52 protein-coding genes, 1 pseudogene and 1 riboswitch are annotated in these 49,715 nt (G+C 36.8%); of the genes and pseudogenes, 26 read left to right on the top strand and 27 right to left on the bottom strand.

Annotated features, from left to right (window positions below; all coding sequences use genetic code 11):
- Positions 1-307: 307 nt before the first annotated feature.
- Positions 308-2,095, top strand: coding sequence for an endonuclease (locus tag ACR1PO_RS21960; protein WP_433988176.1), 1,788 nt, complete (start codon positions 308-310; stop codon positions 2,093-2,095).
- 164 nt (positions 2,096-2,259) lie between these two features.
- Here the strand turns inward: ACR1PO_RS21960 and ACR1PO_RS21965 are convergent, their stop codons facing one another.
- From ACR1PO_RS21965 to namA, 16 genes are all read right to left on the bottom strand, one after another.
- Positions 2,260-2,976 (bottom strand): hypothetical protein, encoded by a 717-nt coding sequence (locus tag ACR1PO_RS21965; protein WP_433988177.1) that lies wholly within the window; start codon positions 2,974-2,976, stop codon positions 2,260-2,262.
- A gap of 124 nt (positions 2,977-3,100) precedes the next feature.
- Positions 3,101-3,874: a hypothetical protein gene (locus ACR1PO_RS21970; protein ID WP_433988178.1), complete on the bottom strand. Its 774-nt coding sequence runs from the start codon at positions 3,872-3,874 to the stop codon at positions 3,101-3,103.
- A 4-nt stretch (positions 3,875-3,878) separates the two neighbouring features.
- Positions 3,879-4,247 (bottom strand): hypothetical protein, encoded by a 369-nt coding sequence (locus tag ACR1PO_RS21975; RefSeq protein WP_433988179.1) that lies wholly within the window; start codon positions 4,245-4,247, stop codon positions 3,879-3,881.
- Positions 4,228-4,788, bottom strand: a complete 561-nt coding sequence (locus tag ACR1PO_RS21980) for a LemA family protein (protein ID WP_433988180.1) — start codon at positions 4,786-4,788, stop codon at positions 4,228-4,230. Before ACR1PO_RS21980 ends, ACR1PO_RS21975 begins: the two co-directional genes overlap by 20 nt.
- Entirely contained in the window at positions 4,788-5,438 is a 651-nt protein-coding gene (locus ACR1PO_RS21985) for a hypothetical protein (protein WP_332385214.1), read from the bottom strand. Before ACR1PO_RS21985 ends, ACR1PO_RS21980 begins: the two co-directional genes overlap by 1 nt.
- Positions 5,439-5,451: 13 nt before the next feature.
- The gene (locus ACR1PO_RS21990) at positions 5,452-6,051 is read right to left on the bottom strand and encodes a hypothetical protein (protein ID WP_310017962.1); all 600 of its coding nucleotides are present in this window, start codon (positions 6,049-6,051) and stop codon (positions 5,452-5,454) included.
- A gap of 5 nt (positions 6,052-6,056) precedes the next feature.
- The gene (locus ACR1PO_RS21995) at positions 6,057-8,888 is read right to left on the bottom strand and encodes an OmpA family protein (RefSeq protein ID WP_433988181.1); all 2,832 of its coding nucleotides are present in this window, start codon (positions 8,886-8,888) and stop codon (positions 6,057-6,059) included.
- An 11-nt stretch (positions 8,889-8,899) separates the two neighbouring features.
- Positions 8,900-9,388, bottom strand: a complete 489-nt coding sequence (locus ACR1PO_RS22000; RefSeq protein WP_332385211.1) for a DUF4280 domain-containing protein — start codon at positions 9,386-9,388, stop codon at positions 8,900-8,902.
- A gap of 29 nt (positions 9,389-9,417) precedes the next feature.
- Complete coding sequence (locus ACR1PO_RS22005) at positions 9,418-10,461, bottom strand: hypothetical protein (protein WP_433988182.1); 1,044 nt, start codon at positions 10,459-10,461, stop codon at positions 9,418-9,420.
- Positions 10,462-10,517: 56 nt separating this feature from the next.
- Positions 10,518-11,930, bottom strand: coding sequence for a T6SS phospholipase effector Tle1-like catalytic domain-containing protein (locus ACR1PO_RS22010; protein WP_433988183.1), 1,413 nt, complete (start codon positions 11,928-11,930; stop codon positions 10,518-10,520).
- Positions 11,931-11,964: 34 nt separating this feature from the next.
- Positions 11,965-12,939 (bottom strand): DUF2931 family protein, encoded by a 975-nt coding sequence (locus ACR1PO_RS22015; protein WP_433988184.1) that lies wholly within the window; start codon positions 12,937-12,939, stop codon positions 11,965-11,967.
- A gap of 64 nt (positions 12,940-13,003) precedes the next feature.
- The gene (locus ACR1PO_RS22020; RefSeq protein ID WP_153816338.1) at positions 13,004-13,174 is read right to left on the bottom strand and encodes a hypothetical protein; all 171 of its coding nucleotides are present in this window, start codon (positions 13,172-13,174) and stop codon (positions 13,004-13,006) included.
- A 1-nt stretch (position 13,175) separates the two neighbouring features.
- A complete protein-coding gene (locus tag ACR1PO_RS22025) occupies positions 13,176-15,107 on the bottom strand; it encodes a type VI secretion system Vgr family protein (RefSeq protein WP_332385209.1) in 1,932 nt (643 codons plus the stop codon).
- Between the two features lie 148 nt (positions 15,108-15,255).
- Positions 15,256-15,660: a type VI secretion system tube protein TssD gene (gene tssD / locus ACR1PO_RS22030; protein ID WP_002977458.1), complete on the bottom strand. Its 405-nt coding sequence runs from the start codon at positions 15,658-15,660 to the stop codon at positions 15,256-15,258.
- Positions 15,661-15,947: 287 nt separating this feature from the next.
- Positions 15,948-16,226 (bottom strand): DUF2752 domain-containing protein, encoded by a 279-nt coding sequence (locus ACR1PO_RS22035; RefSeq protein WP_332385208.1) that lies wholly within the window; start codon positions 16,224-16,226, stop codon positions 15,948-15,950.
- Between the two features lie 28 nt (positions 16,227-16,254).
- Positions 16,255-17,307, bottom strand: a complete 1,053-nt coding sequence (gene namA / locus ACR1PO_RS22040; RefSeq protein WP_332385207.1) for an NADPH dehydrogenase NamA — start codon at positions 17,305-17,307, stop codon at positions 16,255-16,257.
- A gap of 98 nt (positions 17,308-17,405) precedes the next feature.
- Between namA and ACR1PO_RS22045 the strand changes: the two genes are divergently transcribed.
- Positions 17,406-17,888 (top strand): cytidine deaminase, encoded by a 483-nt coding sequence (locus ACR1PO_RS22045; RefSeq protein WP_332385206.1) that lies wholly within the window; start codon positions 17,406-17,408, stop codon positions 17,886-17,888.
- 126 nt (positions 17,889-18,014) lie between these two features.
- Here ACR1PO_RS22045 and ACR1PO_RS22050 read toward each other — a convergent pair whose 3' ends face one another.
- From ACR1PO_RS22050 to ACR1PO_RS22080, 7 genes are all read right to left on the bottom strand, one after another.
- A complete protein-coding gene (locus ACR1PO_RS22050; RefSeq protein ID WP_433988185.1) occupies positions 18,015-18,326 on the bottom strand; it encodes a barstar family protein in 312 nt (103 codons plus the stop codon).
- Positions 18,327-18,612: 286 nt separating this feature from the next.
- Positions 18,613-18,789: a GIY-YIG nuclease family protein gene (locus ACR1PO_RS22055; RefSeq protein ID WP_433988186.1), complete on the bottom strand. Its 177-nt coding sequence runs from the start codon at positions 18,787-18,789 to the stop codon at positions 18,613-18,615.
- 65 nt (positions 18,790-18,854) lie between these two features.
- Positions 18,855-19,358, bottom strand: coding sequence for a ribonuclease domain-containing protein (locus tag ACR1PO_RS22060; protein WP_332385204.1), 504 nt, complete (start codon positions 19,356-19,358; stop codon positions 18,855-18,857).
- 25 nt (positions 19,359-19,383) lie between these two features.
- On the bottom strand, positions 19,384-20,175 hold the full coding sequence (gene nadE / locus ACR1PO_RS22065; RefSeq protein ID WP_332385203.1) for an NAD(+) synthase: 792 nt from the start codon (positions 20,173-20,175) through the stop codon (positions 19,384-19,386).
- A gap of 12 nt (positions 20,176-20,187) precedes the next feature.
- Entirely contained in the window at positions 20,188-20,721 is a 534-nt protein-coding gene (locus ACR1PO_RS22070; protein WP_433988187.1) for a GNAT family N-acetyltransferase, read from the bottom strand.
- Complete coding sequence (locus ACR1PO_RS22075; protein ID WP_332385201.1) at positions 20,718-21,248, bottom strand: GNAT family N-acetyltransferase; 531 nt, start codon at positions 21,246-21,248, stop codon at positions 20,718-20,720. Before ACR1PO_RS22075 ends, ACR1PO_RS22070 begins: the two co-directional genes overlap by 4 nt.
- Positions 21,249-21,259: 11 nt before the next feature.
- Positions 21,260-21,898, bottom strand: coding sequence for a leucine-rich repeat domain-containing protein (locus tag ACR1PO_RS22080; RefSeq protein WP_433988188.1), 639 nt, complete (start codon positions 21,896-21,898; stop codon positions 21,260-21,262).
- A 52-nt stretch (positions 21,899-21,950) separates the two neighbouring features.
- Between ACR1PO_RS22080 and gldB the strand changes: the two genes are divergently transcribed.
- The 9 genes from gldB (at position 21,951) to ACR1PO_RS22125 (ending at position 29,077) form a co-directional block, all read left to right on the top strand.
- Positions 21,951-22,934: a gliding motility lipoprotein GldB gene (gene gldB, locus ACR1PO_RS22085; protein ID WP_332385199.1), complete on the top strand. Its 984-nt coding sequence runs from the start codon at positions 21,951-21,953 to the stop codon at positions 22,932-22,934.
- Positions 22,935-22,959: 25 nt separating this feature from the next.
- Positions 22,960-23,283 (top strand): gliding motility protein GldC, encoded by a 324-nt coding sequence (gene gldC / locus ACR1PO_RS22090; protein ID WP_002977443.1) that lies wholly within the window; start codon positions 22,960-22,962, stop codon positions 23,281-23,283.
- Positions 23,284-23,394: 111 nt separating this feature from the next.
- Positions 23,395-24,534 (top strand): cystathionine gamma-synthase, encoded by a 1,140-nt coding sequence (locus tag ACR1PO_RS22095; protein WP_374464911.1) that lies wholly within the window; start codon positions 23,395-23,397, stop codon positions 24,532-24,534.
- Between the two features lie 67 nt (positions 24,535-24,601).
- On the top strand, positions 24,602-25,051 hold the full coding sequence (locus ACR1PO_RS22100; protein WP_433988189.1) for a GNAT family N-acetyltransferase: 450 nt from the start codon (positions 24,602-24,604) through the stop codon (positions 25,049-25,051).
- Positions 25,052-25,183: 132 nt separating this feature from the next.
- The gene (locus ACR1PO_RS22105) at positions 25,184-25,696 is read left to right on the top strand and encodes a DinB family protein (protein ID WP_433988190.1); all 513 of its coding nucleotides are present in this window, start codon (positions 25,184-25,186) and stop codon (positions 25,694-25,696) included.
- Positions 25,697-25,943: 247 nt separating this feature from the next.
- Positions 25,944-26,357 carry an IS200/IS605 family transposase gene (gene tnpA / locus ACR1PO_RS22110; RefSeq protein WP_433988191.1) on the top strand — a complete coding sequence of 138 codons (414 nt, stop codon included), beginning with the start codon at positions 25,944-25,946 and terminating at the stop codon, positions 26,355-26,357.
- Between the two features lie 266 nt (positions 26,358-26,623).
- On the top strand, positions 26,624-27,172 hold the full coding sequence (locus ACR1PO_RS22115) for an L-threonylcarbamoyladenylate synthase (protein WP_433988192.1): 549 nt from the start codon (positions 26,624-26,626) through the stop codon (positions 27,170-27,172).
- A gap of 104 nt (positions 27,173-27,276) precedes the next feature.
- Positions 27,277-27,621, top strand: a complete 345-nt coding sequence (locus ACR1PO_RS22120; protein ID WP_332385194.1) for a nuclear transport factor 2 family protein — start codon at positions 27,277-27,279, stop codon at positions 27,619-27,621.
- Between the two features lie 37 nt (positions 27,622-27,658).
- Positions 27,659-29,077, top strand: a complete 1,419-nt coding sequence (locus ACR1PO_RS22125) for a CCA tRNA nucleotidyltransferase (RefSeq protein WP_433988193.1) — start codon at positions 27,659-27,661, stop codon at positions 29,075-29,077.
- 157 nt (positions 29,078-29,234) lie between these two features.
- Here the strand turns inward: ACR1PO_RS22125 and ACR1PO_RS22130 are convergent, their stop codons facing one another.
- From ACR1PO_RS22130 to ACR1PO_RS22140, 3 genes are all read right to left on the bottom strand, one after another.
- A complete protein-coding gene (locus ACR1PO_RS22130; protein ID WP_433988194.1) occupies positions 29,235-30,290 on the bottom strand; it encodes a YncE family protein in 1,056 nt (351 codons plus the stop codon).
- Between the two features lie 20 nt (positions 30,291-30,310).
- Complete coding sequence (locus ACR1PO_RS22135; RefSeq protein WP_433988195.1) at positions 30,311-32,137, bottom strand: TonB-dependent receptor plug domain-containing protein; 1,827 nt, start codon at positions 32,135-32,137, stop codon at positions 30,311-30,313.
- Between the two features lie 31 nt (positions 32,138-32,168).
- A riboswitch (cobalamin riboswitch) is annotated at positions 32,169-32,346 on the bottom strand.
- A 135-nt stretch (positions 32,347-32,481) separates the two neighbouring features.
- Positions 32,482-33,771, bottom strand: coding sequence for a T9SS type A sorting domain-containing protein (locus ACR1PO_RS22140; RefSeq protein ID WP_433988196.1), 1,290 nt, complete (start codon positions 33,769-33,771; stop codon positions 32,482-32,484).
- A gap of 179 nt (positions 33,772-33,950) precedes the next feature.
- Here ACR1PO_RS22140 and ACR1PO_RS22145 point away from each other — a divergent pair, with 179 nt between their 5' ends.
- Positions 33,951-35,579, top strand: a complete 1,629-nt coding sequence (locus tag ACR1PO_RS22145; protein WP_332385190.1) for an AraC family transcriptional regulator — start codon at positions 33,951-33,953, stop codon at positions 35,577-35,579.
- A complete protein-coding gene (locus tag ACR1PO_RS22150) occupies positions 35,576-36,706 on the top strand; it encodes a tetratricopeptide repeat protein (protein ID WP_433988197.1) in 1,131 nt (376 codons plus the stop codon). Before ACR1PO_RS22145 ends, ACR1PO_RS22150 begins: the two co-directional genes overlap by 4 nt.
- Positions 36,707-36,764: 58 nt before the next feature.
- Here ACR1PO_RS22150 and pafA read toward each other — a convergent pair whose 3' ends face one another.
- A complete protein-coding gene (gene pafA / locus ACR1PO_RS22155; RefSeq protein ID WP_433988198.1) occupies positions 36,765-38,411 on the bottom strand; it encodes an alkaline phosphatase PafA in 1,647 nt (548 codons plus the stop codon).
- A 96-nt stretch (positions 38,412-38,507) separates the two neighbouring features.
- Here pafA and ACR1PO_RS22160 point away from each other — a divergent pair, with 96 nt between their 5' ends.
- The 13 genes and pseudogenes from ACR1PO_RS22160 to ACR1PO_RS22220 form a co-directional block, all read left to right on the top strand.
- Positions 38,508-39,302: a DUF6896 domain-containing protein gene (locus ACR1PO_RS22160; RefSeq protein ID WP_433988199.1), complete on the top strand. Its 795-nt coding sequence runs from the start codon at positions 38,508-38,510 to the stop codon at positions 39,300-39,302.
- Positions 39,303-39,316: 14 nt separating this feature from the next.
- Positions 39,317-40,102, top strand: a complete 786-nt coding sequence (locus tag ACR1PO_RS22165) for a hypothetical protein (protein WP_433988200.1) — start codon at positions 39,317-39,319, stop codon at positions 40,100-40,102.
- A 19-nt stretch (positions 40,103-40,121) separates the two neighbouring features.
- Positions 40,122-40,514 (top strand): VOC family protein, encoded by a 393-nt coding sequence (locus ACR1PO_RS22170; protein WP_433988201.1) that lies wholly within the window; start codon positions 40,122-40,124, stop codon positions 40,512-40,514.
- Positions 40,515-40,530: 16 nt separating this feature from the next.
- The gene (locus ACR1PO_RS22175; protein ID WP_332385183.1) at positions 40,531-41,067 is read left to right on the top strand and encodes a GNAT family N-acetyltransferase; all 537 of its coding nucleotides are present in this window, start codon (positions 40,531-40,533) and stop codon (positions 41,065-41,067) included.
- Between the two features lie 102 nt (positions 41,068-41,169).
- Positions 41,170-41,403, top strand: a complete 234-nt coding sequence (locus tag ACR1PO_RS22180; RefSeq protein WP_332385182.1) for a hypothetical protein — start codon at positions 41,170-41,172, stop codon at positions 41,401-41,403.
- A gap of 99 nt (positions 41,404-41,502) precedes the next feature.
- Entirely contained in the window at positions 41,503-41,697 is a 195-nt protein-coding gene (locus ACR1PO_RS22185; protein WP_332385181.1) for a hypothetical protein, read from the top strand.
- Positions 41,698-41,837: 140 nt separating this feature from the next.
- A pseudogene (locus ACR1PO_RS22190) lies at positions 41,838-41,924 on the top strand (hypothetical protein); the annotation flags it as partial.
- 105 nt (positions 41,925-42,029) lie between these two features.
- Positions 42,030-42,572, top strand: coding sequence for a hypothetical protein (locus tag ACR1PO_RS22195; protein WP_433988202.1), 543 nt, complete (start codon positions 42,030-42,032; stop codon positions 42,570-42,572).
- Between the two features lie 103 nt (positions 42,573-42,675).
- Positions 42,676-43,248, top strand: coding sequence for a Crp/Fnr family transcriptional regulator (locus ACR1PO_RS22200; RefSeq protein ID WP_433988203.1), 573 nt, complete (start codon positions 42,676-42,678; stop codon positions 43,246-43,248).
- A 46-nt stretch (positions 43,249-43,294) separates the two neighbouring features.
- Complete coding sequence (locus tag ACR1PO_RS22205) at positions 43,295-43,846, top strand: putative glycolipid-binding domain-containing protein (RefSeq protein ID WP_433988204.1); 552 nt, start codon at positions 43,295-43,297, stop codon at positions 43,844-43,846.
- A 237-nt stretch (positions 43,847-44,083) separates the two neighbouring features.
- Positions 44,084-45,703, top strand: coding sequence for a T9SS type A sorting domain-containing protein (locus tag ACR1PO_RS22210; protein WP_433988205.1), 1,620 nt, complete (start codon positions 44,084-44,086; stop codon positions 45,701-45,703).
- Between the two features lie 11 nt (positions 45,704-45,714).
- Positions 45,715-49,134, top strand: coding sequence for a hypothetical protein (locus ACR1PO_RS22215; protein ID WP_433988206.1), 3,420 nt, complete (start codon positions 45,715-45,717; stop codon positions 49,132-49,134).
- A 4-nt stretch (positions 49,135-49,138) separates the two neighbouring features.
- On the top strand, positions 49,139-49,715 hold a 577-nt coding region (locus ACR1PO_RS22220; RefSeq protein ID WP_433988207.1), incomplete at its 3' end, for a DUF6443 domain-containing protein.

Below are 49,715 nucleotides of genomic sequence, written 5' to 3' on the forward strand. Positions count from 1 at the left end.
TATTTTTAAACCGGGCTAAAGCCCGGTTCTATTGAATATCCAATATTGAGGATAAACCATAGAAAAGTATCTGCTTATGGGTAATTATTTTGTTTATCCCGCAGATAGCACAGATTTGCACAGATGAATATTGGAATTCATAACCAGAACCAATCCAGAAAGGAAATCTCTAATCTTAAAAACTGAGGTACAACCTTGAAAATCAATATTTATAACTTCTTCCATGCAATACATTTAAAATTAACGATTTTGTAATTTTTTAATTCACAAAAATGTGGTATTCTTGCTGAAACTTATATTAATTAATATGAAAAAAATTATTTTATTTTCTTTATTTGCAGGACTTGCCCATGCACAGGCTCCTGCAGGTTATTACAATTCTGCCAACGGACTGAGTGGTGCAGCACTGAAAACTGAATTAAGCAACATTATCACTAACGGACATGTTGATAAAGGCTACAATGGGCTTTGGACAGGATATAAAACTACTGATATCGATAAGGACTACGAAAATGACGGAACAATCCTGGACATTTATTCTGAAAAACCTGTAGGTGCTGATCCTTATAATTATACTCCGGGATCTGATCAGTGTGGTACCTATTCTACTGAAGGGAATTGCTACAACAGGGAGCACATTGTTCCTCAAAGTCTTTTCAATCAGGCTTCTCCAATGGTTGCCGATATTCACTTTATCAGAGCTACAGACGGGAAAGTAAACGGAATGAGAAGTAATTATCCTTTCGGAAAGGTAGGAAGTGCTTCTTTTACTTCACAGAATGGTTCAAAACTTGGAACATCTGCTTCTTCAGGGTATTCGGGAACGGTATTTGAGCCGATTGATGAGTTTAAAGGAGATGTGGCACGTATGATCTTCTATTTTGTAACCCGTTATCAGAGCAAACTTTCTACTTTTTCATCAGGAAATATGCTAGGAAGCTCCGCATTCCCGGGATTACAGACATGGGAACTAAATGTTTTGCTGGCATGGCATAATCAGGATCCGGTTTCCCAGGCTGAGATCAAAAGGAATAATGCATCTTATACTTTCCAGGGAAACAGAAACCCATTTATTGATAATCCTAGTTATGTTAATCTTATCTGGGGATCTCAGCAGCCGTCAGGTGATACACAGGCACCTACAGCAGCAACAGGTCTGAATGTCTCAGGAAAAACTTCAAGCAGCATTTCTCTGGCATGGAATGCGTCTACCGATAATGTAGGAGTAACAGGATACAATGTTTACATGAACGGAATTCTGCAAACGACTACAAGTTCCACTTCAACAACCATTTCAGGGCTTACACCTTCCACTACTTACAGCTTTTATGTTGTAGCAAAGGATGCAGCAGGAAATTCATCATCAAACAGTTCTACGGTTTCCGGTACAACCAATGCAGGAAGCACTACTCCGACCAGCTGTGCTAATGAAACTTTTGAAACGATTCCGGCAGCCAGCTCTACTTATTCTACCAGAACATGGAGCAATGGAGGTATCTCATGGACTGCAACGGATTCAAGAACGGATCAGACTCTTAACAATAAAGCAATTACAGTAAGAAACGGTTCGTTAACTTCCGGCAGCTCTGCGAATGGTATTGGCTCTCTAACAGTGACTACACAGCTGAAGTTTACCGGAACTAACGGTACTTTTGACGTAAAAGTAAACGGAACAACCGTGGGAACTATTCCTTACAGTACTTCCGCTGTCACTACAACCATCAGTAATATCAACATTTCCGGAAATGTAGTGGTAAGTCTGGTTAACAATTCAACAAGTAACAGAGTAGCTATTGATGATCTTTCATGGACATGCTATTCCGGGTCTAGTGCAAGAATGGTTCAAAATACAGCTGCAGAAACCACTTCCGACAGTTTTAAAATTTCTCCGAACCCGGTTACCAACCAGGAGATTTTTGTAAAAGGAGATCTTCAGAAGGTAAAGAAAGCTGAAATTTACAATCTTCAGGGGAAAGTTCTTCAGACAATTGATCAGCCTTTCAGAAATGGAAATTCTATTAAAACCAGAAATCTTGGTCAGGGAATTTATATTTTAAAGCTTGATCAGGTGACAATGCAGTTCCTTGTAAAATAATTGAAATACTGATTTCATTAAAAATGCCGGTCTTTTTCAGACCGGCATTTTTAATTTTTAAAACTCCTGCAGATTTTGTGAATTAAAATTTTTAATGCAGAGATTTAGTTTTCAATATTTTACTTTAAAAACAGGATCAGCAAGCTGATCTGATTAAACGAATATTATAAAGAGATTTTATCAAGATATGGATATCCGGATCCTTTCAGAAGGTCTTTCCATTCTTTATTTCTGAATACAAAGAGATTACAGCGGTATTCGTCCGGCCTGTTGTCTACTGTTGTTTCGCAGTAATAGTAAAGCATATCTTTGTCTCTCCAGATGGCTATCTCCTGTCTGAGCTTATTATGAGTCTGGATGATCTCATTATCTTTTACTTCAGATTCAAAACCTTCGTGTATAGAATCAAAGCTGGGTTTATGTAATGTTTTGTTTAAGTTTTCCAGGAGTGCCGTTTTTTCCTGCTCAGTATAGATATCCAGCTGGTACATTCCTAATTCATCTTCTTTTTCATTGGCAAGCGGACCTATTTCCTGATCTACTTTTCCGAAATGTAAAATTACTTTATTTGTATTTTTATTGTTCCTGCCTTCCAGATCTATCCCGTTGAAATGTAATAATTCTTTTGATGAAAAAGCCAGTCTTTCATTTCCGATAAGGGTAACTTCATTGGTTCGTACAGCTTCTTTCTCTGTTGCACCGGCAGATTTTAAAATATCGTTGATATTTTGTCCAGCTTTCAGTTTGGCAAGATTGAATGGTTCGGTCTGGGTGCTTCCCTCTGTTTCAACCAAAGACTCACTTTCTTTATTTTTCTGCTGGCCGCATGATACAAGACTCAGGCAGATTGCTGGTATTAATACATATTTCAGATTTTTCATAATGTTAGTGTTAGTGTCCGGTTATCAATAATAAAACAGAAAAAACAGGATTCAAGTATCCGGAAAACGTTTTTTATTCATTTTTAACTTCAAATTCCTATTTGTTAGCATGAATATAAAACGCTTATATTATTTCAAATTCTTCCTTTCCTTCAGGTATATAAAATGAAATATCAAGCATCAGTTCTTCTTCTGTTTCAGGATTTTCCAGATATAAAGCAGACTCCCCGTTTACTTTTTTTAAAAAGGCAACTCTATTCTCTGCACATACAAACATAACGGCATCTTTGGAAACAGGCTGCATTTTAAATCCGGACTTGAAATCTTTTACAAGATCAGTAAAGCGCTCTTCCGATTCTGCTTTTGACAGATACATAGAAGCAGCCATATTTTCTTCTCTTCTGGAAATTAATTTCTTATAATCTTCAAATTTATTTTCCCTTATTAATCTTGATATATGATCATAAGCCTGCTCCAGCTTTTTTCTGCTGTCTTTAATGTCCTGCAGGTTTCTCCCGTTCTGCCATGCCGAAAGCTGATAAGGAACTTCTGCTTTAAAGGAGCCAACATGTTTGATAACCTGTTTCTTTTTGTCTTCAATAGCCTCTGAATGATAGTCTCCAAACTGTTTATCAAAAACAAAATCATTAGCCACATCAAAAAGTTTGACATTAAATTTCAGTTCTGATTTAGGATGCAGCTGTACATCGCCAACATTAGGTAAAATGGTTGCTGATATCGTCTGAACACCACTTTTCAATATGGCAAAATTGATCGGAATATTGGTGGCAACCTGTCCCTCAACATTCATATGAATCACAGGATAATCATTAATCCTTATTTCGAACAGACAGGCTGATGCACTGAAATCGATCATATAATAGGGTTGTTGTATCATAATTTTAGTTTTTAATGATTTTAGACCAGTCTGTAAACATTTTACTGATGGTATTGGTATTGATGATGCTAAAACAGAACATTCCAAGGAAAATAGAGCACCAGCACCACGCAAGTTTAACTCCGTTTTTATCTGTTATGAAAAAAAGAATGAGCATGGTAACCGTTCCAAAAAAGAAGGTGAAAAGCAAGGTATAGAGTATTGCCTGAATGATATACATATTGAATTTCAGTTTCCTGAACATCCATCCTATGATACTCACCACCATAATCAGTCCTATAGGAAGAAGCATCGCCCCGAACAAAACAATTTCGGGTTTTTCCATCAGTATATTTTCATATCCGAAAAATGTATTAAAACTGAACTCCTTCATAATGTTTTTCCTGATTTGAAATGTCTAATAGGGTTTTGTCTTTATAGCCCAGCATTTTTGCCAATATAACATTGGGAAATTCATGAATTCCTATATTGTAAAGGTTTACACTGTCATTAAAAAATTCTCTTCTGTCTGCTATTTTATCTTCCAGTCCGGAAACTCTTTTCTGCAGTTCCAGAAAGTTATTGTTTGACAGCAGGCTGGGATAGTTTTCTGAAACAGCAAAAAATGATGAAAGAGCTTTTGATGTCTCATTGGCAAGCTCTGTTTTTCTGTCGGAATCATTGGTGGTGTTATAGGAAGTTCTAAGTTCTGTCAGTTTGGTAAGCAGATCTTTTTCATGTGCCATAAACTGTTTGGCAACATTGACAAGGTTAGGAATTTCGTCTGCTCTTTGCTTCAAAATAACATCTATATTCCCGTACGCTTTTTCCACATTGAATTTCAGCATGACAAGCTTGTTGTACAAACTGATGAAAAAAGCCACGATGGCCACGATAAGAAATACGGCGATAACAATTGCTACAATTTGATTCATTATTGTGATAAGATTAAAATCATTACGATAAGTATAACAATACAGGTGACAATAAATGACCTCAACAGGGGCTGGTATTTATTCCAGACTGAAATTCCTGCAACAGTGGTAATTCCTAAAATCTTATGCCCGGTATCTTTTCTGATGAAAGCTTCTCCGTTTCTTGAGTCGGCAGCTCCCACAAGAAGCATTTCCTGGCCGGATTTAAGCAATGTTTCCTTATATCTTTTCTGTCCGTTATAACTTACATTGGTTTCTTCGATGAATATCAATTCAATGCCTTCGGGATGTATTTCAATGGTTCCTGAATCATCCTGCATCAGAAAGGGATTGCACCGGGTTTCTCTATGAATTGTTGTATAAGAATTTTTCCCTTCTTTATCTCTGGTTACATCTTCAATTGTATAATAATATCCTATGCATTCTTCTCTTGCGACGGGTGAAATCAAAGGTTCTTTCATAATAAGTTTTCCCTGAATTTCTACCAGCCCCATGGCCACAGATTTTATTTTGGATGTGGGTAATGATGCCTGAATTCTTAAAAATCTTTTTCTAGAATTAGGAAGTAGTAAAAGAACTGCAATGACAGAAAGTATAACTAACGGTAAATACGTCATTACTTTTTCTGCATAATAATCATAATTATCCATCAATAAGAATCTGCTATGAAGTATACGTTTTTAGGAGATGTGCTGCTGCTGTTTCCTGCCCGTCTGCCGTCTTCACCTGATTGTCTACAATATAGAGAACAGAGGAAGTATTGGGTTTATTATTGGTGTATTCATAATATTGTACCAATACCATTGTTTTACCTTTCAGATCCCAGGCATAGGCTGCATTTCCCAATATTTTACCTTCACTGTTCTTTGCCGGAACTCCTGCCAGAACTTTAGGATTTTTGTATTGTGATTTGAGATAGGCTAAAAGATCGTTACCAGCGGCAGTATCTTCCAGTTCTATTTTCACGCCTTTAGTAAGCCTTTCTGTAGTATTGTTAATGAGTAATCCTACGGTGGAGCTTTTTACATTATTTTCTTTGTGTTCCGGAAACGATATATTTCCGAATTTATATCCGGAAACATCTTTGGTATAAGCTACTGGCAATGTAGTTACAATTTCCCTCGCTTCTGTCTGATATTTGGTATCTTTCAGAACTTCTTTATATCCTTTGGAAAAATCTACTTTTTCCAGATCTGTCTTTTGTTGTGACTGGCATGATACAAACATGATAAAACACAAAATTATTAAAACTATCTTTTTCATATTATCTAATTTCTTATTAACGGAATATCGGCACTGAATCCGAAAAGTTCTTCAAGACTTTTGATGACATCAAATTTAGGTACAATTTCGTTAAATTTTCCTTCTGCGATAATACCTTCGTCTTCTGAACTTCCTTTAAGTTCTGCCGGTTTTTTATTGCCCCCTCTAGGTATTTTCTTTTTTGCAGACATTCCTACTTTTCCTTTGATCACATACTCAGCGTTGAGTCCATCAAATCCTAATTCCGGGCGGTAATTTAATCCTTTATCATCAAATTTCACACCATGCCCGAATGTAATGGAAGCTGATCCCTTCCCGCTCATTTCAAAATATCCTTCTACTTTCACAATGACAAGATTGGCTTCTGCTTTTGCCCAAACCCCTGCTTTTAATTCAATTTTAAGGGTATTTTTGGCTTCTATTTTTCCTTGCTTATCATTTTTTTCGCTTACAGTGTTGAATGAAAAACCAATTGATGTTTTGATTTCACTTGAAATAACAAGATCAATGTAAACATCTGAGCTCAGTTTAGCTCCGAAATCATCATTCCCAAACTCTACTCCTGTATTCATCCGGTCTTTGATCACTCCATACAACCTTACAGCACCTGGTGCTGCGGTTCCACCACTCACAGCTCCTGCCACCAGCCCTACAGCTGTACAAAGGAGGTCTACTGTAACTTCTAATCCTATCAGGGGTTCTGCATTAAAAGATATATCAACCTTTGTTCCTAATCTTTCAATTTCTGTATTTTTCTGTTTGGCTCTTTCTAAGCACCATTCACCTTTTAGATTGATATTAGGTGGTTTAATGGCAAAAGTTACCGGAAGACCTTTAAAACCTATATTTCTAACCTGTCCTTTAGTTTTGTTCGTAATACCGTCAGACATTGCTCCCATTGAGCCGAAAAGATCATAAAGCTTTTTAAATTTTGTCTCGTATTCTCCTTTAACTTCTTTACTTTTCTGAAAACTGCCGCTTCTGTTCTTTTCCCATTCACTTTTCAGGCTGAACCCGAAGGAAGCATCCTTTTGTTTCCATCTTCTTTCAGCACCTATTTTACCGGCTTTAGCCTGTAGGTCTTTATGTTTTGCCGCTGGCTGGTTCTGCCATTTCACACTCAGTTCATTGGTAAGATTAACGAAGAAAGTGAGTGTCCATTTAATGTCCGGGTAGGCTTTGATTAATACGGTTGTTCTCTTTTCATTGCTAAAATACCTGCAGGTATGTGCGTGAAGATGGAACTGATTGGGAGTGGCCCACATCGGCCAGATATATTGTATAGGAAAAGCATCGAATTGTGATAAATCTGAGTATACTCCATAATTAAATGATGGCGTAGTAAATGTCTTTACAGTATCTCCTTTATCTATTGCCTGCCCTACATCTACCATCAGGACCTGTTTTTTATGTTTCCCTTTGCTGTCTCTGAAGCATTCATTGGTTTGAAAACCGGTAACATCAATCGTTATATCTTTCTTCATGGATACACTAGGTGCTGTCACTTCATAGTTAACCGTTTGCGCATCATGGGCATTGAATACGAATGAGATGTCTACTCTACGGTTGTTTTCGTAGTCTTTCTCATTTTTATATTTGATATTATCTCTTCCTTTTTTATCGTCAGTAGGATCTACTTCTCCTTTTCCCACAGAGATAATTCTTCTTGGATCTAATCCCCCGTCTGCAAAGAATTTTTTGACAACATCCGCTCTTCTTTGGGAAAGACCTTTATTGTAATTCTGTTTTCCGATTACACAAGCGTAGCCACTCAGATTCATGGTGGCATCTTTATGTTCTAAAAGGAATTTGAGTACATTATTCAGGATGGCGACTCCATCTTTATCAATTTCTGTAGAATCGAATTTATAAAAGATGGTTCTTTTAATATGTTCCTGAAGCGCAGGTGACTGTATTTGCTTTACACCATTACCATTATCAAAAACTTTAACGGTTGTATTATTAGCCTTTCCGTCTTTTATTTCACTTTCTGTGATTTTGATGACTTCAAACTTACAAGGTTCCAGTCTGACGGAATTTACATCCGGCTTATACACTTTAGTCGGTGTCTGGTTCTGGGCTCCGTTGGTATTGGTAGTAACTACTTTATTCTTTACATTCAGATAGATGGCATGAAGGTCATCACCCAGATTATCTTTAATGTATTTTTTGGAAGCAACATCTTTTACTTTAATATAGAATTCCTCTACATTCTGAATATTGTCCACATAGGCCATCCAGGCAAAGGTATTTTCTATTTTCAGATTAACTTCACCGTCTATTACCTGTACATTGTTATAGGTGTGTACCAGCTTATCTGCTTTTGCTGTCTGCTGATTCCAAAGTTCGATACTGACTGTATTTCCATTGAGACCTTCCGTCACGAGGTTAAGATGAACGATATGTCCATAAGAAATGTATTCGTTCTTTTTATTGTTTTTGATGCTTTTGCTGTTTTTTTGTGTAGACCATTTGCTGCTTACAATTTTGGGTTCACACCAGCCTTTTACAAATATTCCTGTATCACTTTTAGTATCTCTTACTCCGGACAGACTGGCTTCAATATAAAACTGATAGCTTCCGCAGTACTGCTTGCCAATTAAAAATTTATATCCTGTAGCAGAGGTGATCTGATTGATAATAATTTTTCTGCTGCTGTTCTGCCTCATCCAGGTAAGAGGTTTCTTTTTGTCTGCATCTGTAGTTCCCGGCAGCCATTCGCCTACACCAAACTGTACCCACTGGTCTGGCTTTATGGTAATCCTTTGCCCTAATACAGACATTTTAGGGTAATACAATCCGCTTACAACTTTTATTTTTTTTACGCCTTTTGCCATTTTCTTATCATTTAGATTGCACCATCCTGCCCTCCTCCTGAAGGCTGTTCGTTATACATTTCTTCGGAATCTACCAGCGGATTAATCTGCTGCTGAACATCTTTGTCGGCATTTTTAAAGTTCTGCTGGCTGGCTTCCGCCCGCTGCCCGTGGTCTATAATCTCAATGCATGGAGTACCGGCAACGGCACATACTGCCTTGCTGTCTTCCACAATGATATATCCGCCATTGCTGAGCTGTACTTTATCATAAAAGTTCTGCCATTCTGTAACCATAATTTTGCATGGCGGCGGCGGTCCTCCCATTTTGGTACAGTTTCCGAATGTATTTTTTTCAAATGTGGCTGCTCCAATTTCTTTCGTGGTAACGATCAGTTTTTTGGAAGCACTTTTATCATTGGCATATTCCTTTTGATGTGTGAGTACTTTAAGCTTGTCCGGAACCTGTCCGAACTGGCATTTGCATAGAGCTCCCTGTACTACAATATGTTTTTCTGCCATATTAATTCTATCTTTAGTGAAATGGTAATTTAGTTTTCATCAATTCCTGAAACTGATACTGAAATCTTTTTTTCTTCCTGCAGCATAATGCTGCATTCCAGGTAAAGAGATTCCGGAAGTGAGGTTTCTCCTTTCAGATAATTTATGAGTCTGAAAGTTCCTTCTTCATTCATCACAGGATCGTCTTCTATAATCAATGAAAAAGGTGATCTTCTTATAAAATCATCAATATCTCTTTCTTCATATAACTTTCCGGATCCTTCCACCATGATCAGACCTGTTTCTTCTTTCAGCGGATCTGTTTCAAGCGTCAACTTATATCTGGGTTCAATTGCATTGTCTACTACAGGAAACGTTGCTGTCATCTCAGTTCTGTAGTCTTTTCCGAAACTCTGATATATCCCAAAGAATAAAGTACGGATGAAGTAATCATTTTTAATGTAAAGACTGATGGCTTCAGGCTGGCTGATTACTTTTTCAATCTTTCCGCAGTATTCGTCCACGGTTTCGCCTTCAAATTCTTTATACAGTTCTTCTTTTACAGCGGGCCATCTTTTCGAAAACACCTCCGCGTTTTCTACGGCTTCAAATCTTCCATGTTCATCAGTACTGATCTGTAAGGGGTATAAAACCTTGGATGTTCTGTAAGCCAGCAGATCGGCAATTTCATTCACCTCTTCTTCATTGAGATAAAGATTTGATGTTCTGTCTATCTCAAAAAAATGATTTCCTTTTTCTGTTTTCAGCCAGCGAACAGATACTTCATATTTTAATTCGTTTTTGGATTCTGCTTTTTCAATGGTAATGACCACACTGTATCTCCGCACTTTGTTTTCAGGCTGTAGGGTAAGGCTGTTTCCTTTCCCGAATTTTACCAAAACATTTTTATCTGCAACCGCTGTTCTCGGAACAAAAAGCTCTTTCTGCCCATTAAGATTGATCAGGATCATGTCCTTAACAGCGCAATGGTTGTTGTGGAAGAGTTTTAATGCGTCTTTATCCAATCCGTACAGCGAGGCTATACTTTTTAACGTTTCATCTTTCTGAACGGTATGTATGTTATATTTCTGCATAAAAATGTTCCTGCTTCAATTTCTTTCTTTGTATGGTGTCTTTTTAAAATTTAATTCTAGTGGATAACTCTTGTTCTGTTCGGTCTCGGATCCATACCAATTCCCTCTCTTCGGGCTGACCAATGAAGGTATTTATGGCGGAGCGTTCTTAAATCATCCTGTTCTTTTACTTCTTTCTGATAAGCTGCCTGACGGTTTTCCGGAATCTGGTTTCCTCCATAGGCGTCACGCAGTTCTTTATAATGTCTGAAAGAGTAAGGTTTTCCATCTCCCATGACATAAGATCTGAGACGTTCCTTTATTCCTATTAAAAACTGATCATCCAAAATGGAATATTTTTCATCTGTCAGCTTCTTCATGGTTATGGGAAGATTTTTATCTATACCATATTCTGCCATAAAATGTAAAGGAATGTAGCTGAATGTTTTCAGCAGATAGCGTGAGCCTTTCAATGACAGATAAAATCCGGGAGTAATAGTGAGTTCACCTTTTTCATACCATCCCTCATTTTCAAGCTCTGTCTTTAATGCCTGTAATTTCGTACTGGTTGTCCAGGATGTTTCAACTTCTTCCCATGTTTCCTGTCCGTTTTCATAAGCTCCTCCCACGTCGCAGTGTACCCCGGGAAATGTTTTTTCGGTTCCGATATGTACTCTTGTCAGGTCAAAGTTTTCTCTATGTTCGTTTTCTGCGATGAAGTGAACTACAGTCTGGGCTTTTCCGATATCGTTCAGGCTTAATTCTTCAACATCGTTACTGAAATTGGGCATTGGTGACAGGTATTTCGAATAGGAAGAAACGGTATCGTAAATCCCCAGAAATCTCACTTTCAATACATCAACTTTTAATCCTGCTTCTTCGAGTTTAAGTCCAAGGTGCCCCCACTTCGGAAGTTCTTCACCCTCTACACTTTTACCGTCATCGTCTGAATAAGTGGTCACTGTAGCCGCTTCATTGGAAATGGTACGTGCGGTAGCTTTATATTTTGCTTTCCCGATTTCATATACGAAGTTACGGGCAGCAGCAGCTCCACGGCTGAATCCGAACACATCAAAGGTAAGAACAGCAATTTTATCGGCTTTCTTTTCTGCTTTAATGGTTTTCACTTTTTTAACGATTTCCTCGCATCCTTTTCTCACTTTTGATCTGATCCCGGTTTCCCCTGTCCCGAAAGCGTATCCCAGCGTAGCATCTCCTTCTTTATCCTGTGTACCGATACCTTCTATATAAATTCCGAAGTTTTTATCATAGTTATCCCACATGCGGGCTACATTACTCCAGTCATTGTTGTAGCTTGTATTGTCTGATGATTTCCCACCATGCTTTTTATGCGCATCCGTGTTATTTTTTCTTTCGTCTGTATTGGTTTTATTATTCAGGGTTCCGTCAAAAAAAATCCCAATGGTAATATCCAGTACTTCCTCTTTGGATACAGATGGTGTATAGCTTCCAAATTGATTGTTGTGCATAGTTCTTGTTTTTAGATTGACTGAGTAAAACCTATCACTCTATCTTCTGAGATACCCTTATTTTTGCTTTGGTTACCGGAAGTTTCTCTTTTTCAGATTCCAGGGATACCAAAACCTTTGTATTGTCTTCGTTGACTTTAATGATCAGATCAATGTTTTTATCTTTTCCTGATTTCTGAAACAAATCAAATATTTCTTTATCATCAAAAGCGTCTATCCATACCGCATACCTGTTGTTGTTTTTATCTTTCCAGTAAAAACCGCAGAATTTTGGTACTGCTCTGCTTTTGTATGTATTGTCTTTTAAACCCTGATCAAAAAGATTTTCCTGTTCCCCGTTATAGCTGGTAAACCCGAAATCGATCCAGGTGGCTCCTTCCGGAAGAATTACTGAAGGTTTCCAATTGTATCTTTCTCTGTACACATTATAAATGTCTGCATCAGGATATCCTTCTTTTTCAATTTTCTCACGAACTTCCGGCTTAAATGTCTTATAAGACGGATCTTTCAGCATTCTGTCTGCAAAACCCTCTTTCAGCATATACTGGGCATTGTCATAGGCTTTTTCTTTGGTAATGACGGTATCATGCGCCTGAAAAGCGCCAATTTCTTTCTGGTTTCCGGGACCTTTCATCCACAAAACTACTCTTCCCTTCGGAGCCAATCCTACTACAAAAGAATGGTAAGTGGTTTTCTTTTTTGTGTCCTGGTCCACAAACCCTTCATCAAAAAGGTTTTTGATCTTTTCTTTATCCAGGTCCCATTTTCCGGTATAGAATTTTTTTTCCACTAAGGAATACCAAGTGAACTCCAGTTTATGAGGGGCATCCATTCTTTCGGTGGTTACGTTCATGGTACCTCCTTCTTTACCCCAGCCGGTATTCTGTGTTCCCCAGATGGCATCAAAGGCATAGGTGAAATCATCGGCAATAATAGCTCCTTCATATATTTCCATGGGATATTCCTGCGGAGCAGAAACGGTTCCCAGCCAGGTGTATTTTTCTTCCATTTTTTTATTCTGACAATTCGTTAATGAGAAACAGCATATAATAAAAAGAATGAGTATGTTATATTTACTTATGGCCATGGGACATAATCTTCTTGTTACTCGCTAAAACCAGATTTTCCTTATGTGCTTCCACATTGATTTTCTTTGCTATTTTTTCAACCTTTTTTCCTACGCTCAGATGATAAGAATCTTTTACTGTGATTCGCAGATTGGTGGCTGTTTTGATGATTGCCATATCAGAAAAGTTTTGATTTTTCAGCACTGTTGAATTCTACAATCTTTCCACTCTGCATGGTCATATTTTCCAGTTCGCTGAACATGGAAATTTCCCCTGCTATTTCGTTGGATGTTTCAGACTGTCTCTTGAACTCTTTTTCAATCATTTCAGTTCTGGTATCAGAAGTTTCCGTAATATCTCCCGAAGCTGTAAGTTTCATATCTTTTCCTGCGATGGAAACGATGTTGTCATTCGCTGTACTGGTAATGCTTGCTCCTGCTCCTATAGAAATTTCTTTTCCTGCTGTAATGTTGATATTGTCACCTGCATTCAACGTAAAATTCTTAGGTGCTTTCATGCTGATATTTCCCTGTCCGTCCATATAATAGCTATTTCCGCTCGGATCAAGAATCGTTACGCTCCCTTCTTCATCATTCATTAAAATTCTGATCCCGCTTCTGGTTTGGATGGATTTCAGGTGATTGTTAACACCACCTCCTAACGCTACTCCTCCATGGAACATTCCTCCCATAACGAAAGGCCTGTCCGGATGGCTGTGTACAAAATTAACCATTACCTGATCTCCTACTTCGGGAATGGCTACATAGCCACGGTTTTGGGTAATCTGATCTGTTCCTCCCGCATCAGGGCTCATCATACGTATAAAATGAGTGGTATCATTAGTCTGCCAGTCAAATCTCACCTGTATTCTTCCCTGTCCTTCCGGATCTGTATTGGAAATGACAGTTGCCGTCTGTGGCTCAGCCTTCGGAATGGTAAATTCCGGTTTTGGAAGAAATCCTGTATCTGCTGCAATTCCCACGAAGCTTCCACTGTAATGCCCTATTGTGTCAATTTCATGCTCTGATTCTGTAATCATGATTCTGGTGAAGTAAGAGGTTTCATTAGAATCCTGTTTACGCATCTGTACATCTGCTACACAACCGGGGTGAAGAAACGGAACGGTTGTATTTCCAGAAACGGAAAAAACATTTACTGCCTCACTTCCTGAAGCACTTTTCTGAGAATATTCAACGTCAAGATGTGTGGTTGCTTTAATAGGAGCCACTTGCAAAGCTGGTGTCTTATAGATAGTTTCGTTATGGCTGTATGCTGTTTTTGCAAGGTCACTTACATGTTTGATAGGCGTGGATCCTGAAGTCAGCTTTTCATTTTTATTACTGTTATACCCATAGAATTGCGGTTTGGTATGTACAGCTTTAAGCTCAACTTTAATATCATTGGCACTGCTTCCGTACGTAAGGGTAATAGGTTTATTCTGAGCCGGAAGCTTTCCGAAATGTAAAACTTCACCGTCATAGTAAAACTGTTCACCATATGCTTCAGCCATTCTGGCCAGATAGTTATAATGGGTTTCATCATACTGGCTGCTGTAAATGATCTGTGAATAGTTATTGGCATCTACCCTGATATCAAAACGGCTTTTATCAATCCCCTGTTTGATTATTTCTTCTGCAATAATTCCGATATTAACAGGCTGTGAACCTCCAAAGCTCTGAATATGCGGAGCACCATCAAGCAGGATGGTAGGACTGTATCCTGTAAGCACAATATTTCCCAGGCTCATTTTTTCCTGGCTGAATCCTACTCCGGTAATCACTCCTACAAACGTTCTTTCCGGGCTGTTGTCTATATCTTTATAGGAAATAACTGCGGTAAGCCTTTTCCCAAGAAATTTATTGGCTTCTTCCAATGAGTGGGTCTGTCTGTCTCCCAGGGTATCGTGCGCCAGGGTCAGCGTGAATTCATGGTGTCGTCTGGTACTTTGTTTAAGTTTGAAATGTTTATAGTACTTGATAATTTTCCCTTCTATAATAAGGGAAAGCTTTACCAAACGATTGATACCTGTATGATGGTTTTCGGAAATACCATCTGCATTCTGCGTCGGACGAAAAGACGCCGCTTGTGAGTTTCCAGGTCTATTTGACATATTTTTAGTGATTTGATTAACTTTCTAAACGATTATCCAGCAGAACGGGAGTTTAAAAATATAAACAAAAGATCCCGTAGAATATAGTCTAAGGTAAAAAAAGACCGTCTTATTAGGGACAGTCTTTTATTTACGGCTCATGAAAGACTTAGCTCATTGGCCAAAGCCCATCATAAGATGAATTTCCATATGTGATGCTTTCAGCACTTACTACAAAACTGATCAGCATATTGTTGCTGTCAATAGCATCGAAGTCTACTTCATGCTGAATAACATATCCGTTTTCCCATTTCAAAGAGATTAATGTCCCTTCTTCGTGAGATTTGTTAAAGTTGATTTCTCCGCTTGTAGGTTTATATTTGCTGTTTAATAAACTTTCTAAAACATCAGATTTCTCTGTTGCTTCAATTGTTACTTTGATCAATGCGTTTGACGGGTCAGATGCCACACGTCCTGAAACGTCTGTAGATCTCGATACGCTATAGTTAAGCTTTAATAACTTCTGACCTTCACCTCCATTGAATTTTAAGATTCCTCTTGAATTTCCTGCCATATTCTTAAATTTTAATCATTAACGACTGATTCCTGATATAGGATTTAGGTAACAAAGATAGACTTCATGTTCTAATTTAAAAAGTTTTTGGGGCACTGATTCATAAATTGTAGTAGTTCTACGACATTTCTAAAATTCAGCACAACAAAATAAAGCAAGAATTTTAAACTAATAAATTTTATTTTTCATTTAAATTTTTCTAAATAATCCTATTTAAATCAAAATACAAATAAGACACATACTATATTTCCCATTTAAATCAAACACTTACACCATTCCTGTTTTAATTAATAATGTTTATAGATGTAGCCAATGATCATAATAATAAGATTAATTACAACCAAAATCATTAAAATATTACTATATTTTCTTTTTTTATCGATGAAACTCAAACCCAGCGTAAGAAAAAACAACAATAAGGTATATACAGCAGGATACATTTGAAAAGCTTCAGCAAATTTCCCTTCACATACCAATACGATTGCTCTCTGTGCGCCGCATCCCAGGCATTCCACACCAAGGAATCTTTTACTGGGGCAGGTAAGCATGAAATCTTCAATATCCATTCCTGTTGCTTTGAAGGTTATCCGGGAACTAAGAAGAGATTTTGGCTCTGGTGTACTGATGAGGAAAGAAACAATGTTCCTTCATTTCAAAAGATCCCTGAACAGCAATATAAGGATTCCTCAGAATTTCTCTTGCCACAAAAATCAGATCCGCATCCCCTTTCTGAAGAATTTCTTCAGCCTGCTCTATTCCGGTAATTAAACCTACCGCTCCGGTGTTCACTCCGGCTTCATTTCTTACCTGTGATGAAAAAGGAACCTGATAGCCATCAAAAACGGGAATTTTTGCCCCATGGATATTGCCGCCACTGGATACATCAACAAGATCTACAGCATGTTCTTTTAAAATTTTTGCCAGCGCTACACTGCTCTGGATATCCCAGCCGTTTTCAGCATATTCTGTTCCTGAAATTCTCACAAACAGGGCTGTATTTTCATTTAATTCTTCATTAACAGCATCTACAATTTCAATCAGAAACCGGATCCTGTTCTCAAAACTTCCTCCGTATTCATCTGTTCTGATATTGGAAAGCGGTGATAAAAACTGATGAATCAGATATCCGTGTGCTCCATGAATTTCAATAACATCGAAACCAGCTTCTACAGCTCTTCTTGCAGCTTTTTTAAAATTCTGAACCTGCTCTTTTATCTCATCCGTAGTGAGTGCATGCGGAATTCTTTCTGTAGGGTGGTAAGGAATGGGACTTGGTGCAACCGTTTCCCAGCCTTCTTCTATGGAAATCTGCATGTTATTCCATGTTGAGCCTTTTCTTCCGGCATGAGCCAGCTGGATTCCTATTTTACTTTCGGAGTTTTTATGAACAAACTCTACGATTCTCTGCAGTTTTTCTGCCTGTTCATCATTCCAGATTCCCATACAGTGATGGGTAATTCTTCCTCTGGGTTCCACTCCTGTTGCTTCTACAATCAGCAGACCTGTACCACCCTGTGATCTGCTTCCGTAGTGTACAAAATGAAAGTCATTGGCCTCTCCGTTCTCACATGAATACATACACATAGGTGACATTACCCATCTGTTTTTCAACTCAACATTTCTGAATTTTATTGGTGTGTATAACATTTTTAGTCTTAAAAAATTGAACTTTTACGGGAAGAATAAAATATTGCCCACTTCATTAAAAAGAACTAATTTTACCCCCCTTTTTTAGTTGACAATATATGAAAAAAGACATACAGATCAGTTACGAATATTTTAAAAATAGCAGTGAACTGAGTGATATAGAAAATACATTATTTGAAAGAGCCAAGGAAGCCCGCGAAAATGCTTACGCACCTTACTCCCAGTTTTTGGTAGGATGTTCCGTATTACTGGAAAACGGAGAAATCTACTCTGGAAACAACCAGGAGAATGCAGCTTATCCTTCCGGACTCTGCGCAGAAAGAACGACTCTATTCTGGGTAGCTGCCAACTTTCCGAATGTGAAAATAAAAAAGATTTTTGTAGTGGGAGGTCCGAAAGAGTTTCATGAGAAAAACCCTCCGATTCCTCCTTGTGGAGCATGCCGCCAGAGTTTAATTGAGTACGAAACCAAGCAGAATGAAAATATCGACCTTTATTTTTCAAGCATGAATGAAGAGGTTGTAAAAGTGCATGCAGTGAAAGATCTTCTTCCTTTTTATTTTGATTCTACGTTTTTGTAAGATAAAAAACCTAACAGGTTTTGGAAACCTGCTAGGTTTGTATGGTAAAGAATAAAGATTTGAATACTACAGAATAAGGGTCAGCATAAAAAAGGCTGTCTCCTGTATCGGAACAGCCTTTCTTTTTTATTCTTCTTCAGATTCTACATCATCATCTTCGTCTTCGTATTGCTCCAGATAATAGCTGAAACTAAAATCTTCCACTTCTTCTTCGGCATCTTCCAGGGTAGTCAGCAAGTCTTCAAAAATCTCAAGCTGATCTACAGTCATGTTGACGAATTCTAAATGGAGCGGCATTTCCATATCTCCGGTGATGGTATCAAAAAGGGCATCAAGATTATCCCCAAAATGCTCAGGAAGCTGAATTTTTTCCTTAAGCTGGGTGTAAAAATCTTCATAATCACCTATGTCTGTAAAATCTATATATATTGTCTTCATATTGAACTAAATTTCCAATTTTTAACGTTTGTATTTTTTACAAAATCTTTTCAGAACTGCTTCATACAATACTTTTATTTTTCAAAATTACTACTTATCATTATTTAAATACAAATTATACTGATCATTGCGAGGAGGTCTGCGACGAAGCCATCTCAGAAAACATCCATAATATTTCCCACATCGTCCGTAAGATCTTTCCAATCAGGGTTTATACTATTGATTAAATCCAGTTTTTTTTGCCTGGAACCTGCTTTTATTTGTTTTTCTCTAAATATAGCCTCACCTATTTCCTGAAAGGATTCCCAATACACCAGTATATACAAATTATATCTTGAAGTAAAGCTTTGAGAATAATATGATCTTTATGCTGTTGAACACGTTTGGGCAGATTTGAAGTTACTCCTGTGTAAAGAATAGTATGATTTTTATTCGTCATAATGTAGACAAAACCTGCTTTCATCTGTGGTTATTTTAGAGATTGCTTCGTCACTTTGTTCCTCGCAATGACCTTATGCTATTTACACATTACTGTTTTTCAAAACTCTTATAATGGTTTTTAGTAAGGTACACATCTCCATTCCGGGTATAGATAATACGGTCTGCATTTCTTCCGCCGCAATGATAATTTACATCTGCTTCAAAGTACTTCTCTCCGTCCGGCAGCCGTCCTTCCCTGTTTCCGAAATGATCTCCGCCAATAGCTTTTCCGGGAAGCACATCGCAAAGATTTCCTTTGGAAGGATTCCAGCCCTGTTTTCTGGCTTCATTTTTAGTGATATAATAGTCCGGAAGCTTGTGATTTTGTTTTACATAGCTGATCACCGTTTTTTCTTCTGTAAGCTGATCTATAGAAACCTGAGCTGTGGGATTTCCATCTGAAGAAGTACTTCCGTAATGCACTGTTTCTTTTTTTACAGAATCTGACTGATCTCTTTTATCTTCAATAAAGTTCCTGTAGACATACATTACGGACATTCCGAAAAGAAGTCCCAGACAGATAAAAAATACAGATCTTATTTTTCCGTTCATAGCTGTTATTTAATGTAATTCATTTCTATGCTCTCCATTCTTCAGGAATATCACAAACCGGAATAGGATCCATTTTATGCTTCGCAGCCTTATGCATTCTGTCGAAGATCTGGAAAACTTCCCTATCTCTTCCTTCGTAATCATCAGCCGTTTTGGTTCCGTATTCTTTCTGGATTTTCTCCAGTTCCGGATAGGTAGCACCAATCTGCTGTTCATCCGTTCTGTCCACATCCCAAAGTCCATCGGTAGGAATTGCTTCCTGGATGCTTTTGATAAGATTTAATCCTCTGGCCAATTCATACACTTCAGTTTTATAAAGATCCGCAATTGGGGATACATCTACTCCGCCATCTCCGTATTTTGTATAAAAACCAATTCCGAAATCTTCTACTTTGTTTCCTGTTCCACAAACAAGAAGTCCGTTCAGCTGGCCATAATAATACAGTGTAAGCATTCTGAGACGTGCTCTTGTGTTGGCAAAAGCAAGTTTTTCATTAGGGTACAGATCATCTTTTACATCGAATGTTTTATAAAGCTCCTCAAAAGCAGGCGTCAGATCTACAGACATAGTTTCTACGTTAGGAAATCTTGATTTAAGATCATTCATATGATCTTTTGCACGGCCTACCTGATCTGCTTTCTGGCGGATCGGCATTTCTATCAATAAAGTTTTCAAACCGGTCATTGCCGCCAGTGTAGAAACCACTCCGGAATCTACTCCTCCGGAAACTCCAATTACATATCCGTTTACTTTTGCTTTTGTAGCGTAATCTTTTAACCAGCTTACAATATGATCTATCACTTTTTGTGTCTGCATCTTTTATATTTTTTAGTCTATTCCAAATTCCTGCGGGTATTTCACCACTCCTTTTTTATTCTTTAATCCGTCTTTTACCAATTCTACAGCCATTCCGTTTTCTTCCGGAATATCGAATGGAAAAGAAATGCCAAAATTACTTGTTTTTTTGTAACCAAAACGCGGATAATAATTTTCATGTCCGATCAGGATTACAGATTCATATCCCAATTCTTTGGCAATACGATGTCCTTCCAGAATCAGTTTTCCTCCAAGCCCCCGATTCTGAAATTCCGGCTTCACTGAAACAGGAGCCAGAGCAAGTGAATCAAAGGATTCTGAATTGTTGACAATCTTTATTTTTGTGAACAGAATATGCCCGGCGATTTTACCGTTTTCATCTTCTGCCACTAATGATAATTCCGGGATAAAGGCTTCTGATTTCCTCAGCTTTTCTACCAGAAACTGCTCCTGATGATCACTGTGTTCCATTTCCCTGAAAGCCTCTTCTGTCAATTGAAAGACCTGTTGATGGTCTTTTTTTTCTTCCTGTCTTATTGTTATCATTTTTTACTGTAATTTTCACGCTTCAGCTCATACCAGAAACAAATTCCATCCGGCTCCTCAAACGTTCCGGTTTTTTCAAAGCCTAATTTTCTTAGAATATGATTGGAAGCGTCATGTCCGGAATGAGCATAAGCATAAATAACATCTGCATTTAAGTCATTAAAACCATAATCAAGAGAAGCTTTTCCAGATTCCATGGCATAACCTTTTCCCCATGATTCAGGAAGAAAACGATATCCCAGTTCCAGTACATTTTTATAACCGTTGGTTTCATGGGTAAGCAGTTTCAATCCGCTCCATCCTATCAGAAGGCCGCTTTCTTTTTCTACAACACCCAATCTCCCTACTCCATTTTCCTCATATTGTTTCTGAATCATACTGATGATCTTTTTTGATTCATTGATATCCGTTAAAACCGGCACACCAATATATTTCATGACCTCAGGATTGGAATCCAGCAGAAATAGGCGTTCAAAATCTTCATCTTCCAGCTTCCTTAAAATCAATCGTTCTGTTTCTATTTTCATAATCATTAGTTTTATTCTCCATCTCTGAATATGGTAACATCTGTTTTTGCACCCTTCTTTATATCGGTTTCATTTATTTTGTTTCCGGTTATATTCAGCGTTTGCAAGACCTCGTTTCCGGAAATATCAATTTTTTGAAGCCTGTTATGTTCCAGATTAAGCTTTCTCAGTGCTTTAAACCGGGTTACGTCAATTGTTTTTAACTGATTTAAAGATAAGGTTAATTGATCAATTTTTGGAATTCCTGCCAGCGAAATACTTTCCAAAAAATTATTATCCAGATATAATGAGGCTAAATTTTTCAGGTTTTCTGTTTTGAATGAAGAAATTTTACATCCTGTACAGGAGAACAACTCCAGCTGATCCAGATTACTGATTGTGATATCCGGGATTATATTATCATCCAGAACAACCATTTTCACGTTTTTAAAAAGGGGAATATCTTCTGCCGAGGTAATTCCTTTCTGAGTCAGAAACAGATTCGTAACCATATCAGCTTCGGAAGCTTCCAGTATTCCGTTTTTATTCAGATCAAAATTTCCGAGTACTGCTTTTTCAAAGTTTTTATCTTTAAATTCAAGCTTTTGCCCATAGAAAAAAGATATCGTGAAAATAAGGCAAAGGGCTGTAAATATTTTAATTTTCATCATGAATTGTGTATTTAATCCTTATTTTTGTAAACTTAAATTCCATGTAAAAATAATGAAGATTTTTAGATATATTGCGCTTTCTTCTGTTTTAGCTGCCGGACTTATTTCCTGCAAAAAAGAACCTGAAAATCAATGGAAGGTTGAGGTAAAAGAAACGGCTGAAAAAGTTGACATCACAGATATTTCCAAAGAATTTTATAATCCAAATGTTCCTTTGGATCAGTTTAAAGCTCAATTTCCATGGTTTCAGGGAACTGTTTCTGATGCTGATTTTGGAAAAAGAAGAGCGGATGCTGAAGAGATAAAGATCTACAAGGAAGCAATCGGAAAAATAGATCAGGCAAAGCTTCAAAAGGAACTTCAGGGCTTATTTTCACATATTAAATATTACTTTCCGAAATTTAAAAACCCGAAGGTATATTTGTTTTCATCCGCCTTACAGATGGTTCAGGATCCGATATTTTATGACGAGAAAGGAAACCTTTTATTCATAGATGTAACCGGTTTTATGGGTGATGGAAATCCTAATTATAAAGGGCTGGAACTGTATTTCCAAAAGTCTATGAATCCACAGAATATAGTTCCAAAGGTATCACAGCTTTTTGCAGAAAATATTGTAACGGAATCACCGGATCATCAGAAGTTCATTGATCAGATGGTTCTGAACGGGAAAGTAATGATTCTCCAGGATGCCTTTCTTCCCGACGTTCCTGATTATCTGAAAATGAACTATACCCCGAAACAATATGAATGGGCAACCAGCAACGAAGCCAACATCTGGAATTATTTTGTAGAAAGCAACCTTATTTTTGGAGATGACCCGAGACTGGGAGAACGTTTCATCTCACCGGGACCATTCTCGAAATTTTACACAGAAATTGACAATGAATCTTCCCCGCAGATCGGAATTTTTACAGGATGGCAGATCTGCAAAGCATACCTTAAAGAAAAGCCTGAAACAAAGCTGACGGATTTTCTGAAAATGGATGCCACCACAATTTTTAATCAATCCGGTTATAAACCGAAACTTAAATAAAGAAAATTTAGAAAAAAATAGAAAAATGAGAAAGACTCAGATTACGATAGATGTAGAGCTTGATGAAAATCATGTCCCGGAAAATATTACATGGAATGCCCAGGATGGCGGTATTGAAAAACAGGATACCAAAGCAACCATGATTTCTGTATGGGATGATAAAACAAGAGAAGCGCTAAGAATTGATCTCTGGACCAAAGAAATGCCTGTAGACCAGATGAAGATGTTTATCCATCAGATTTTAATATCTTTAGGAAACACCTATCAGAGAGCAACAGGAGAAGAGGATGTAGCACAGTGGATGGAAGAAATTGCAGAAGAATTTGCTGTGAAATCCGCTATCAAGTAAAATGTAACACATTCAATGTAACAATGTATTAGTGTAACAATATAACAATCTTTAAATAGAAAAATATTGGTACACTATTAGATTATTCAGATTGATAAATTATAAAATATTATGAATTTTAATACAAAAGTAATTCACGGAGGGCAGCACCATGAGTCTGCAACAGGTTCTGTAAATGTACCTGTATTTCTGACTTCTACGTTTGCACAGAAAAGCCCGGGAGTACATTCGGGATATGAATATTCAAGAGCCGCCAACCCCACAAGACAGGCATTGGAAGACTCTCTGGCAAGTATTGAAAACGGAGCGAGAGGTTTAGCTTTCGGTTCCGGTCTTGCAGCCATCGACTGTGTTTTAAAATTATTAAATCCCGGTGATGAAGTCATTGCTGTAGATGATCTTTACGGCGGTACGTACAGAATGTTCACCAGACTTTTCGAAAAATATCAGCTGAAGTTTACTTTCGTGAATTTTGATGATGTTTCTAAAATAGCAGATGTTATTACAGATAAAACAAAACTGATCTGGGTAGAAACTCCAACGAACCCATTGATGAAACTGGTAGACATCAAAGCTGTAGTGGAAATTGCAAAAGGAAAAGATATTTTAGTGGCAGTGGATAATACTTTTGCTACACCTTATATCCAGAGACCGATTGATTTGGGTGCTGATATTGTAATGCATTCTGCAACCAAATATTTAGGAGGTCACTCTGATGTTATTGCCGGGGCCCTTATTGCTAAAGATGCTGAATTAGGAGAAAAACTTCACTTTATTCAGTTTGCAAGCGGTGGTATTTTAGGTCCTCACGATTCTTACCTTGTATTGAGAGGAATCAAAACACTGGCACTAAGAATGCAGAGACATTCAGACAATGGTCTTGCTGTGGCAAAATACCTTGAAACACATCCGGCGGTTGATAAAGTAATCTATCCAGGATTGGAATCTCACCCTCAATATGAGCTGGCAAAATCTCAGATGAAAGAATCGGGAGGAATGGTTTCATTCACTTTCAAATCCGGAAAAAAAGAAGATGCGATTAAATTCTTAGAAAAGGTAAAGGTTTTCACTTTAGCAGAATCTTTAGGAGGAGTAGAATCTTTAGCTAACCACCCTGCTTTAATGACTCACGCTTCTATTCCTGCTGAAAAACGTGCTGAACTCGGGATCACAGATGACCTGGTACGTTTAAGCGTAGGTATTGAAGATGCTGAAGATCTTATTGCAGATCTTGAGAGAGCTTTTTCTTAACATACGATACACTCAATGAGAAGGATTTTGATAATCCTTCTCATTTTATTATAACACCAACTGATATATGAAAAACTCAAGAAAAGCAGTTGTTTCCGACTTACCACAACTCGCAGAACTATTTGATCAGTACAGGGTATTTTATCATAAGTCCTCAGATATTCCTGCAGCAGCAAACTTTCTTCGGGAAAGGCTTGAAAACAAAGATTCAGAAATTTTCGTTGCAGAAGAAAATGGTAAACTGACAGGTTTTGTAAAATTATATCCTATATTTTCATCTACAAGAATGCAGCGCTACTGGCTGCTGAATGATCTTTACGTGAATGAAAATCACAGAGGTAAAGGCCATTCCAAAGAACTGATTGAAGCTTCCAAAGAATTATGCCGCTCCTCAAAAGCGTGCGGTATCCTTCTGGAAACAGGAAAAAGCAATGATATCGGAAACCAGCTTTACCCCGCATGCGGCTTTGAGCTTTATGATTCCGTGAATTTCTATGAATGGACGAATCGTGAGTAATGAGCAGTAGTTAATGAGTAATTTTTGTAAAATGTATAGTTAAAAAGTATTCATTCTTTATGAACCATCTACTCCGAATACCGGAACGCGAATCACGCACCTCAAAATAATGTATAAAAACAAAAAAATAATATGACCGAATTTCAAAAATACATCCAAAGATATTTAGATCAGATTCCATCAGGAGACTGGATCAAAGAGCTGCAGCTATCAGCAGACAAAACCATCGGAATTTATTCCAATCTTACTGAAGAACAGTCTACTTTCGCTTATGCAGAAGGAAAATGGACTTTAAAAGGTCTTCTGCTCCATTTATCGGATACCGAAAGAGTTTTCCAATACAGAATATTAGCATTCGCCAGAGGAGAAAAAAACAACCTCCCGGGATTTGATGAAAATCAATACGCTGATCAGTCTTTTGCAGACGAAAGAAGCCTGGAATCTCTTTTAGAAGAATATAAGCTGGTAAGAAAGTCTTCACAGATTCTTTTAGAAACCCTTCATCCTTCTGCCTTACAAAATACAGGTATTGCCAATGGCCACGAAATTTCTGTGGAAACCATCGGAAAACTGATCGTGGGACACAATTACCATCACCTGAGTATTATTGAGGAAAGGTATTTGTCGAAATTGGGATGGATGTAGAAAGAAATTAAAAAATACATTTGAATTAGGTTCCGGCTAAAGCCAGGGGATTTTTTATCCCGGAATTAAATGGGCTAAAGCCCATTTCTATTGAATAAAATTGACATTATATATTTATTTGATCTACTTTAATCGTAATAAAGACATCAATAGGAACGGGCTTTAGCCCGTTTTCCTTATTCTATTGGCTTCAGCCAAAACTTATTGACTTATTGAAAAAAATAATATTTTTGATAAAACAACACAAATGGCTTTTATCAAAATTTATATTCATCTTGTTTTCTCTACAAAAAACAGAGATCCGTTTCTCAATACATTCGACATACGTCTTAAGGTCTGGAAACATATTAAAGAATATGCTACAGAAAAAGGTATATTTTTAGACATGGTTAATGGATATTCAGACCATTGTCATTGTCTTATTTCTCTGGGATCTGATCAAAATATTGAAAAAATCGTACAATTAATAAAAGGAGAATCATCTCATTGGATCAATAAAAATAAGCTTGCCGCAGGAAAATTTTCATGGCAGGATGAATATTTTGCAGTCTCAGTTTCCGAATCTATGGTGGATACCGTAAGAAATTATATTAAAAATCAGGAAAAGCATCATCAGAAAAAAAGCTTTACTGAAGAGTATAAAGAATTTGTTGAAAAGTGACAGGTTTTGGCTAAAGCCAAATGATTTATGTCTATTGTTTAAATGGGCTAAAGCCCATTTCTATTGAATAACAATTCATTGATTTAACCTTATTTAATTATGTTATAAAAATATCAATAGGAACGGGCTTTAGCCCGTTTTCATATTATATATAATTCCATTGGCTTCAGCCAAACCTAACAGCATAGCCACATTCATACCCTGTTTTTTTGCCCAAAACTCACAGATTTTCTACCTTTATCCACTCTTTGAATTCACTTACAATTATGGAACATATTATCGAAATATTAAAATCCGGCGGAACGATTCTTTACCCTACTGATACCATTTGGGGGATTGGTTGTGATGCTACCAATATAGAAGCAGTCAATAAAATTTTTGAAATCAAAAAGCGTGAAAAGAATAAATCCATGATCATCCTTGTGGAATCTGAGAAGAGACTTCAGGACCTGGTAGACGTCCCTGAAATGGCATGGGAAATTATTGATCTCAGCGAAAAGCCGGTAACCATTGTTTATGAAAACCCAAGAGGCTTGCCTAAAGAGCTTCTTGCTGAAGACGGAAGTATCGGAATCCGTCTTGTAAAAAATGATTTCTGCAAAAAACTGATTACAAAATTAAACAGACCTTTGGTATCTACTTCAGCCAACTTCAGTGGTGAGAAAAGTCCATTGAAATTTTCTGATATTTCTCAGAAAATGATAGACCTTGTAGATTATGCTGTAGAGGAAGACAGAGAAAAGGTTTCAAAATATTCGGGTTCTTCGGTAATCAAAATATGGAATGACAACAGGATAAAAGTTCTGAGAGAATAACTATTCTGAAATTACCTGTTTATTTTTAGAGTCTTGTCAGTTCATCCTGGCAGGATTTCTTTTTTAATTCTATCTTTGCAAACTCAACTCATAAACTATTTGCTATGGATCATCAAAAATTTGCTCAAACGTGGGTCAATATTTGGAATTCTCACAATTTAGAGGATATTCTGTCCCATTACGCGGATGACATTGAGATCACCACTCCCATGATTGCTATGGCTACAGGCGGCAAAGAAAGTTCTTTAAAAGGAAAAGAAGCTGTCCGTGAATACTGGAGAAAGGCACTGGATAAATTTCCGGACCTTCATTTTGATCTGATCCATTCCACGGCGGGAGTAGATTCGGTAGCATTATTTTATAAGTCGATTATGGATAAACATGCTGTGGAAGTCATGTTTTTTAATGAAGATGGAAAAATTAGTAGAATGTATGCTCATTATGATTAATGGGTGACACCGGTAGAAATTGACACTGTTATTAACAATGAAAATCAATCTTAATCAAAATAAGAATTTAAAACTTTTTAAAATCATTTCTGAAGCAGCAGAAAGGAATAACCAGTCCGTATACATTGTAGGCGGTTATGTGCGTGACCTTCTGATGAACAGAAAAGCTTCTACAGATATAGATTTTGTAACGGAGCAAAGCGGTATTGAGCTTGCCCAGAATGTAGCTCAGGATATAGATCCGAAATTGAAGGTTTCCGTATTCAAGACTTACGGAACAGCCATGATTAAATATAAAGAGCTTGAGCTTGAATTTGTAGGGGCAAGAAAGGAAAGTTATACAGAAAACAGCCGCAAGCCTGAAGTAGAGGGTGGAAGTCTGGAGGATGACCAGAAGAGAAGAGATTTTACGATCAATGCGATGGCTATCTCTTTAAACAAAAATAATTTCGGAGAACTGATCGACCCTTTTAATGGAATTGATGATCTTGAAAAAGGAATTTTAAGGACTCCGCTGGAACCTGCCCAGACTTATTCTGATGATCCTTTAAGGATGATGAGAGCGGTACGTTTTGCTTCTACTTTACATTTTAAAATTGAGGAAAACTCCCTGCAAGCTATCCAGCAGGAAGCGGAAAGAATCAAGATTGTTTCTATGGAGAGGATCATGGTAGAATTCAACAAGATCATGCTTTCCGAAAAACCTTCTGTTGGTCTTAGATTAATGGAACAAACCGGCCTTTTAAAGCTGATTATTCCTGAACTGATTGAACTGAAGGGTGTGGAAGAAGTGGAAGGGCAAACACATAAGGATAACTTTTACCATACATTGGAAGTAGTAGACAATATTTCCGTGAATACAGATAACCTTTGGCTGCGTTGGGCTGCCCTGCTTCATGATATTGGAAAAGCTCCAACCAAAAAATTTGTGGAAGGAACGGGATGGACATTCCATGGACATGAGTTTTTAGGCTCAAAAATGGTTAAAACACTTTTCCAAAGATTGAAACTGCCTTTGGGAAGTGACATGAAATATGTTCAGAAAATGGTAAAGCTTTCGTCAAGGCCCATTGCTCTGATCACTGATGACGCCTCAGATTCTGCTTTAAGAAGACTTTTATTTGATGCCGGAGAAAATCTGGAAGATCTTTTCACCCTTTGCAAGGCAGATATTACCACAAAAAACTCCAGGAAACAGGAGAAGTTCAAAAAAAACTTTGAATATGTAGCGGTAAAAATCAAAGAAGTGGAAGAAAAGGATCAGGTAAGAAACTTCCAGCCGCCTATTACCGGTGAAGAGATTATGGAAATGTTCAATCTTAAGCCGGGCCGTGAAATCGGTATTTTAAAGGAAAAAGTAAAAGAAGCCATTCTGGAGGGTGAAATTCCCAATGAAAAGGAAGAAGCTACTAAGTTTGTGATAGCTGAAGCTGAGAAACTGGGATTGACAATATAATCAAGTTATAAAATATAAAAAATCCGGCGGGATGTTCCATCCCGCCGGATTTTTTTTGCTTACTATGAAAACAAAGCCGGCCGGTTTCGAAGAAACCGGCCGGAAAAAAACACAAATGATGAAAAAATAAAAAATTATTTTTAGAAGTAATAAATTATTATGGGTTCAGAAAAGTTCCGTTAGCCCCAATACCTCCTGTTTTTACAGTAACAATCTTATTTCCTGTAGCTGCTGAGTATACAACCATTTCGCTTTCTTGTGTAAACTCCTTTACATCTGAAGCAAAAATTCTTCCGTCAATAACATTAAATCCATATAACGTAAAGTAAGGACCTCCATCTGCAGCTGTTAATAATGGGCTGGAAGGAACTGTCGGAGCAGTTAAACTTGTTGTGTACACTTTATTGCCTGAACTGAAGTATAATTTGTCATTATCAATCTGAAGGTTGGTAGCACTTGGAATTCCTGTCAGTGTAATTACCGGTGTAAGAGTTCCTGTACCTGAAATTTTATAGATGTAAGAATCTGTAGCCGTGGAAGCAATTGTGTAAACGTTGGATTTGTAAGAAACAGTGTTTCCAATCTGACCATTCGGAACGGTAATTTCAGTTTTGCTGTCGTTGGAAGTATTGATATAAGTAATCTTGTTTCCATACCCTGATGAAGCATTTTGTACGAAAATATTTCCTCCCGCTTCTACCGTTTTATCAGAAACTTCAGTCATGTTAATTTTGCTTACAAATGAATAATCCGAAGCTTTATACTTTGTTATACTTTGAGTATGTGCACTGAAATTGGTATTAGCAACATAGATAAAGTCATTAGCGAAAGCAATTCCTCTCGGATTATCAAGCTGTTGTGCGATTACTCCCAATTTCTTAAATGTGTAACGGTCTACTACAACAATTTTGTTTGAGTTATTCAAAACAAGATAAGCTTTATTTCCGTTAAGACCAATGGTCTGAAGAACATCACCCAGGATATCTTTATTGTTGTTATAACCATATACATCATCCTGCTTAAGGCTTAAATCTCTCGTCACGAAAGTTACTTTAGCTCCCTGGCTGTTATAATTACCTTCATTAGAGATAAAATATCCGTTCTGATAAGTGATCGGAGAAACTTCAAATTCCTCAGAATCACTTGTACATGAAGACATATTAAACAATAGTACCACTGCAAATAATACAGTTAAAAGTTTAGTTATTTTCATAATTTATTCAATTTTAATTATTAAAAATTTATTGCTGCATACACGCTATAGTTTCTTTTCGGTAAAGGATTGAAAGAAACGGTTTTATAGTATGTATTGGTTAGATTATTCACTTTAAACCCTAAGGTATACTTTTTTGCCAGGGTTGCAGAAACACCCATATTTAAAAGAAAATAAGGATCTATAGCTTCTGACCTTTTTTCATCACTTGTGGTGTAGGTAACCCCGTTCAGTAATGCCTGGGTAAAAAATTTAAAGAAACCATATTCATAATCCAGATTAACCGTTCCTCTGTGTATAGGAACGTAAGGTCTCTGCATGTTTGTTTCTTTATCAATAGATTTTGCATAATAATATCCTGCATTTGCATGGATTTTATGACTTCCAAGCTGTTTACTGAAAGAAAGCTGAGATTCCAGCCCGTAAGATTCTGCTTTATTGACATTAAAAGCCTGCCAGTACCCTTTAGCAGTTGGCAGCCATACAATAAGATCTGTAATATTCATATAATAAGGAGAAAGGCTAAGCCTGAAATCTCCTACTTTGAACTCATTAGTCATATCCACCTGAGTTGAGGTTTCCGGTCTCAGGTCTTTATTTCCGCCCGGTTCATAGTAAATATCATTAAATGACGGATATCTGAAATTTTTGGAGACATTAATGCCCACATCATACCATTTTGCAGCGCTCCATTTTCCGGAGAATGAATACATTAACGGTGATTTCACATCTTCCACAAAATCTTTTTTAAATCCACCTTCAAAACGCAGGTCTTTCGTTGCAAAATATCGCAATAGCCCTGAAACGGAACCTATATTTCTGCTGACACTGGATATTCCGTTCTGATATCCTTCTCCTTTATTGACCTGAAACTCTCCGATCAGATTAAAATTCCATTTTGAATTCAGGAAATAATTGAAATCATTTTTAAAAATATAATTTTTCCCGGTTCCACTGCTGGATTTAGGTTGGGTCAACGAACCGAAATACTGGAAATTCTCCTCTGTATAGGCAGCCTTAAAAGAGTTGCTGAACTTTGTTTTGTTCCAGTCCCAGGAAAGAAGGCTCCTTACGCTTTGCGTTTTATATTTAGTTTTTGTCCCTGTTTCCTCATACACCGGATAATGCTGTGAGGAATCAAAAAACTGGCTCTGCCATGAAATTTTATGATCGTTCGTAATTCTATAGGATGCCCCTACATTGAACGTTGTATTGTAATAATTCCCGTTTCTGTTGACATAGTTAAGGTCACTTACCTTATAATCATTTTCACTTACGGAGTAATTTCCTGAAGCTTTAAAGCTGAACTTATCATTGCTGTAAGAACCTTTTACAAAATTATTATAAGTATTAAAGGAAGCCACTTCAGAAAATAAAGAACCATGGAAACCTTTATTAAAATCGAGGGTATTATTCAGGTGAATGCTTCCCCCAATGGCTCCGCTTCCATAGACAACACTTCCGCCGCCGGCTTTTATTCCGATCTGATCATATCCGAACAATGCGATATTATTGATATCTCCCTGTCCGAGAAAATTGGAATTGATATTAATTCCGTTCCATACAAATGCAGTCTGCTGGGCGGTAGTCCCCCTGAAAGAAGGTGAAGAAACAGCGCCACGGCCATTTTCCTTAATAAATACCTGTGATTGAAATCTCAGAAGTTCCGAAAGGTTGCTGGAGTTCTTCTCAGCATCCTCTGCTGAAATTATTTTTACGGGATGAAAAAGTTTCACCCTGTTCATCTGGTTGTCGAAAACATAAATAGTGTCAATGGTTTTCTCTTGGCCAAAAAGAAAACAACCATACGATGAAAAAAGCAGTATTAAAGATCTTTTTATATCCATACCTTTTTACTTTTCCTCCGAAAGCAATATGTTTTTTGTTATAATCCTGGCAGGTCTCCTGACTTTCGCATTCTGCCCCTTCCCGTTGCTAAACAGTGGTTTTTTGCAGAAACTTGTGTTGCGATTTACAGTTGCGGGGACAGTCCGGGAGTTACACCCGATTCCCTTTTCATTCCAAAATACTGGAAACCAAAATTTTTGCAAAGATAGTTTTTTATGTGTATTCAACAAAAAACCGTGCTTCGCCTTAAAAATGTTATCTTTTGGGTATGTAAACAAAAAAGAACAGCCGCTTTCAATATTGAAAACAGCCATTCATCCCACTACTTTACTATTTATATATGTTATTTTTTGATAAATTTATAAGTCTGTTGCTTTTCTCCCTTCACAGAATATTCCAGAATGTAAGCTCCTTTTGACAAGGATGAAACATCAATTTGTCCTTCTACAGTATTGAATGATTTCACTCTTTGTCCAACCAAATTATAAATCTCTGCCTTGTCTATTTTTCCTGTCCCTTTAAAATATAGAATATCAGTAACCGGGTTAGGATAAATACCCATGCTGTTTTTTTCTTTTACCACATCATTCACAGATAAATATTCAGATGCATCCAGATAAAAAGCAACCATTTGATTGGAAGCATTCACACCCATTCCGGCAATTTTCTTTCCATCCTGAGAAATAGCCAGAGGAAGTCCCATCGTTACTCCATTGGTGGCAATTCCTAAGGATACCGCATAATCATTCAGATTAACTCTTCCGGTGGCAGAGGTCCATATAAAACCCTCGCCAGACATTGGAGGCGCTCCGAATGCTCTGTAATATCCAATAACTTTAGTTCCATCCCCTGAAATTCCTGTTGCTCCTCCCTTGAAACTGAATGATGCATTAGGATGCGTAATATAAGTAAGTCCGCTTACTGCATTCCAAACATAGGGATTAGGATTGGCTGAACCGATGATTGTACTTCCGTCTGCGGAAATACCTCCCGCTTCTCCAACATTATTTCCATTGTTATCTGTAATAAAGCTTTCTACTCCATCCTGCCATTTCGCACCACTCCTGGTACCGTTTGATTCGTCCTGCCATCCGACAATTACCGTTCCTGAAGCATTGATTGCGTTTGCCCTGGAGCTTCGTCCCTGAACAATACTTCCCAGATCTACCATTCCGTTTACTTCATCCCATTTCACAGCATGTGCGTTAGCTGCCGTAAGGAATCCCAGCCCCACAATTGTATTACCATTAGCTGTCATCCCCCAGGTAGAACTTACACTGCCATCCCAGCCGGCAGGAACCAGCCCTCCCCTGTTTACCCATGTGCCCGTAGCTACATCATAAGTCGAGATTTCATTGAAACCTGTTGCAGCATTTGTAACGGAAGATGAGATCTTGGTCCCGTCATTCGAAACTATGGTTCTGCCCGCGGCAGGATATCCGTTTGATATTGAACCTATCTGTACAAGTCCTCCCGATGCATTCCATTTATATATAGCTCCTGCACTTGTATGCAAGCTTACTACTCCATTATCTGAAACAGCTCCTACATTATAATTCCCCAGGCCTATTACAGTAAGCTGAGCTTTCACAATACCCAATTTCAGAAAAAGGCAAGCTGTTAATATTTTCATTGACATTTTGTAAAAATTTTTCATATTTTATTATATTTAGATTTTTTAATTGGTGAAAACAATATTAATATAATATTTACCACACCCAAAGAAATTGACTTTCATAATTCGTGAATTTCAAAAGAATATAATTTTTAAAATATTAATAATCAAACATATAAGAAAACAATATTTTGAATATGGATTTTACCCGAATTATTCAAAAAAACACAAACAACCCAGTATTCATTCAAAAATTATTTGATCATAGCAAAGAAATTCTCCTTGTTATTTTCATTGGCTTTTCCATTATCACCAATGCACAATCCGGTCCTGACTTTACTATCCTGGCAGATAAGGCATTTCTGAAACTCTATCAGAATTCTGACGAATGTATCAGCTATACTCAGGGAATTCTTGTCAGTGATCAGAATACAGAACACAAAATGATCCTTCAGAATATTATTTCCCAGGCTTTTGCTATGAAAGGTGATTATGTACAATCTGTAAATATTTTTGCTCAAAAAGAAGATCCTGACCTGCACAATAATCTTTCTTATTTTATGCAGATCTTCGGTGATTATAACCTTGCTGATCAGTATCAGAATCTGGGTTTATACAATCAGTCTAAGAGAATTATCAGTTATCTCCTGTCTGATCAGAAACTTCTTAAAAGTAACGATGTGGCTCTAAGAGTTACTACCGCAAAACTATATCAGCTTCAGGCTTTGAACTCAGGGATCAACCGGGATTATTCCACAGCGCTGCAAAATCTGGACAAAAGCAATCAATACCTCAGCGGTCAGAATGAAGAAAATAAAATATTAAAACTGGAAAACAGGATTTTCCGTTCTTCCTATCTGCTGAAACAAAATAAACTTATCGAATATCAACCTCTTATAAAAAGTATTATTGATGATCTTGAGCATCAGAAAAACCAGCCATTTCTCTTAGGTCTTGCCTATGAAAACCTATCTCAATATTATTTTCTGAAGCAGGATTACAGAGCGTCTGTTGAAAAGCTGGAAGCCGGACTTTCACTGATTGAAAATCTGCCTTTCAATAATTTAAAAATTAAAATCTATGAGTCATTATCCCGCAGCTATTATGCACTTCATGATGATACAAAGTACCACCGGTACAATAAACTCTGCAATGATCTAAAGACAAAAACAGATGCCAGTTCCAGGGAAGGAATACGGTATCTTGTAAAACTTGTGGAAACCAGTCAGAATAAAAATATTGAATTTCAAAAGCTGATGTTTGTTAAATCCTTCTGGTCGTTAGCACTCATTTTGTCTTTGATAATCTTGGGACTATTCGCTTATTTTTTAAGTATTAAAAGTAAAGGTAAAGACTTAAAAAAACAATTTGATTTCTTTGAAAAACAGATCAGTCGCAAGTCCCAATCTGCCATTCCAGAGAAGGCTACTTCAACAGCAAAAGATTCCGGTTCTACCAAAATATCAAGGGAAAAAGAAGATGAGATTCTTCGCAAACTTGAAGAATTCGAAAAATCCGGTCATTATCTGAATAAAAACATGTCGTTATCCATGCTTTCCTCTCAAATGGAGGTTAACACGAAATACCTTTCAGAAGTTATTAATAACAAGGAGAAAAATTTTAACGGCTATATCAACAAACTAAGAATCAATCATATTGTACAATTATTAAAGAATGATTCTACTTTTCTCAATTATAAAGTGAGCTATCTTGCAGAGTATTCAGGGTTTTCATCACACAGTGCCTTTACTACGGTCTTTAAGTCTGTCACCGGAATGTCTCCCAATACATATATTCAGGAAATCAGTAAAAGTAAAACTGTATGAAACTCTTTTTTAAAATAATAACCTCAATCCTTCTGTCTTTTTGTATCGTTATAAAAGCTCAGAAAATACCGGACCGTGAATTAATAAGAAAAGCCCGGCTTGAAATTTATGACAACCCCGATTATACCATTAAAACCGGAGAACAATTATTAAGGAAAAATCCGGATATCAGTACATCCATTGATATTTACATGCTGCTTTCCACAGCGAATATTGCCAAAAGAAACTTCGAGGAATCTTTAAAGTATATTTTAAAAGCTAAGGAACTCTCGCAGAAAACCAATGATTTCAAAAGCAAGGCAAGCGTTCTTATTTCTGTTGCCATTCAATATCAGCAGATGGAACTATTCAATAAGAGTTTAGAAACTTTGAATGAAGCCGATCAGTATCTGGCCAGAATACCGGAAACTCCTTTCAAATATATTGAAAACGCAAGAAGTTATGCTATAAAGGGAATGATTTACAAGAGTCAGTCTAATTCAGAAATTGCCCTGGAAAAGTTTCTTATTTCGATACAGAATTTTGAAAAAGTATCTTCCGGGAAAACCACCTACGCTAATATGAGTGTGGTATACTATAACATTGGATACTGCTATCTTAATCTCAATCAAATTGATAAGGCACAGGAAGCTTTTGTTCAGTCTTTGGACTATGCCCGGAAAAATCATGCTAAAAGTCTGGAAGCATTTGCCTTGAAAGGAATTGCTGAAATCTACAGGCAAAAACATGAAAATCAATCAGCAATCAATCTTTTGCTAAAAGCAGAAAACCTGTGTAAAAATACAGGAGATATTATTTTGAACGAAGGCATCTACAAAGAATTAGCTGATAATTATCTTGCTCTGGGAGAACAGAATTTCTATCAGCAGTATAACAAAAAATACCTGGAAATGCGTTTCAGGAGAAAGCAGAACGAACTGAGATCCATTAATCAGATTATTGATAATCATAATAGGGAAACCTATTTAGAAAGCGAAAAGCTGAAATCTTATCATAATTCCATAATAACAGCTTCTGTTGCTTTGGGAGGTATTATAATGGCTGTACTCCTGTATTTTATTGTAAAGGTCAGAAGACAAAATAAAGAATTTCAGAAAGAAATTCAGCAAATGATAAGAGCATCATAACCAAAATAAAAAGCCGTTCCAACACTGGAACGGCTTTTATTTTATATAATTTTCAACTTTATTTACCCATAACTTCAGTAATCGGGTTCCCTACATTTCCGCTTGGGAACTGAATTTTCAGTAATGAAGATACCGTAGGGGCAATATCTGTCATGTGATATTCCTTATTGCTTTCTCCTTGCTTCACTCCCCACCCCATAAAGATCAATGGGATATGTGAGTCGTAAGAATTCCATACACTGTGTGTAGTTCCTGTTTTTGAATATGGAGGAAGCATAGAATCATGGGAGATCAGCTGGATGTCTCCGCTTCTCTGTCTGTTGATTCCGTTGATAATTCTCTGTTTGATCGGCTCCGGAATACTGGATTCCTGAACTTTATCTACGGAAACAGCATATAAAACTGTAGGATCCTTCTCAATTTCTTTCACTGCAAAGTTTCTTACATCATCCAGTTCAAGCTTGCTGTCAGCCAATACTTTTCTGTCAAAATAAATCTGGTAGTTATCAATAGCGCTGATCAGTTTATCAGCCCCGAATTTTTCTTTCAGCTTCTGGTTCAGGTTCTTTTCTGCATCTTCTCCGAAGAATCCTGTCGGGATTTTATGTTCTTTAAGGAATCCTACAGAATGCGCTCCTCCGTGGTCAGCAGAAAGGAAAACCGTATACTCTCCTTTTCCTACTTTGGAATCAAGATATTTGAAAAATTCTGCCAGATCCTGGTCTAATCTGATATAAACATCTTCCACCTCAATAGAATTCGGTCCGAATTTATGTCCTGCATAATCCGTAGACGCAAGGTTGATGGCTAAAAAATCTGTAATATTATCTCCACCTAGTTTTTCACCTTCTACTGACGCTTCAGCCAACTTTAATGTCAACGTATTTCCGAAAGGGGTATAACGGATATTATCTTTTTTAGCCTGATAATCTTTTGCTAAATTGCTGTATGGGAAAGTAGGTGTTTTCGCACTTCCCAGCAGACCTTCCCAAGGTGAATTGTCAGGTGCGCTTTCCGTATATTCATTGATTGGAAGTAAAGTATTCCAGCCATTTGCCACTAATTTTTCAGGAAGATTCTGCGCGTTGAATGATTTTACCCATTGAGGAAGATCATTCATGTACCATGTACTCGTAATGAAATTTCCTGTGCTGTCATCAAACCAGAAGGCACCGTTTGGAGTATGACCTGCAGGAAGAATAGAAGCACGGTCTTTCAAAGAAACCCCCACTACTTTTCCCTGAAAGTTGGTAGCTAGTCTCAATTCGTCAGTTACCGTAGTAGACCAAAGGTTTTTCGGAGAGTGGCTTCCGGTTTTTGCATTGGTAGTTCCAACCGGCTGAACGCTCTCATCCGCAGTACAGTAAACTCCTTTTCCTGTTTCCTTATCCGTCCAGTCATTTCCGGCAATCCCATGAATAGCCGGTACAGAGCCTGTGTAGATACATGTATGTCCTAATGCCGTAATGGTAGGTACATAAGGAATATGTACATTATTCAAAGAGTATCCTGTATTCAAAAGTCTTTTGAAACCATCATTTCCGTATTTACCATAAAAACGGTACAGATAGTCCCAACGCATCTGATCTACCACCAGACCTACGACTAATTTGGGTCTTTCCAATTGAGTATTTCTGTTCTTCTGCGCATTGATTGTAACTACGGACAATAAAGTAGCTGCCGCAATTGAAATGTTCCTAAGCATCCAAGTAAAATTTTTATTGACCACAAATTTAAGGGTTTTGAAAGTTTTGGAGTGTGAAATTTTATTTAATTTTGAACTAATCATTGATTTAATGCTTTGGAAAGAACCACTCATGTAATAACTGCTAAATCAATACAAGAACTTCCTTGTATTGATTACCTCAGAAATATTCCACGACAAAAAATAATTAAAATAGTTTTTGATCATCCTATCAGCTATATCAGAGAAGATTATGGTGAACAATTAACAAAAGATCTCCCTCATTTTCAAATTGCTATTCATTCAATTGAGCCTAAAATTGAAATAAAGAGACTGATTACAAAAGAAGAGATAATCGCCAACCAATTGTTTTTTGTACAGTGTGCCAAAGATTACAGAAAACTTGGCGAAGAACTGGTCTGTTTATTTTTTGAAAAGAAGAAAATAAAGCTAAACAAAGATTTCCCTTTTCTTGCTTTTAATTATTTCAAAGGTCGAAGTAGAAGAACTCAGAGTGGAAAAGTAGGAAAATGGAGATATTTCCTTCATGGTTATCATTGTTATTTTCAAAATGTAATTACAAAGCAGGAAATTGAAGTTCCATTTATGTTTGGAATGGAGTTCGGAGACCTTGATCCCTATTTTTTTTCTCTTTATATTAAATCTACTCCTGACTACCAGCCTCTTCCCGTTACTATTTACGAAGATTTTGCGGATGGAAAAAGAATATTAGATGTAATGCTCCAATTGGAACTACTGGAACGAATTAATTCAAATCTTGAAACTCATTCCGGGCTTGCAATCAAAGACAGAAATAAGGTTGAAATTAAAATATATAATCCTGATAAAGATTATGAAAAAATTGAATTCAACTCCAGATTATCAAGATTTATACAGTTTTTAAATTTTTAAACTTTTAATAACCAATGATTTTAGGCGTATACTGGTATTTCGGATTTCCAGAAAATTTATATTACTTCCGGTTTTTCAAATTTTATCCCGGGTATGGCGGACACGCCGATAACCCAGCCGAATTGGCAGCAAAGGTCCGGGTTAAAAATACAGATGATCTTATCCTGAAACTCGAAGAACTGAAAGCTGGTTTCAAAGAAACTTATTTGCACCTGAATATCGATGGAAATCAACTGATCATCAATATTGGTGACCATATGCTTTTTGATTTTCATTTTCAGTTTGCATTAGAAATTGAAGAATTATTGATCCGGGAAAATGCTGTATTATTAGATTCCGGAGTTTCTTTTACCATTCAATCCAGTAAAAGCTACCCCCCTGAAAGAGAAAAATTCAGAAATATAGAACACCGTTTTATCCAGATGGTTGGTTCGGATTTCAAAAAAAGCAATGCAGAAAATTATGCTGCCAGAATTGACTGTAATCTGCCTTTGCAGTATAAGCAGGATCTTATTAATGATTTTGTGCAGATATGCAGGGAAGAAAATCTCCATGTATTTTACTATAATGATTATGATTTTAAAGATCATTGTAATCTGATGCTCTTTTTCACCAATGGCAGACAGAAAAAAGATACTTTTCAAAAGGTTGATATCAATTCTTTCGGAAGTAAAGTACGCCGGCTTACTCAAAAATACCCTCTTCACTTCGGCCATTTCGGAAGCTTCAAAGAATATCCTTTACAAGGGCCTCATGCAGAACTGATGGTGGATGAAGAATATATTATCAATAAAAAATAAACCCATTTTATTCACTTATATGATCAAATTCAAATATGTCATTCTTTATGTTAAAGATGTAGAGCAGTCCATGAATTTTTACAAAAATACTTTCGGTTCTGAAATAAAGTTCATCACCCCTGAAAAAGATTATGGAGAACTTCTGACCGGTGAAACTACTCTTTCCTTCGCGTCTGTCAGCCTTGCAGGTTCCAATATCAAAAAAGGATTTTTAACCGCAAAAACAGAAGACAAGCCCTTCGGAATGGAATTAGGATTTACTACTGACAATGTAGAAGCTTTGGTAGAAAAAGCAATAAAAAACGGAGCTGTTCTTTATGAAGATATTGCTGTAAAGCCATGGGGCCAAAAAACGGCTTACATCAAAGATCCCAACAATTATCTTGTGGAAATCTGTACTGAAATCCAATAAACTTAAAACATCTGATGTGGAAATAAGAAAATTACAAAAATTAGCTTCCAACCCTGTTTTGAATTGGGGGCATAACGGCTATATAACAGACACAATATACTCAGTCTCTTCTATTGAATATGGAGGTTCTTTTGAGTTTATTTTAAAAGAAAAGTCCTTGCCTTATACCAAAACCTGGGATACCGCCAATAAAGACCTTGCAGACCTGAACACCATCATTGAACAGGGAAATTCTTTCGGTGCTTTTATTAATGAAGAACTGACAGGCTGGATCATCTGTGAGCAAAGAACGTGGAACAACAGTTTTTATATTGAAAATATTCTGATCGATGAAAAACACAGGCGGGAAGGAATCGGAGTTATGCTGATTAAAAATGCCATTAAAGAGGCAAGAAAGCTAAACTGCAGAGTTATGGAGCTGGAAACACAGAATACCAACTACCCTGCCATTCAGTTTTACAGAAGAATGGGATTCAATATTACCGGGCTGAACACCAGACTCTATGAAAATACGGAGGAAATTGCTCTTTTTATGACTTTAGATCTGGAATAGAAAGATCGTTATCATACAATCTTTAGTCGCTTTCAATTAAAACACTTGCCGGTGTGTTAAAAAATTTATACATTAGTTATCAACAAATTAAAAATGATTACTATGAAAAATCTGAAAAAATTAAAGAGAAATCAGCTTGTCCTGATCAGCGGTGGAGACACTCCATATGCTATATGTGATATCGATGGCAACTGTCCTCCCACAATAGGCTCCTACTATTGCAGCGATGGTACCTGCTACAGAGTTTCCGGCGGTGGCGGCGGTAATCCGGGCTGTCATGAACCGATGCGTCTTTGCCAGGAATGGGAAACAGGATGCGGATGTGTTTATATGTAAAGTATACTTGTTAGATAAAATTTTGTTGAGGGCGGTTTTTACCGCTCTTTTTTGTTTAAAAAAATGCATATTTGCAGTAAGACTAATATCAAAAAGCTCATGTTACGACAAACTTATTTTATAGCTGCACTCACTGCCTTTTCATTCATGTATGCGCAGAAAAAGACATTCAAATGTGTAGAAGTTCATGATGCTGTCAAACTTATTGATGAAGAAAAATATGATGATGGAATCGCTATCCTTAGAGAATGTGAAAAAAAGATCCACAAGATTATACCTATCCATATGAAATAGCACTTGCCTATATTCGAAAAGAAGACTATAAAAGTGCCATATTACTGTTAGAAAAAATCAAAGATTATCCAAATATAGATGACTACTATTATGCCCTTCTTGGTAATGCCTATGATTATGCTGATAACCCGGAACAAGCTATAAAAACTTATGATGAAGGATTAAAAAAATTTCCGTCTTCCGGAAAACTCTATCTTGAGAAAGGAGTTGTCCTTGAACTTCAAAAAAAAATAACCCAGGCCATTGAAAACTACGAAAGAGGGATAAAGGCACAACCATCATATCCATCAAACTATTACAGAGTAGCCAAATTATTTTTAAATTCTAATAATATGCTATACGGTCTCGTTTATGGTGAAATATTCTTAAATCTGGAACGCACCACTTCCAGAAGCCAGGAAATGAGTCAACTTTTATATGACGGATATAAAAAAGCAGTAAAATTCAAAGATAAAAGTACAACAGTTGATTTTTGCCAGGCCTTTATTACTATTAAAAAAGACAGTAAACCTACTGATCCTCTTCCTTTCTGTCTTCTTTACAGCGGATATTTTGCACTCGCTACTGTCGATAAAAAAGAAATCAATTTAGAAACCCTGTCAGACATCAGAAAAAAGGCGTTGAAGGAATATTTGAAACACAAGAACAATCCGTCAAATGTTTTATTAAACTATCAAAAAATAATGGATGACAACAATCTATTTAATGCTTATAATTATTATCTGTTTCAGATAGGAGATCAAGAAGCTTTTAAAAGCTGGCTCATTAATAATAAAGCAGAATATGAGAAATTTGTAGATTGGTACACGAAAGATACCAATATTCTGAAAATCGATAAAAAGAATCTTTATATCGCTGACCCTATACCAAAATAAAGGTATTTTTTAACAATCTTATATAATCCGTTTCTAAACTTAATCTTGTACAAACAGCCTTCTTCAATTTTATTATTTTTGCAAAAAATATCGCTCTGATATCATGCAAAATCTTCTGAACTATATCAGATCACTCACACCATTTTCCGATGAAAGCTGGAAAATGCTTCTGCCTGCTTTATCGGAAAGAACTTACAGAAAAAATGAACTGATGTTACAGGAAGGAGAGATCTGTAACTCTCTGTTTTACATTGATAAAGGATATTGCAAAAGTTATTATGAAATACAAGGAGATGTTAGAAATACCGGATTTTTCTTTGAGAATGAAATCGCTACCAATATCAGCAGCTTTGGAAACGGACAAAAATCGGAGTTTAACATTATTGCCTGTGAAGAACTTCATGCCATTATTTTTGATAAAAAAAGATTGTTTGAAGCTGCTGCTAAAATCCCTGAAATTGAGACATTAGGACGGCATTGTATTCGTCAGTTTGCTTCCAGGCAGGAAGAATTTTCCGATTTGTTCAAGCTTTATACAGCACAGGAAAGACTCGAATATCTGGAAACCCGCTATCCTCATATGATTCAGCGTATATCTCTCACTCAGCTGGCTTCATTTCTGGGAGTTGCAAGAGAAACATTAAGCAGAATCCGGAAACGAAGGGTATCCCGCTGACATTAAAAATCCATTCAAAAAGCCACAACATTAAAAACAATATGATATGAAGACATTAATCTGGCAAGGAATCTTTTATCAATCCCTTGAATATTTTAATCTACAATCAGACGATAAAGGGTATACTGCAGAATCGAAAATCATTGGCTGCCACGAGGATAAAATATATGCACTGAATTATAAAATTCTTATTGATAAAGACTGGACTGTTCAGGATTTTATAATTGAATCAGAAATCAATACAGCTAAAAGAATATTTTCAGGAAAAAGAAATCAGAATCAATGGGATATCAATAATGTCCAGCACCCCGAATTCAATCATTTTAAGTTTATAGACATTTCTCTGACACCATTTACCAATACGCTTCCGATTAATAATTTAAGACTTCCAGAGAATAGCTCTCTGAAAATTGACGTGATTTATATTGATGTTTTAAACCATCATATCAGACCTGTACAGCAGCAATACACCCGCATGGCAGCTAATAAATACCTGTATGAAAATATTGAAACCGATTTTAAAGCAGAAATTTTGGTAGATGAAACAGGATTAGTCACCAGCTACCCTGAATTGTTTGAGAAAATTTCGGAACTCTGACTTTGAAAGAGGCAATAACAATTTAGTCAAGGTTACTTAATTAAAATAACACGACAAGTTTTGTCGTTTCGTGTATATATTTTTGCTTCGGAATAAAACAAAGCCAATATAAACAATGAAATTAAATATTTAACAGCAGGTTTTACATTAAATCGCATTAATGTGATTTTTGCATCTTAAAAAGTGCTAAATTCGCAAAGTTTTAAAAAGCTAATTACTAACTCAAAAAACATTAAAATGAGAAAGTTTTATCTCAGTGCACTTACTTTGTGCATGGTTCTGGGCGTATCTGCCCAGGAAGTGGTATGGCAGAAAGATATCCAATCCTCTACCCAGGATTTTCTAAGCCAGGTTACCACTACCATTGATCAGCAGTATCTTATCACAGGAAGTTCCATACAGTCAGGAAGCGGAAAGCCGGAGGCTGGAAGTAAGCAGAACAACGGTTACGATTTTCACCTGATCAAACTCAATCAACAGGGAGAAGAAGTCTGGGAAAAGTATTTCTCAGGATCAAACCATGATTATCTGTCTTCAACGGTTACCACACAGGACGGAGGATTTCTTCTGGCTGGTACCAGCTATTCAGGAAAAGGGTTGGATAAAAAAGAGGATTCCAAAGGAGGATCAGATATCTGGCTGGTCAGAATCAATGAATTTGGAGATGAATTATGGCAGAAAACATTGGGAAGTTCTTCCGATGAAGAAGCAAGAGCTGTGATTCAGACTACAGATCAAGGATTCTTTGTTGCGGGAAACGTACAGGGCTCTTCAAAAGGTTATGGTTCCAAAGATATTCTGATCACAAAACTAGACAAAGACGGAAAAGAACTCTCACAGGTAATTTTAGGGGGAAAAGGTTTGGATGAAGTAGAAAAAATGATTCCAACCAAAGACGGAGGAGCATTACTCGGAATGTATTCAAGAAGTTCAGCTGTACAAAGTAAAATGTATAATGTACAAAGTCCTCAAAATACATCCGACACCCGACATCTGACAACGGTACAAAAACAAAGCGACAACTTTGGCGAAGGCGACTACTGGATCGTAAAGCTTGACAAAAACGGAAAAGTGGAATGGGAAAAGAATTTCGGAGGAAAAGGTGATGATCATTTGAGAACATTGGCTTTAACTTCAACCGGCTTTATCATTGGCGGGGAATCCAGATCAGAAAGGTCAGGCAATAAAACCGTAGGAATTGAAGAAGGAACAGACCTCTGGCTGATTTCATTAAATGAAAGAGGCGATGAGCAGTGGCAGAAGTCTTACAATTTGGGTAACCGGGATATCCTGATGGGTATGAGTGTAATAAGCGGGAAGCAGGAAGATGGAAGCGGGGAGTCTAAAGGCATTCTGCTGGGAGGTTACACGCAGGCGGAAGGAAGAATAGAAACGGATGATGAAACCTTCTGGATGCTGTATCTGGATCAGAATGGCAATGAGCAGTGGAGAAAACACGTCAAAGGAGAATCAAGGAAGAAAGCAGAGAGGCTATCTGATTTAAAACTCAACAGGGACGGTTCTATTGTTCTGGCCGGAACCAGTGCAGAAGAGCTGGGGAAAGAAAACTGGAAGATTGTAAAACTGGGAGACAAACAGGTTGATCAGTTAATTGAAAAATACGATATCAAAATCTATCCAAACCCTGTTTCAGACTATGCTTACATAGAAATCGGTTTTGATTTTAAGGATGCAGATATTCTGTTGTATGATATGAGCGGAAGACAGCTTCAGAGTATTAAAACGAAGAATAAAGTGACTAAAATTAATACCCAGGCTTTGGTTCAGGGAGCATATCTGGTGACCATAAAAACGGATAATAATAAAACAGCAAATGCCAAACTGATAAAAAAATAAAAACTAATTCCATGAAGAAAAATACAATTGCTGTAATTTTATTACTAGCTTCATTACACAATACACTTCTTGCGCAATCTGGGGTAGGTGGAAATGACCCCAAAAGTTATGTTGGCGATATCAACCAAATGTTTCCTTCCGCACCGACTTCCAACAATTTAATGAAATTTGAAGAAGTTCCTGTAAGTTATTACACAGGAATTCCTGATATTAATATTCCCTTGGTCAGTATCCCAACAAGCAATCCTAAAGTTGTGATGGCTGTACAATTAAAATACCACCCTTTAAATGCTAAACCAGAAGACAAAGCAAGTGAAACAGGATTAGGTTGGAGCCTTATTGCAGGAGGAACAATTTCCAGAACAGTTAGGGGAGGGAATCCTGATGAAAAAAATAGAACTATTTTATTCTCTTCTCCTCCAAAAACAAAATATGGTATTTATAATGAAATTTATAATCCAACTTCAAAATTGATAAAAGATCAAACAATTGATCTTAATGATTACAGCTTTGAAGCAGCCATGGGAAAATATGATACAGAATACGATCTGTATCAATACAATTTTATGGGGCAATCAGGAAGATTTTATATTATAAAAGATGACAATGGGAATTATAAACCTGAAAAATTAGACAAAAATAATTTACAGATCATCATTAATAATATTGCTCCGGCTGAAATTACCAGTTTTACTATTGTTGATGATAAAGGAATCAGATACACTTTTGAAGGGATGGAAAAGTCTCAAAAATCTATTACAAGTGTAAAAATAGGCATTATAAGCGGAATAGGTAACCCTAACCCAAGTATGGACATTGCAGATTATTGGGCTGCATTTAACTTAACAAATATCAAAGATCAGAATAATAATCTTCTTGCCACTTTCAATTACGGCCTTAATTCTGTTGTTAAATTTGAAGAACCTTCGACGACAATTAAGCGACTTGCTGGCAATGTGCAATATTCCAATACCAGTGGAAGTACTGAAATCTCCGATGGGAGTATGCCTGGAGCTTTTGAAACGCAGTATGTTTATAATACAACCAATACCAAGTTGTTAACAAGCATTGATGTCTTAGGAAAAGGATCAATTTATTTAAATTATGAAAAAGGAAGGCAGGATTCGAATTATATGGAGCCTACTGAACTCTACAAACTAAAATCTGTTCAGTCAAATTATATTGGGCAAAATACACAACAATACATAGATAAATATGTGTTGGATTATGGGTATTCAAATACAAATTGGCAACCTGAAAATGGAGCAATGAAAACATTGCAGAAAATGATGCTGGTAAAAGTTACCAAGACAGCACCTAATGTACAAAATCAGGAATATAACTTAGATTATTATGTCAATTCAGGTATACTTCAAAAAGATAAATGGGGATATTATAAAGGAGATAATGATGCGTACAGAACAGACGTTTTAAAATCTTTAACATATCCTACAAAAGGAAAAGCAGTATTTGATTTTGGAGAAAATATTTACAGCTATATCAATGGAACAGAACCTGTAACAGGGGAATGGATTGACACCGATAATACTTTTGTATCCTATGATTTAAATACATTTAGTTCGTCAATAAAAGAAGAATTTTTCACCGTTCAGACTCCACAAAAAGTTAAGCTTCATCTTGATCTTGGAAATCTAATTTATTCCAATTGGCATTTTTATATTTATAAAAAAAACGCAGACAACACCTACTCTCCTTCCCTTGCTGATTTTGGCTTAAGCTGGCAGTCTTGTATAAGCAACAGTGGCGCTCAGTGCATGAATCAGAACTTAGGACCAAACGGAGAACCTCTTACAGAATATGACTATGAAACAGTTACGTTACAACCGGGAACCTACTATTTATCCTTAACAGGAAGTAAAGGTATTACTCAAGTACCTATCTCATATTATCTTACAGCGTATACGAAAGAGCACTATTTTAATAGCTTCCTGACTAAAAAAGGTGGAGGTATCAGAATTAATAATATTAAATATTTCGATACACTGACCTCTACAGAACCAGCTAAAGGACTTTTTTATGACTATAAAGACATTAATGATCCGCAAAAAAGCAGTGGTTCTCTTGTCTTCCCGGAACCAATTACAAGCTTTGACGATAGTTATTCCTATAGAAATAAGTTTTATAATCCTACAATTACCTATAACGCTAATTTTAAAGTAACCACGGATTATAATATCCTACCGGTTCAGAAAACACAGGGTTCTGATGTGGGGTATAAATATGTAACGGTTGAACAAAAAGATAAAGATGGCAATGGAAAAGGTAAAACAGTTCATACATTCAGATCTCCTATAGATTACCCAAATGATGGAATTCTATCTACGGTGCCACCTGTTGTCCCTATTCCTAATCTTGATTATTTAAGAGGACAGCCAGTTTCGGAAAAGGTTTACAATGCAGCAGGTCAGATTATTTCAGAAACTACAACGCAATATACCACAACTGAATTTGAAAAAAATGATGCGATTAAGCTTTATGACAATTATGAAAAGAATATGGTTTCTGAACTTTTTGGTTTCAGTAGTTATCAAGCACTTTATAATCAATTACACATTGGAGTAATGCTCACTAACCCTTATAAAGGTTTCGAAAAGTTTGGAATAACACTACCCGTTCAAAAAGAAGAAAAACAATATTTCTATACAAACGGAGTTCAGAATTCTGTGGTTAAAACAACGAACACTACTTATAATCAGGAAGATTATCCGATAAGTGTTACTCAAAATGAGCCGGGAGCAGAGACTTATATCTCAAAATATAAGTATGCTAAAGAAAAAAGCAATCAATATTTGACAGTTAAAAATATGATTGGTATTCCACTGGAGACAGAAGCCCAAAAGAATGGTATAACGGTTTCTAAGATAGAGTCTTTATATCCTGTCAATCAGGCTGAAGCAGACACAAAAACTTCTGGATTGGCTGTGCCTTACCAGGTAAATTCTACCGATTTACAAAATGTTGTTTCTACTGAATTGACTTATGATAAATATGATGAAAAAGGAAATTTGCTTCAGTATACTACAAAAGAAGGAGTTCCTGTTTGTATTGTTTGGGGGTATAACCAAACCCAGCCAATAGCTAAGATAGAAGGAATTACTTACGCACGTTTATCAGGAATATCTCCCGGTATTTTAGAAATTGTTAATGCTTCCAATACAGATGCATCAGCAGGCGTGAACAATGATGAAACAGCCTTCTTATCAGCATTGAATACCTTCAGAAGTAATACCGCATTATCCGGTTATCAGATCACTACTTATACTTATGACCCTTTAGTAGGAGTAAGAAGCATCACACCACCATCAGGAATTACCGAAAGCTATAGTTATGATTCGGCTAACCGACTTGAAAAAGTAATTGATGTAAATGGCAAAGTGCTGAAAGAAATGAAATACAACTATAAAAACTAAACTGATGAAAAAACTCATAATACCTATAGGAGCATTGCTCTTATCCAATATAAGCTATGCCCAGCTTTCAATCATTTCAAGCAATGAAAATTATATTCAGACCAAAACGTATCTGGATTATAACGGAACTTCCCCTACAAAATCCTCGGAAACAGTCCAGTATTTAGATGGATTGGGAAGGCCTAAGCAGATTGTCAACTTACAGGCTTCACCTCTGGGAAGAGATGTTGTCACTCATATCGAGTATGACCAGTTCGGAAGACAGGTAAAAGATTACCTGCCTGTTCCCCAGCTTTCTACCAGCAATGGAAACTATTATTCCGGCCCATTGGGAGTGTACCCCACCACTTATGGTAATGAAAAAATCTATTCAGAGAAGGTTCTGGAGAATTCACCTTTAGACCGGGTCCTGGAACAGAGACCGGTGGGAAATGACTGGAACGGAAAATCGGTAAAGTTTGAATATTCTGCCAATATAGGAAATGATGTCTACAAATTTGTTCCTGCAACGGTATGGGAAAACGGAGCCACTAAAACGACTTTAACGGTATCTGCGTATAGTGAGGCCAATCAACTCTACA

It is taken from the genome of Chryseobacterium amylolyticum (genome assembly GCF_051011775.1).
GTDB lineage: Bacteria > Bacteroidota > Bacteroidia > Flavobacteriales > Weeksellaceae > Chryseobacterium.

Coding starts and splice junctions, on each gene's coding strand:
- ACR1PO_RS22195 (WP_433988202.1), top strand. CDS start 42,030: ATGCTATACGGTCTCGTTTATGGTGAAATATTCTTAAATCTGGAACGC.
- ACR1PO_RS22095 (WP_374464911.1), top strand. CDS start 23,395: ATGAATTTTAATACAAAAGTAATTCACGGAGGGCAGCACCATGAGTCT.
- ACR1PO_RS22075 (WP_332385201.1), bottom strand. CDS start 21,248: ATGAAAATAGAAACAGAACGATTGATTTTAAGGAAGCTGGAAGATGAA.
- ACR1PO_RS22140 (WP_433988196.1), bottom strand. CDS start 33,771: ATGAAAATATTAACAGCTTGCCTTTTTCTGAAATTGGGTATTGTGAAA.
- ACR1PO_RS22055 (WP_433988186.1), bottom strand. CDS start 18,789: ATGAAAGCAGGTTTTGTCTACATTATGACGAATAAAAATCATACTATT.
- ACR1PO_RS21985 (WP_332385214.1), bottom strand. CDS start 5,438: ATGGATAATTATGATTATTATGCAGAAAAAGTAATGACGTATTTACCG.
- ACR1PO_RS22020 (WP_153816338.1), bottom strand. CDS start 13,174: ATGGCAATCATCAAAACAGCCACCAATCTGCGAATCACAGTAAAAGAT.
- ACR1PO_RS22165 (WP_433988200.1), top strand. CDS start 39,317: ATGATTTTAGGCGTATACTGGTATTTCGGATTTCCAGAAAATTTATAT.
- ACR1PO_RS22150 (WP_433988197.1), top strand. CDS start 35,576: ATGAAACTCTTTTTTAAAATAATAACCTCAATCCTTCTGTCTTTTTGT.
- ACR1PO_RS22205 (WP_433988204.1), top strand. CDS start 43,295: ATGAAGACATTAATCTGGCAAGGAATCTTTTATCAATCCCTTGAATAT.
- ACR1PO_RS22015 (WP_433988184.1), bottom strand. CDS start 12,939: ATGGAAGAAAAATACACCTGGCTGGGAACCGTTTCTGCTCCGCAGGAA.
- ACR1PO_RS22035 (WP_332385208.1), bottom strand. CDS start 16,226: ATGGATATTGAAGATTTCATGCTTACCTGCCCCAGTAAAAGATTCCTT.
- tssD (WP_002977458.1), bottom strand. CDS start 15,660: ATGGCAGGAAATTCAAGAGGAATCTTAAAATTCAATGGAGGTGAAGGT.
- ACR1PO_RS22130 (WP_433988194.1), bottom strand. CDS start 30,290: ATGAAAATAACTAAACTTTTAACTGTATTATTTGCAGTGGTACTATTG.
- ACR1PO_RS22135 (WP_433988195.1), bottom strand. CDS start 32,137: ATGGATATAAAAAGATCTTTAATACTGCTTTTTTCATCGTATGGTTGT.
- ACR1PO_RS22210 (WP_433988205.1), top strand. CDS start 44,084: ATGAGAAAGTTTTATCTCAGTGCACTTACTTTGTGCATGGTTCTGGGC.
- nadE (WP_332385203.1), bottom strand. CDS start 20,175: ATGCAGACACAAAAAGTGATAGATCATATTGTAAGCTGGTTAAAAGAT.
- ACR1PO_RS22005 (WP_433988182.1), bottom strand. CDS start 10,461: ATGCAGAAATATAACATACATACCGTTCAGAAAGATGAAACGTTAAAA.
- ACR1PO_RS22170 (WP_433988201.1), top strand. CDS start 40,122: ATGATCAAATTCAAATATGTCATTCTTTATGTTAAAGATGTAGAGCAG.
- ACR1PO_RS22145 (WP_332385190.1), top strand. CDS start 33,951: ATGGATTTTACCCGAATTATTCAAAAAAACACAAACAACCCAGTATTC.
- ACR1PO_RS22080 (WP_433988188.1), bottom strand. CDS start 21,898: ATGATGAAAATTAAAATATTTACAGCCCTTTGCCTTATTTTCACGATA.
- gldB (WP_332385199.1), top strand. CDS start 21,951: ATGAAGATTTTTAGATATATTGCGCTTTCTTCTGTTTTAGCTGCCGGA.
- namA (WP_332385207.1), bottom strand. CDS start 17,307: ATGTTATACACACCAATAAAATTCAGAAATGTTGAGTTGAAAAACAGA.
- ACR1PO_RS22105 (WP_433988190.1), top strand. CDS start 25,184: ATGACCGAATTTCAAAAATACATCCAAAGATATTTAGATCAGATTCCA.
- ACR1PO_RS22185 (WP_332385181.1), top strand. CDS start 41,503: ATGTTACGACAAACTTATTTTATAGCTGCACTCACTGCCTTTTCATTC.
- ACR1PO_RS22180 (WP_332385182.1), top strand. CDS start 41,170: ATGAAAAATCTGAAAAAATTAAAGAGAAATCAGCTTGTCCTGATCAGC.
- ACR1PO_RS21995 (WP_433988181.1), bottom strand. CDS start 8,888: ATGGCAAAAGGCGTAAAAAAAATAAAAGTTGTAAGCGGATTGTATTAC.
- ACR1PO_RS21960 (WP_433988176.1), top strand. CDS start 308: ATGAAAAAAATTATTTTATTTTCTTTATTTGCAGGACTTGCCCATGCA.
- ACR1PO_RS22215 (WP_433988206.1), top strand. CDS start 45,715: ATGAAGAAAAATACAATTGCTGTAATTTTATTACTAGCTTCATTACAC.
- ACR1PO_RS22060 (WP_332385204.1), bottom strand. CDS start 19,358: ATGAACGGAAAAATAAGATCTGTATTTTTTATCTGTCTGGGACTTCTT.
- ACR1PO_RS21975 (WP_433988179.1), bottom strand. CDS start 4,247: ATGAAGGAGTTCAGTTTTAATACATTTTTCGGATATGAAAATATACTG.
- ACR1PO_RS22200 (WP_433988203.1), top strand. CDS start 42,676: ATGCAAAATCTTCTGAACTATATCAGATCACTCACACCATTTTCCGAT.
- ACR1PO_RS22125 (WP_433988193.1), top strand. CDS start 27,659: ATGAAAATCAATCTTAATCAAAATAAGAATTTAAAACTTTTTAAAATC.
- ACR1PO_RS22025 (WP_332385209.1), bottom strand. CDS start 15,107: ATGTCAAATAGACCTGGAAACTCACAAGCGGCGTCTTTTCGTCCGACG.
- ACR1PO_RS22000 (WP_332385211.1), bottom strand. CDS start 9,388: ATGGCAGAAAAACATATTGTAGTACAGGGAGCTCTATGCAAATGCCAG.
- ACR1PO_RS22010 (WP_433988183.1), bottom strand. CDS start 11,930: ATGCACAACAATCAATTTGGAAGCTATACACCATCTGTATCCAAAGAG.
- ACR1PO_RS21980 (WP_433988180.1), bottom strand. CDS start 4,788: ATGAATCAAATTGTAGCAATTGTTATCGCCGTATTTCTTATCGTGGCC.
- ACR1PO_RS22045 (WP_332385206.1), top strand. CDS start 17,406: ATGAAAAAAGACATACAGATCAGTTACGAATATTTTAAAAATAGCAGT.
- ACR1PO_RS21965 (WP_433988177.1), bottom strand. CDS start 2,976: ATGAAAAATCTGAAATATGTATTAATACCAGCAATCTGCCTGAGTCTT.
- pafA (WP_433988198.1), bottom strand. CDS start 38,411: ATGCTTAGGAACATTTCAATTGCGGCAGCTACTTTATTGTCCGTAGTT.
- ACR1PO_RS21970 (WP_433988178.1), bottom strand. CDS start 3,874: ATGATACAACAACCCTATTATATGATCGATTTCAGTGCATCAGCCTGT.
- ACR1PO_RS22050 (WP_433988185.1), bottom strand. CDS start 18,326: ATGAAGACAATATATATAGATTTTACAGACATAGGTGATTATGAAGAT.
- ACR1PO_RS22120 (WP_332385194.1), top strand. CDS start 27,277: ATGGATCATCAAAAATTTGCTCAAACGTGGGTCAATATTTGGAATTCT.
- ACR1PO_RS22115 (WP_433988192.1), top strand. CDS start 26,624: ATGGAACATATTATCGAAATATTAAAATCCGGCGGAACGATTCTTTAC.
- ACR1PO_RS22070 (WP_433988187.1), bottom strand. CDS start 20,721: ATGATAACAATAAGACAGGAAGAAAAAAAAGACCATCAACAGGTCTTT.
- ACR1PO_RS21990 (WP_310017962.1), bottom strand. CDS start 6,051: ATGAAAAAGATAGTTTTAATAATTTTGTGTTTTATCATGTTTGTATCA.
- tnpA (WP_433988191.1), top strand. CDS start 25,944: ATGGCTTTTATCAAAATTTATATTCATCTTGTTTTCTCTACAAAAAAC.
- ACR1PO_RS22100 (WP_433988189.1), top strand. CDS start 24,602: ATGAAAAACTCAAGAAAAGCAGTTGTTTCCGACTTACCACAACTCGCA.
- gldC (WP_002977443.1), top strand. CDS start 22,960: ATGAGAAAGACTCAGATTACGATAGATGTAGAGCTTGATGAAAATCAT.